This is a genomic window from Paraburkholderia silvatlantica, assembly GCF_003096715.1.
Classification (GTDB): domain Bacteria; phylum Pseudomonadota; class Gammaproteobacteria; order Burkholderiales; family Burkholderiaceae; genus Paraburkholderia; species Paraburkholderia silvatlantica.
Genome location: NZ_QEOL01000002.1, coordinates 1 through 57,671 on the forward strand (window position 1 = coordinate 1; position 57,671 = coordinate 57,671).

41 protein-coding genes, 1 tRNA gene and 2 riboswitches (1 of these 44 running past the window's edge) are annotated in these 57,671 nt (G+C 63.5%); of the genes, 14 read left to right on the top strand and 28 right to left on the bottom strand.

Features of this window, described 5'->3' with window-relative positions:
* Positions 1–221: 221 nt before the first annotated feature.
* Positions 222–1,247, top strand: coding sequence for a hypothetical protein (locus tag C7411_RS36895; protein WP_133253608.1), 1,026 nt, complete (start codon positions 222–224; stop codon positions 1,245–1,247).
* 318 nt (positions 1,248–1,565) lie between these two features.
* Here the strand turns inward: C7411_RS36895 and C7411_RS02360 are convergent, their stop codons facing one another.
* Positions 1,566–4,496 (bottom strand): DEAD/DEAH box helicase, encoded by a 2,931-nt coding sequence (locus tag C7411_RS02360; RefSeq protein ID WP_110383291.1) that lies wholly within the window; start codon positions 4,494–4,496, stop codon positions 1,566–1,568.
* A 176-nt stretch (positions 4,497–4,672) separates the two neighbouring features.
* On the bottom strand, positions 4,673–7,756 hold the full coding sequence (locus tag C7411_RS02365; protein WP_110383290.1) for a TrlF family AAA-like ATPase: 3,084 nt from the start codon (positions 7,754–7,756) through the stop codon (positions 4,673–4,675).
* Between the two features lie 427 nt (positions 7,757–8,183).
* Here C7411_RS02365 and C7411_RS36900 point away from each other — a divergent pair, with 427 nt between their 5' ends.
* Positions 8,184–8,438, top strand: coding sequence for a hypothetical protein (locus C7411_RS36900; protein WP_165822730.1), 255 nt, complete (start codon positions 8,184–8,186; stop codon positions 8,436–8,438).
* 522 nt (positions 8,439–8,960) lie between these two features.
* Complete coding sequence (locus C7411_RS02370) at positions 8,961–9,371, top strand: hypothetical protein (RefSeq protein ID WP_110383289.1); 411 nt, start codon at positions 8,961–8,963, stop codon at positions 9,369–9,371.
* Positions 9,372–9,401: 30 nt separating this feature from the next.
* Here the strand turns inward: C7411_RS02370 and C7411_RS02375 are convergent, their stop codons facing one another.
* Complete coding sequence (locus tag C7411_RS02375) at positions 9,402–10,745, bottom strand: tyrosine-type recombinase/integrase (protein ID WP_243413023.1); 1,344 nt, start codon at positions 10,743–10,745, stop codon at positions 9,402–9,404.
* 115 nt (positions 10,746–10,860) lie between these two features.
* A tRNA-Arg gene (locus tag C7411_RS02380) sits at positions 10,861–10,936 on the bottom strand.
* Between the two features lie 317 nt (positions 10,937–11,253).
* Between C7411_RS02380 and C7411_RS02385 the strand changes: the two genes are divergently transcribed.
* The gene (locus C7411_RS02385) at positions 11,254–12,168 is read left to right on the top strand and encodes a c-type cytochrome (protein WP_110383288.1); all 915 of its coding nucleotides are present in this window, start codon (positions 11,254–11,256) and stop codon (positions 12,166–12,168) included.
* A 90-nt stretch (positions 12,169–12,258) separates the two neighbouring features.
* Here the strand turns inward: C7411_RS02385 and C7411_RS02390 are convergent, their stop codons facing one another.
* On the bottom strand, positions 12,259–14,349 hold the full coding sequence (locus tag C7411_RS02390) for a UvrD-helicase domain-containing protein (RefSeq protein ID WP_110383287.1): 2,091 nt from the start codon (positions 14,347–14,349) through the stop codon (positions 12,259–12,261).
* Between the two features lie 283 nt (positions 14,350–14,632).
* Here C7411_RS02390 and C7411_RS02395 point away from each other — a divergent pair, with 283 nt between their 5' ends.
* From C7411_RS02395 to C7411_RS02430, 8 genes are all read left to right on the top strand, one after another.
* Complete coding sequence (locus tag C7411_RS02395; protein ID WP_110383286.1) at positions 14,633–15,688, top strand: oxidoreductase; 1,056 nt, start codon at positions 14,633–14,635, stop codon at positions 15,686–15,688.
* Positions 15,689–15,864: 176 nt separating this feature from the next.
* Positions 15,865–16,239 (top strand): hypothetical protein, encoded by a 375-nt coding sequence (locus tag C7411_RS02400; protein WP_110383285.1) that lies wholly within the window; start codon positions 15,865–15,867, stop codon positions 16,237–16,239.
* A 213-nt stretch (positions 16,240–16,452) separates the two neighbouring features.
* Positions 16,453–16,553, top strand: a riboswitch (glycine riboswitch).
* Between the two features lie 57 nt (positions 16,554–16,610).
* A riboswitch (glycine riboswitch) is annotated at positions 16,611–16,748 on the top strand.
* Positions 16,749–16,838: 90 nt separating this feature from the next.
* Complete coding sequence (gene gcvT / locus C7411_RS02405; RefSeq protein ID WP_110383284.1) at positions 16,839–17,957, top strand: glycine cleavage system aminomethyltransferase GcvT; 1,119 nt, start codon at positions 16,839–16,841, stop codon at positions 17,955–17,957.
* A gap of 75 nt (positions 17,958–18,032) precedes the next feature.
* On the top strand, positions 18,033–18,413 hold the full coding sequence (gene gcvH, locus C7411_RS02410; protein WP_110383283.1) for a glycine cleavage system protein GcvH: 381 nt from the start codon (positions 18,033–18,035) through the stop codon (positions 18,411–18,413).
* Positions 18,414–18,494: 81 nt separating this feature from the next.
* Positions 18,495–21,479: an aminomethyl-transferring glycine dehydrogenase gene (gcvP, locus tag C7411_RS02415; RefSeq protein WP_110383282.1), complete on the top strand. Its 2,985-nt coding sequence runs from the start codon at positions 18,495–18,497 to the stop codon at positions 21,477–21,479.
* Between the two features lie 313 nt (positions 21,480–21,792).
* Positions 21,793–22,794: an alginate lyase family protein gene (locus C7411_RS02420; protein WP_243413036.1), complete on the top strand. Its 1,002-nt coding sequence runs from the start codon at positions 21,793–21,795 to the stop codon at positions 22,792–22,794.
* 105 nt (positions 22,795–22,899) lie between these two features.
* Positions 22,900–24,288: an L-serine ammonia-lyase gene (locus C7411_RS02425; RefSeq protein WP_110383280.1), complete on the top strand. Its 1,389-nt coding sequence runs from the start codon at positions 22,900–22,902 to the stop codon at positions 24,286–24,288.
* Positions 24,289–24,361: 73 nt separating this feature from the next.
* The gene (locus C7411_RS02430; protein WP_110383279.1) at positions 24,362–26,080 is read left to right on the top strand and encodes a thiamine pyrophosphate-binding protein; all 1,719 of its coding nucleotides are present in this window, start codon (positions 24,362–24,364) and stop codon (positions 26,078–26,080) included.
* Between the two features lie 110 nt (positions 26,081–26,190).
* Here C7411_RS02430 and C7411_RS02435 read toward each other — a convergent pair whose 3' ends face one another.
* Positions 26,191–27,339 (bottom strand): branched-chain amino acid ABC transporter substrate-binding protein, encoded by a 1,149-nt coding sequence (locus C7411_RS02435; protein ID WP_110383278.1) that lies wholly within the window; start codon positions 27,337–27,339, stop codon positions 26,191–26,193.
* 95 nt (positions 27,340–27,434) lie between these two features.
* On the bottom strand, positions 27,435–31,379 hold the full coding sequence (gene putA, locus C7411_RS02440) for a trifunctional transcriptional regulator/proline dehydrogenase/L-glutamate gamma-semialdehyde dehydrogenase (RefSeq protein WP_110383277.1): 3,945 nt from the start codon (positions 31,377–31,379) through the stop codon (positions 27,435–27,437).
* A gap of 290 nt (positions 31,380–31,669) precedes the next feature.
* On the opposite strand from putA, the gene C7411_RS37290 reads away from it, so the two are divergent.
* Entirely contained in the window at positions 31,670–31,819 is a 150-nt protein-coding gene (locus C7411_RS37290; protein WP_165822731.1) for a hypothetical protein, read from the top strand.
* Positions 31,820–31,905: 86 nt separating this feature from the next.
* Here C7411_RS37290 and C7411_RS02445 read toward each other — a convergent pair whose 3' ends face one another.
* Both C7411_RS02445 and hemE read right to left on the bottom strand, forming a co-directional pair.
* Positions 31,906–34,158, bottom strand: a complete 2,253-nt coding sequence (locus tag C7411_RS02445) for a primosomal protein N' (protein WP_110383276.1) — start codon at positions 34,156–34,158, stop codon at positions 31,906–31,908.
* A 417-nt stretch (positions 34,159–34,575) separates the two neighbouring features.
* Positions 34,576–35,667 carry a uroporphyrinogen decarboxylase gene (gene hemE / locus C7411_RS02455; RefSeq protein ID WP_110383321.1) on the bottom strand — a complete coding sequence of 364 codons (1,092 nt, stop codon included), beginning with the start codon at positions 35,665–35,667 and terminating at the stop codon, positions 34,576–34,578.
* Positions 35,668–35,922: 255 nt separating this feature from the next.
* On the opposite strand from hemE, the gene C7411_RS02460 reads away from it, so the two are divergent.
* Positions 35,923–36,735, top strand: coding sequence for a transporter substrate-binding domain-containing protein (locus tag C7411_RS02460; RefSeq protein ID WP_110383275.1), 813 nt, complete (start codon positions 35,923–35,925; stop codon positions 36,733–36,735).
* 763 nt (positions 36,736–37,498) lie between these two features.
* Here C7411_RS02460 and C7411_RS02470 read toward each other — a convergent pair.
* The 19 genes from C7411_RS02470 to C7411_RS02560 form a co-directional block, all read right to left on the bottom strand.
* Complete coding sequence (locus C7411_RS02470) at positions 37,499–39,259, bottom strand: AMP-binding protein (protein ID WP_110383274.1); 1,761 nt, start codon at positions 39,257–39,259, stop codon at positions 37,499–37,501.
* 332 nt (positions 39,260–39,591) lie between these two features.
* Positions 39,592–40,017: a F0F1 ATP synthase subunit epsilon gene (locus C7411_RS02475; protein ID WP_110383273.1), complete on the bottom strand. Its 426-nt coding sequence runs from the start codon at positions 40,015–40,017 to the stop codon at positions 39,592–39,594.
* 130 nt (positions 40,018–40,147) lie between these two features.
* On the bottom strand, positions 40,148–41,542 hold the full coding sequence (gene atpD / locus C7411_RS02480) for a F0F1 ATP synthase subunit beta (protein WP_110383272.1): 1,395 nt from the start codon (positions 41,540–41,542) through the stop codon (positions 40,148–40,150).
* Between the two features lie 80 nt (positions 41,543–41,622).
* Positions 41,623–42,504, bottom strand: coding sequence for a F0F1 ATP synthase subunit gamma (atpG, locus tag C7411_RS02485; protein WP_028203312.1), 882 nt, complete (start codon positions 42,502–42,504; stop codon positions 41,623–41,625).
* 85 nt (positions 42,505–42,589) lie between these two features.
* Positions 42,590–44,131: a F0F1 ATP synthase subunit alpha gene (gene atpA / locus C7411_RS02490; RefSeq protein WP_042265983.1), complete on the bottom strand. Its 1,542-nt coding sequence runs from the start codon at positions 44,129–44,131 to the stop codon at positions 42,590–42,592.
* A 67-nt stretch (positions 44,132–44,198) separates the two neighbouring features.
* Entirely contained in the window at positions 44,199–44,738 is a 540-nt protein-coding gene (locus C7411_RS02495) for a F0F1 ATP synthase subunit delta (RefSeq protein ID WP_110383271.1), read from the bottom strand.
* Positions 44,739–44,740: 2 nt separating this feature from the next.
* Positions 44,741–45,211 carry a F0F1 ATP synthase subunit B gene (locus tag C7411_RS02500; protein ID WP_028213229.1) on the bottom strand — a complete coding sequence of 157 codons (471 nt, stop codon included), beginning with the start codon at positions 45,209–45,211 and terminating at the stop codon, positions 44,741–44,743.
* 140 nt (positions 45,212–45,351) lie between these two features.
* Entirely contained in the window at positions 45,352–45,621 is a 270-nt protein-coding gene (atpE, locus tag C7411_RS02505; protein WP_028203308.1) for a F0F1 ATP synthase subunit C, read from the bottom strand.
* 66 nt (positions 45,622–45,687) lie between these two features.
* Entirely contained in the window at positions 45,688–46,539 is an 852-nt protein-coding gene (atpB, locus tag C7411_RS02510; protein WP_110383270.1) for a F0F1 ATP synthase subunit A, read from the bottom strand.
* A gap of 172 nt (positions 46,540–46,711) precedes the next feature.
* Positions 46,712–47,293, bottom strand: a complete 582-nt coding sequence (locus C7411_RS02515) for an ATP synthase subunit I (RefSeq protein ID WP_110383269.1) — start codon at positions 47,291–47,293, stop codon at positions 46,712–46,714.
* 304 nt (positions 47,294–47,597) lie between these two features.
* Positions 47,598–48,713 carry an SLC13 family permease gene (locus C7411_RS02520; RefSeq protein WP_110383268.1) on the bottom strand — a complete coding sequence of 372 codons (1,116 nt, stop codon included), beginning with the start codon at positions 48,711–48,713 and terminating at the stop codon, positions 47,598–47,600.
* Positions 48,714–48,816: 103 nt separating this feature from the next.
* On the bottom strand, positions 48,817–49,704 hold the full coding sequence (locus C7411_RS02525) for a ParB/RepB/Spo0J family partition protein (RefSeq protein WP_110383267.1): 888 nt from the start codon (positions 49,702–49,704) through the stop codon (positions 48,817–48,819).
* Between the two features lie 20 nt (positions 49,705–49,724).
* A complete protein-coding gene (locus C7411_RS02530; protein WP_110383266.1) occupies positions 49,725–50,495 on the bottom strand; it encodes a ParA family protein in 771 nt (256 codons plus the stop codon).
* A gap of 24 nt (positions 50,496–50,519) precedes the next feature.
* Positions 50,520–51,233, bottom strand: coding sequence for a 16S rRNA (guanine(527)-N(7))-methyltransferase RsmG (rsmG, locus tag C7411_RS02535; protein ID WP_110383265.1), 714 nt, complete (start codon positions 51,231–51,233; stop codon positions 50,520–50,522).
* Positions 51,230–53,197 carry a tRNA uridine-5-carboxymethylaminomethyl(34) synthesis enzyme MnmG gene (mnmG, locus tag C7411_RS02540; RefSeq protein ID WP_110383264.1) on the bottom strand — a complete coding sequence of 656 codons (1,968 nt, stop codon included), beginning with the start codon at positions 53,195–53,197 and terminating at the stop codon, positions 51,230–51,232. The genes rsmG and mnmG overlap by 4 nt, the downstream gene beginning before the upstream one ends.
* Positions 53,198–53,391: 194 nt before the next feature.
* Positions 53,392–54,141 (bottom strand): ABC transporter ATP-binding protein, encoded by a 750-nt coding sequence (locus C7411_RS02545; RefSeq protein ID WP_110383263.1) that lies wholly within the window; start codon positions 54,139–54,141, stop codon positions 53,392–53,394.
* Complete coding sequence (locus C7411_RS02550; protein WP_110383262.1) at positions 54,138–55,925, bottom strand: branched-chain amino acid ABC transporter ATP-binding protein/permease; 1,788 nt, start codon at positions 55,923–55,925, stop codon at positions 54,138–54,140. Before C7411_RS02550 ends, C7411_RS02545 begins: the two co-directional genes overlap by 4 nt.
* A gap of 4 nt (positions 55,926–55,929) precedes the next feature.
* Positions 55,930–56,985 carry a branched-chain amino acid ABC transporter permease gene (locus tag C7411_RS02555; RefSeq protein WP_110383261.1) on the bottom strand — a complete coding sequence of 352 codons (1,056 nt, stop codon included), beginning with the start codon at positions 56,983–56,985 and terminating at the stop codon, positions 55,930–55,932.
* A gap of 256 nt (positions 56,986–57,241) precedes the next feature.
* A protein-coding gene (locus C7411_RS02560) for an ABC transporter substrate-binding protein (RefSeq protein WP_110383260.1) crosses the window boundary here: on the bottom strand, positions 57,242–57,671 show its 3' end. It continues 740 nt past the right edge of the window; the window shows 430 of its 1,170 coding nt (coding positions 741–1,170); its start codon lies off the right edge, out of view; the stop codon is at positions 57,242–57,244.

Sequence of the window (57,671 nt, forward strand, 5' to 3'; positions counted from 1 at the left end):
ACTCCCCATAATCTGCCAGGATCCTGCAAATGCATCAACCACTTTCGGCTTCAAATCCTTGCTGCACAGGGCCCTTCGAATTTTTCAGACCCGACTACATAGCAATAGCTATCGCAACGCTCTGGCACGCATCGACCTCTCAAGTCCCAGTCCATTTTGCCGATATTTCGGTGAGACTGTTGCATTCTGTACATCGGGAGCTTAATCAAGGAATAAGGTGAATGAAAAATCGAGAAATGCTCAGCAACTCCACACACATCAGCAATCAGCCGACGAGCCGGCAAGAAAATTTCCGAGATTTATTTAAACGATCAATCATTTCCATTGCCAGTCTAGGCGTGCTACTTATTTTTATTCCAGGCAGCTGGCGATTTGTATATTTTGCTACAAGCTTAATATTACTGATTGCAGTTGTTTCGGCGAGAACGTTGCAGATTCTTTACCCAAAAAAATTCGTATTTATCAAAATTCGAGACGCCGCACTTGTCAGGTATGAGAGCCTCAGTCGCCACCAGCAATTGTATACCAATGTTGTCCTGTGCACTCCCTTTCTGATCTACGCATATTTATTGGACTTCAAGACGCTTTTCATTCCGCTCGTTATTTTATTTTTCGCATATTGCTTGGGCGTGGTTGCTTACGACGTTTATCGCATATACGCAACACTTTCAGCTACCACAATTGGAAAAGGATTGATCGCCATTGCGTTTGCCGCGGGCTCCAACCTTGCATTTGGTATTTCTGGAAAAATTATCGGCGGATTGACTCACGTTCCTCCTTCAACTTTTCCGCACACCCTGTCATTTATAGCAATTTTCGCAATTCCATTTCTTTTCATGGCCGCCGGGACAATTTACATTCCAATCGCGGTTCTTGCGGCGCCAGTCGTCATCTATGGATCAAAATTCATGGAGAAAGCGCCTCGTCTCATGAAATGGTTTTTGGGGGTTAAATTTGATAAAAATAAATATCGCCACACCATCGCGACAGTAATTTTCCAGATAGTTTTTTACTCGGCCATTGGAACTTTAACACCACAGATATTTTTCCTTGTATTGAATCGATATGACCAACAAATAGAATCAACAATAAGGAGTTCAATCTACGAATTTGATATGTATCCCGGCACGGAATGTAAAGCATCTAGCGATTATCACGAGGCATCGTTAGGTGATGAGAACTATATCCTGGCTGAAAAGCAATCGATCGGGGTTAAATTTGAATTACCGAGAAAGTGTGCTCTTTAACGATTCTTGGAACCAAGTTGTATAAGCAACGGCGCTGAGCGCATGAGAGGCATCTGGTCATTCCTGTGAACAGACGTCAGCCCATCGTTAATCGAAGCGCTTCAGCCATCATTGCGAGAACGATTATCGGCTTTTAATGGCTCTTGCTTGTGTGTGTCGGACGTTCAAGCGCGTGCGCTAGGGCGAGGGCCAATGACCGAAGACGCCGATAGCCGCCGATTGTGAACGGTGCACCTCGACCCGGAGCGGGCATCGGAGACGCTAGGTTTAGCGTCTGCTTCGTGGCCGGTTGCCGAGGTGCGCTCAAAGTAGAGGAGGCTAGGCGCTGATAAGCCATCGGAGGTCGACGCCTTGAGACGTGAGGCTATCGTTCGCCGCCGCCATCACGGCTCGCACGTTCTCAGTAAGCCCCCCGGCCGAAAGTCCGGGCTGGACTGCGTACACGGTCAAGGTGATAGATATTGGGTCATAGGCCCGAATCAAATCCAGCGCGTCGTCTCGACCGCCGACCAATAACGGGGAATGCCCCCGATTCCTCCGAACTTGTGTGCGACGGTCAACATGACGCAAGAGGTCATCTTTCCTCTGGAATCTTGCCGACTTCACGGATTGCCCTGCCAACTCATATACATCGTCAACTCGCTCGCCCGACACCGGTCCGCCAGCGCCCTTGCAGTGGTAAAGCGAGATCGCCAAGCGATTGCCAGGCGCAGTCTGTCCAACGATGAAATCGGCGGCTTCACCCGATCGGTGATCATAGATGATGAAACTGACATTTGGCAGGTCCATCAAATTGTTTTTCAGGAAGCATTGAACCGTCAATCGTGCCGGGTCGTTTGTGTCAAACTCAATACCAATCTCGCATCCTGTCCAATCACGTACCACCAGACTGTCAGGGCGAATTCCCGCGCTCGCTCTACGCCTCTGCAGCGTGCCGCGCGTGAAGGAATCCAGTTCCTTTGTGAAGAACACCAAACCGCAGTCCTCCAACCACTCCTCAATGGAGATGAAATCTCCCTCCGATGCCGCGACGCGCATTCGCGGCTCCTCCGCCAAAAGAGAAAACTGAGGGCTTTGATTAAGCCGGTAGCGAACACGCAGTACATGGCCTTCCTCACCGATTTCAAATGACAAAGAAGATCCATCTGCACTGACTGCAACGTCGCCAATTTCGAGGTCGAGTACGCAAGTTCGGATTACGTCGTGGCCTTCACCGATGAGTACCTGCGGGTTGTCTCGATACGCAGTCTTCGGCCAATCCGTCATACATGTCGACGCTGGGATGCGCTGAAGCGTTTCGCCAAACGGCAGCAAGTCCAAGCCAGAGCGACCGATGTTGACCAAGTCCGCAGTAACGCGCCCGTGCAATGCAGCCATCCAGTCCATGATGTCGGGAATAGACAGTTTGCCGTTGGACCAGACCCGCCCGCCAGCGCTTGCGCCGATAACTTCGGCCTGCCCATTTACCTGGCCTCGCCCCATAAAGTGACCCTGCGAAAAATTCGCCGCATCGGTGTCGCGAACGCCTCTGTCAGCATTGCTGCCCGCGACGATTCGATACGACTCTGCAGTGGCTACCGGCGAGTTGCTCCTGATCCCGACGCTATAGAACTCCTGATCAGTCATGCCATTAAGCACCTTGCGAATCTGCTCAAACGCGAGCGGCGACGCATTTCCCTCGACAAAGAACTCCAGCAATTCAGCGTAGTACCGCTCGGAACGCTCTGTGGCCGTTATGAACAGTAGTTGCGATGCCGGAAAATACCGAAGCAAGAAACATTCATGCGTAGCGTCGATAAGATGATCATCGCGATACCAGACCGGCGACCGCACAGACTTGGCCAGCAGGAGATATGTTGTGCTGTCATCGCTGAGCCACGCATTGGTCACTTGCAAGGACTTGAGTGTTTCGGGAGCTTCCGAGAAATCCGGCGCTTGGTGCGCTCTATACGCTGCGATGTGCTGCGACAGGCGGAACGCCCCCGGATTGACAGCTTCATAGTCGGCAGATGGATTGCCCGTCTGTGCAAATGACTGTAGTGCTTCTCGCTCCTGCAGGGCCAGTTGCTGACGGGCCTCGACGACATCAGCCAGCAAAGTATCCCAATCAACGCCGTCTCGATATAGCTCCGCGCTCTCTGAGTCAATGTCACGCGGTACGGCTAGAAATGTAGCCGCCCCAGTTTGCTCATCGTTTGTACGGGCAAAGCGGCCTATGAATTGAAGTGTTGGCACCAGCGACTTATGGGCGCTGTGCAGAACAGCAATCTTGAACTTCGGAAAGTCGTAACCTTCTCCGAACATATCGACACATACAACACCATCGAGTTCACCAGCAATCAGGCGACGCTCAATATCTTCGACCTGCAGAGTTGATTTCCTGCTTGACACAGCTTCGACCCGCAAGCCGGCGGCCACATACAGTCCGGCCAGATGCTCTGCATCGGTCACCCGCGCAGTGCGTGCAAGTAGTCGGTGCTGAAATCCTGCTGCGGCATCCTGACGATAGACCTCTACCGCACGGGCAACCAGGGCCGCATCTCGTGTCTCTTGCAAGGCGTCAGCATCAACGACGACTGGGCAAAAATTTACCTTTCCAAACGCGCTTTCATCGACCGCACGGCGCAACGAGTAGTAGAAGATAAGTCGGCCTGGAAGTTGCCGTCGATCTCTACGAAATGGCGTGGCGGACAACAACACATGTTTCGCGTTAGGTGTCGATCGGATAAATGCTGCCCAGGTCCGAGCCGGTGAATGATGCCCCTCATCAACAAGTATCAGGTCAAAGAGCCCATCAGGAGGTGGTGGCGTGCCTTCCATTTCGGGGCTGGCCGAATGAGGCGTGCAGACCACTACATCGAATTCTTCAAGTGCCTGCCAAGCCGCCATCGAGCCTATTCTCTCGTCCACGGCAAATACCTTTGGTCCGGCCATGTCAGCTTCGCTCGGAAGTGCTTGCAGCCGCCTGAGTGTCTCTAAAGTCCGAAAGGCTCGACTGGCTTGCGCTCTAAGGGGATTCGTCGGAGTGACGACCAACACGCGCTGAGCCCTCGCTAAAAAACACGCAGCTGTCAGTACGGCCGTTTTTCCGTACCCGGTGGGCAACGACACGATGGCAGGCTCTTGTCGTTCAATGAAGTGGGCGGTGAGCGCATAAAGGGCACCGACTTGTCCTCTCCTCAACCCAGTATTCGGCGCCTGTCCTTCGCGGATGACAAGTCGGCCTGCGTTCTCTTGGAAATACGCCATCTACTACCCCCGTTGAGGCTATTGGTGGCCTCTTATGGTTGCCAATCTACCCGTAGCGAGATAATGACGGCACCCGCTGCGGAGCGGCTATCACCGATCGCTCTCCGTGTTAATCCGCAGGAGACCGTCTTTCGCGCCCCCCCATCCAAACCGTGTCGCTCCATCAACCACGACACTCAAAGTGCGTATTTGTCGCTGCGATTCTTGAATGCCGGCTTTGTTCCTTCGAGAATGTGGATAACCTTCTCGAGCATCTTCGGGTTCTCAATACCGCCCGCTTCATAAGTGAAGCGGTGCTCGGTCTTGTTGCACTCCGCGTAGATGATCTGCTCCGCGTCGCACACGACTGCCAAATTGGGATTGTGAGTGACGATAATGACCTGGCGGCGCTCCTTGGCCGCTTTGATGCATTTCACCAAGATCTTGTAGATCGTTTGGTTGTCGAGATTCTCCTCGGGCTGATCGATGACGATAGGAATGTCGTCCTTATCGACGAGCAAGTAAAAGACGAGCAGCAAGAGCCCACGCTCGCCCGGCGACAATTGCCCGATTTCCTGCTGCGCGTAGGTCAACGAATATCGCGGCGACAAGTAGGCGAGGCCGTAAACGTAATCGAGCACGTCTCGCGGTTCGACGCTGCGCCGAATCTGATCTACGAGTCTCGTCGACCGACCCGCGTCGTCTCTGCGATCATAGCGAAGCAGGTCGTCGATTTTTTCCGCAAAGGCGATCGTCTCGTCCGCCGTTGCGAAGCTCGCTTCGTTCAGAAGCTCCCTCATCCGATGGTCACTGTCCTCGACCCCGTAGAATGAGCCGCGCGCTTGGCGATTGATGCGAGTAAAAAAGTGCTCCTGGAAGCCGGACTCGTCGATCCGAACCTGGAAGTCGAGAGGCAGCGGCATTTCCATCCGCTGCGCAGATTGCACAAAAGACTGAACTGGCTCATAAAGTCGACGGTATTCGTCGACGGTCTCCACGATCTGCGCATGAACCTGCTTGGTCCGCTCGATCCGGCTCGCGCGCAATTCCGCAAGCCGCTTTGGCAACGCAGAGAGCCCCTCGATCTCCGCTTCCAGCCAGCCAATGCTGTTGATTTTGTCCTTCCCGCCGATCAACTCTTTTTTCGCCTTCTCCCACGCTGCGAGAGCTTCCTTGTATTGGATGAACAAGCGCTGCCTCTCGCCGAGTTTCGTCTTCGTCGACATGATGGAGGCCAGGACGGCTTCTCTCCGCTTTATAAGGCTGCCCTCTTCTTCGCTCAGAAGCTGACCATCAACGCCACTGATTTCCTTGGCGGCAGCCACAGCTACTTCATGGACCGGGGCCAAGTTTATTTGCAATGAAACGATCTGATCGGGGCGAATTTCCGCGCCCAATTCGCCCAGCAAAGACGCGAGTTCTTGCAAAAACTGCTCATGGGCCTTCTTGTGGTTGTCGACCGCCTGCGAAATTCGCTTCGCCAACGCCTGCCGCTTGACCGCCGCCCCCTTGTGATCGCGGAGAGCCGCCTCCTCCTTATCGATGCCCGCGGCCTGCGCTTCGAGCTGTTGGATCAAATCGGCCGCCTGTTGCGACTCACGCTGCGCCTCCGGAGAAGCGCCCGGATCTTCGACCACAGCCGGTTTGGCGGCATCAAGCGCCGCCAGTTCGGAGCGTTTCGTCTCGAGTTGTTTCTCCAATCCGGCCCGGAACTCGGCCGTCATCCTCTCATCAGCGACCAAAATATCGCCGTTGATCCGCGAGATCTCCTTGATGATGGCCTGCCTCGCGGCACTGATTTCCGCGATCTTGAAGTCAATCAATGCGTCCATCGACGCTTGGCCGAGCCGGTCCTCCTCGGGAACGTGCGAGAAAATGATCTTCCGCAGCTCGCTGTCGAATGTTGAGGAGCCGCCCTCGCCGAGTTCATTGCACAGCGTTTCGAGATAAAGTTGTGGCAGATATTTGATTCTCTCGACGCTGGTCGTCGACGGATTTTCGTCAAGCTGCCTCGTCGATTCCGTGCCATCCCGCCAGACAATCGACGCAGTGAAATGTTGCGCCGGCCGGCCCTTAGGGTTTCGGAAGCGCTGGTCATTCAGGAACGAAAACCCTGCCCTGTTCTTCGTGTCGCCCGCCAACGCGATGATGTCGGACAATGCGCTTTTGCCGCTCCCCTTGTTGCCGATGATTGCCACCAAGTCGCTGTTGAGCGGCATGTCCACATCGAACCAGGGATCCCGAAGCGGGGAGCCGGGCTTCTTTTTGACGCGAACGGATGAAACGTATTTCGTCCTGTGTCGCTCAACCAGCTGCCGCTTTGGCGGATTGTCGCCGACGTAGACGCGATTCGAGAACTCACGTATTGCTTGGACCAAGCCGGCGAACGTGGCGTCAGCCTTGATCCAGGTGAAGCAGTTGCCAACGCGGTCCTTGTCCTTCTCCCCGCTCAGCCAGTGAGCATCAGAACAATCCAGAAGCGTGTCCGTGACGTTCGCGTCCGTCAGGCTCTTTCGAGCTTTTTCATAGGCTGCGGGATTTTCCGCCGCAGTGAAAACGACATGCGCCTCGTTGATGAGGCTTTTCTTGTCGGCGATCGTGTGGTCGCCCCATCGGAGGCTATCCCATTCGGTCTTGCCGATGGCAAGCAAATGCCGACGCTCGAAAAACGGGGTGTCGAGCGCGTCCTTTACTTTTTCCAGGCTCACATTCAGCGCATTGAAGCCTTCCGTCAGCGGATCGCCGAAGCGGCCTCGCTGGTCGTCTGGCACTGACGCGATAATGGCGTCCCCGAGCGCGCGGAGATTCTCGCGCGTGATCACGCCGGCCCATCGCGCGGCATGATCATGAGCCTCGGGCATCAACTTGTAATGCGGCGTGATGGCGCTGATGAACTGATCTCGGATCAGCGCCGGCTCAACCTCATCGAAAATGATGTGCAGGTTTATCCGACTCCAATTCGACTCGGAGTAGCCGTCTTTCGTTTTTTGGACAACGCCGCCAAACTTGTCGAGCCGGAGCTCAACGACTGGCAGAATCAGATCAAGGTTCTTGAGCCGGCCTTGCTCCCGCTTCGCCCGCAAGACCCGTTCGTAGCCGTCGACGAACACATAATCGTTGATGCCGATGACTTTGAATTCGGCTGGCAAAGCCTCCAGATCGGAGATGAAAGCTTCCCACGCGGCGTCCTCGTCGCCTGGGTAATGGTGAATGATGGATGCCGGAGTGTGGACGTGCAGATCCCACTTCTTCCACGTCGACCCAATCTTTTCATTTTGCATACGGTCTCCGCGCTATTGGCTTGTTGTCGCGCTCTCATAATCGCGGCGTGTGCGCCGCGCACTCGGAATGCTGAAACTATATCGTCTGATTCGCGCGGACGGTAGGCCTGAACCGAGCGTTCGAGCCGATGCGAGCCGGCCTGCCAGCGGTCCGCTTCGAAGCGGCGACCTGCATCAGCACACCATCTTTCTAAATTGGTCGTATTTCGCAAATGCATTGTGATGCCACCTCCTCCCGAGGACTCGCCCGGTCGTCACAACACGGCATACAAATGCGTCCACCTTCCATCACCAAGGTACGGATTCCCGTCAACTCGCACGTAAGCGCGAATGCCAGTGCCACACTATCTGCCGTTCCTGCACTCTCCCAGACACGCATACCGGGCGGCAGTTCGACTGACTCGCCAGCCCCCAGCCAATAACCGTCATGCGCGTCCCTCTCGACCGGCGGCCAACGCATGCCGCGCCCATCACCGTCAAGACGGCGGACATGGCCATCCTCCGGGACTTTGGTACGCTAGGTCAAAATGTGCTTGGCGCCCAAAACCGGCGCAAGCCTATCCTGCCATACTCGATTTTCATGTTGTTTTTTGGTGCCGAGTGTGATCCGGGTGTGCGCGATGTGCGAGCGATTTACAACAGCAATGCGCTTGCGCGTAACCGCCGTGCGTTGCGTGTTTAAAGTTGCGGCGCAACGTGGCGAGCGCCGTGTGCATCGCCTGCGACTACTACCCACTCCAAGCGCGATGCGCGGGGAACACCCGTCGACAAGCGGTTGACCTCCAATGTGTTCGACTTGCCACTTAGTGCAATAAAGCATTCAATCTGTCGTCGCTTAGCACTGGACATCCATACAAGTCGGGCGATCACGCGTTGATGTGGCATGGCGATAGCAAAGCGAGGCGGTGGCGCGCCTCGTTCGTCTATTGGTGACTCCCAATGCGTCCCCGGCTTCTTGCGACGTAAATCGATAGGCGCGCAGTGCTCAGCCCCGTTGATGCCCGTGTGCTTGAGCGGCACAAGTGTGTAATTCCATTTGTGCGGACGAAACGCCGGATAGCAGCAGAAAAGATATTTTTCGTTCCGTCATGTTCCTCTGAATTCCGATGTGCTCCACCTATGCTGAAAATCGGCAGGGGCGGGTGTTGACGACGTGTTAACGCCTGTTCAAGATGCTTATCAAGATCGTGCGTCGGAGCAAATCATGCCTGTCATCAGAAGTTACCCGCGAAGACAATGGGAAGCGCTGGGACGCAGACTGGATGCGCTTCCGGAAAAACCGAAAGACCAACAGTCCCTCAAGATAACCGACGGGGTGAACTCCATTCATGCACAGATGCAGATGGCGCGCGAAAAGGGATACACGCTGAACGAATTGATCGAACAGGCGGCGAAAGAAGGTATCGACGTTGGCCTCAATTCCTTGCGATACGCGATGCGTCGCATGGACGAAAAGATGCGAATACAACATAAAAGCTCGAGGGTCTCGGACAAGCGGTCACGCCAAACCACCTCCTCCTCAAAGACGCAGCCACCGATCGACAACCGCACAGGCTCTACGGTAATCCGGGATTCATTCTCGTTCGAGATAAGGCCTGACGTCGAGGACCTATAGAGAATCGAGGTGGTAATCATTCGAGTCGCCTCATGCGGCGCTAGCCACCAAGTTCAGCGTTCTAACAGGCTTCGGAATGTTGCCCGCCGCCAGTTCATCAAGAAAATCAGCCCAGCACTGAACCATCTCGCGGCGCTGTTCAAGAAACGTTGCGCGATCGTAACTATCTCCCAACTCCTCGCTCGACGCGTGAGCTAGATGACGCTCGATCACCTCTCTGTCCCACCCGAGATACTCCCGAATCAGCGTGCGGGCGGTCGCACGAAAGCCATGAGCGGTGATCTGCTCTTTAGTGTCGTAGCCCAGCGTACGTAGCGCACTGTTGATCGTGTTCTCGCTCATGTAACGCGTAGCCTCGGTGCGCTTGGCAATACTGCGAAAAATTGGCCCCTTCGGCCCAGTCAGCGGATACAAGTCTCTGAGGATCTCCATGGCCTGTGACGGAAGCGGCACTATGTGGGCTGGAGTGCGGCTATCCCGCTTCTTCCATTCCCGCATCTTCATTTTTTCCGGCGGACAGCTCCAGGTTGCGCCGTCGAGATCAATATCTTCCCAATGAGCAAAACGTAACTGGCCGGGGCGCTGGAAAAGCAGCGGAGCAAGCTGCAACGCTGCGCGGGTAATGACATGGCCGTTGTAGGCGCGGACATCGCGCAGCAACTGTCCAAGCTGCTTCGGGTCAGTAATAGCCGGGTAATGGCGACTGCGGACGGCAGGGAGACCACCGGTACGGTTATTCACAAAGTTCTTGGCTGGTTCCAGAACACCCGTGTCCACTGCGTACTGATACACGTGCTGGATCGTCTCGCGCACCCGCATCGCGGTTTCAAGGTTGCCGCGCTCTTTGATGCGGTGCAGACAGCGCACAACCTCGGTCGGCTTGATGTTCTCCACTGGAAGTTGGCCCACCCAGGGAAACACATGCAGTTCGAGGTAACGGATTATTTTCTCAGCGTAACTGGCGGACCATTGGCGATCTTTTTCTGAAATCTTATGCCATGCCCGCGCCACCAATTCAAACGTGTTGAGCCGAGCCGCTTGCTCTTGTTCCCGCTTATCGCGCCGAGCCTCTTGGGGGTCGATCCCGTCTGCTCGCCGCTCCATTTCCTCGCGGGCTTTTCGACGTGCCGCAGCAAGCGAAACAATGGGGTATCGGCCCAGCCCGAGCTTGATCTCTTTTCCGTCGCGCTTGTAGCGGTACAGCCAGACCTTCCGCGTCTGTCGAACCCGAAGGTACAGCCCGTCACCATCCGCCAAGAAATATTCCTTCTCGCGGGGCTCTGCATGCTTGATCTGCAACTCAGTGAGCTGGCCCATGGTGTACCCCAAAATCAGAATTGAGGAAAAACCATTTTGGGGTACACCGCCGGGCATATGCAAACGCCGGCTTTCGACGGAGTTCGCTGGCTTTCCGCGGACGCAAATTCCCCGCAACGCCTTATCTGGCGGGGCTTTTCAGTACTTCAGGAGATTTCAGAGGAAAACCAGATGGCGCGCCCGGCTGGGATCGAACCAGCAACCCCTGCCTTCGGAGGGCAGTACTCTATCCATTGAGCTACGGGCGCGTTGACTTGCTGGCACCGCCGTCTGCCCGAAGAACTCGGGGAAAGCAGCGCCGAAGGGAGACCGAGAGAATAACCGGTTTCGGTTAAACCGTCCACCGCACGGCCTTCGCGTCAGTTATTCAGGGCCACATGTCACGGTGACGCGCCGCAAGCCACCGCCGCCCTCCCACCCCGGGTAAACGCCCGCTGAACTACGCCCACGCCCGCCCACCAGCCGCAAACCCTTCCGTCTATAATCGGCGGTGTTTGATCTGCCGCATGGCCATTGCCGTCCTGCTGTACCGCTCACCATAAAACCAACGGGAGTCGAGACAAGCATGAGCGAAGCACCCCACGGAGCCCCGATCAAAACGCCCGGCCAGCTGATCGCCGCTGTCATCGCCGGGTTTGCCGTCCCCATCGCCATCATCGTTCTGCTCGCCTACTACGTCGACAACACGACGCGCACCGGCGCGGGCACCGACGAACTCTCCGCCCAGCAGGTCGCCGCGCGCATCGCGCCGGTCGCGCAGGTCAACGTGCGCGACGCCAATGCGCCGCGTGTCTACAAGACCGGCGAACAGGTCTTCCAGGCAGTCTGCTCGGCGTGCCACGCCTCGGGCGCCGCCGGCGCGCCGAAGTTCGGCAACTCGGGGGACTGGGCGCCGCGCATCGCCCAGGGCTTCGACACGCTCTGGAAAACGGCGCTCTCCGGCAAGGGCGCGATGCCCCCGCGCGGCGGCACGAGCCCCGACGACTACAGCGACTACGAAATCGGCCTCGCCGTCGCCTATATGGCGAACCACGCCGGCGCGAACTTCCAGGATCCGCCCAAGCCCGCGCCAGGCGCAGCCAATGCGGCTTCGGGCGCGGCTGCCGCCGCACCGGCCTCGGGTGCATCCGCCACCGATGCGAACGCCGCCCAGGCGCAAGCCGCCGCAGCGGCGATCGCGGCGATTCCGCAGGCCTCGTCCGCCCCCGCGGCAGGCGGCGGCGCGCAGAGCGCCGACGCCTCGCAGGCGGGCAAGGCGCTTTATCAGCAGGTTTGCCAGGCGTGTCACGCCGCGGGCGTGCTGGGCGCGCCAAAATTCGGCAACAAGGCCGACTGGGCGCCGCGTCTCAAGGACCCGATGGACACCGTCTACAACTACGCGCTGCACGGCAAGGGCCAGATGCCGCCCAAGGGTGGCTCGACCGCCTCGGACGCCGACGTGAAGGCCGCCGTCGATTACATGGTCAGCGCGGCGAAGTAGGCGACTCGCGCGCGCACCGCGCAAAAACACGAATGGCCGCATCGACAATCGATGCGGCCATTCGCTTTTTCGATCAGAGAATAGCCGGATTCACCCCTTCTGCAACAACGCCTTCAAGCTCGCCAACCGGTCCTTCGGCGTCATCGGCGCCTCATCGGCGGTCGGCGGCGGCGCATCGTCCAAACCCATTTCCGGAATGAAACGCGACGCCTCGCACACCACCGTCTCGCGCGCCCGCTTGCGCTTCTTGCACCAGTTCAGATGCAGGCTGCGCTGGGCACGCGTGATCGCCACGTACATGAGGCGGCGCTCTTCCTCGATGCGCCCTTCGTCGATCACGTCGTCTTCCGAGCCGCCGCGGTGCGGCATGATCCCCTCTTCCACGCCCACCAGGAACACGTGCGGATACTCCAGGCCCTTCGAAGCATGCACGGTCGAAAGCCGCACGGCGTCCGGGTCCTCTTCCTTGCCTTCGAGCATCGACATCAGCGCGACCGTCTGGATCAGGCCCATGAGGTTCTTGCCGGTGTCGGCGAGACCGTCGGCGTTGTCGTAACCGGTCGCTTCACTGTCTTCGCCGGGCTCCGGCTCGGGCTTCGTGCCCTTGCGCTTGAGCCACTCCAGGAATTCGAGCACGTTCTGCCACTTCGACTGCGCCTGGCGCTCGTCGAAGGCGTCGTAGAGATACGCCTCGTAATGAATCGCGTCCATGAGGTCGTCGAGCACGACCGTCGCCGGGTCCTTCTGCGCGCGCTCGGCGAGGCGCTGCATGAAATCGCAGAACACGCGCATCGGCTCGACCTGGCGCGCCGAAAGCCGCGCCTCGATGCCGCCCATGTACACGGCCTCGAACAGCGAAACCTTCGCCTGCCCCGCGAACGAGCCGAGCGCCTCGAGCGTCGTATTGCCCACGCCACGGCGCGGCGTGGTGATCGCGCGGATGAACGCGGGATCGTCGTCGTGATTGGCGATCAGGCGCAGGTAGGCGCAGATGTCCTTGATCTCGGCCTTGTCGAAGAACGACTGGCCGCCCGAGAGTACGTAGGGAATGCGCTCGCGGCGCAGCACCTGTTCGAAGATGCGCGCCTGGAAGTTGCCGCGATACAAGATCGCGTAGTCGCGGAACTGTGCGCGCCGCTCGAACTTGTGCGCCGAGAGGCGAAACACCACCGATTCGGCTTCGTGCTCTTCATCGTTGCAAGGCGTGACGGTGATGGTGTCGCCCATGCCGTGCTCGGACCACAGCTTCTTCTCGAACAGCTTCGGATTGTTCGCAATGACGTTGTTCGCGGCCGTGAGAATGCGCACCGTCGAGCGGTAGTTCTGCTCGAGCTTGATGACATGCAGCTTCGGAAAGTCCTTGCCGAGCTGCGCGAGGTTTTCGAGCGTGGCGCCGCGCCAGCCGTAGATGGCCTGGTCGTCGTCGCCCACGGCCGTAAACGCCGCGCGCGGGCCCGCCAGCAGTTTCAGCAGTTCGTACTGGCAGGCGTTGGTGTCCTGGTACTCGTCGACGAGCAGGTAGCGCAGCTTGTTCTGCCAGCGGTCGCGTACCTGTTCGTTCCTGGCGAACAGCTCGGCAGGCAGGCGGATCAGGTCGTCGAAGTCCACCGCCTGATAGGCGTGCAACGTCGCCATGTAGTTGCGGTAGACGATGGCCGCCTGGTGCTCGTCCTCGTTGGAGGCCGTGGCCAGCGCCTCCTCGGGCATGACGAGTCCGTTCTTCCAGAGCGAGACGATCGACTGGATCTTGCGGATGAACCCTTTGTCCGTCGAGCCCACCTGCTCCTGGATCATGGCGAAGCAGTCGTCGGCATCCATGATCGAGAACTGGGGCTTGAGGCCCAGATGCTCGGCTTCCTGACGCAGGATCTGCACGCCCAGCGAGTGGAACGTGCAGACCGTCAGCTGGTTGGTCGGCACCTTGCGGCCTTCCTTGCCGGGCGTGGTGAGCGTCTTGCCTTCGAGCAGCTTGCCCACGCGCTCGCGCATTTCGGCGGCGGCCTTGTTGGTGAAGGTGACGGCGGCGATATGGCGCGGCTCGAAGCCTTTCGCTTCGATGAGGTGGGCGATCTTCTGCGTGATGACACGCGTCTTGCCGCTGCCCGCGCCGGCGAGCACGAGACAGGGACCGTCGAGATAGCGCACCGCTTCGTTCTGGGCGGAATTGAGGCCTGCGGACATCGTTGCTGGACTGGAAAAACGGATGGAATGGTTGGTACGGCTGAGGCGTGCGGCCGAGGCGCGTAGCCTTTCGTGACACCGCACGGCGTGAGGCGTGCGAACGTCGCAGCGGCCTCTCACGCGGGAGGTGCGATGTTAACACGGCGCAGCGCTACGCCGATGACGCCCGCGATGTTCCTCCTGCCACGGCTCATCCGTCCCTCGCCTCGTTCCGCACGTTTTACGCGCCGTGCCACAATACCGGGCTCCCGCCACCCGCACTCGCTGGAAAAGGAAGCGCTAAATGACTGCACCGCAACCGCTGCAAATCGGCCTGATGGGCTACGGCTTCGCTGGCCAGACCTTCCACGCCCCCGTGATCGCGCATAGCGGCGCCGCGCAGCTCGCGGCCATCGCAACGAGCCAGGGCGAGCGCGCCCAGGCAGACTATCCCGACGCCGCGATCGTGCCCGATCTCGACGCGCTGCTCTCGATCGACGCCATCGAATGCGTCGTGATTGCCACGCCCAACGACACGCACTACGACCTCGCGCGCCGCACGCTCGAGCGCGGCAAGCACGTGCTGGTCGACAAGCCGGTCACGCTCACGGCCGAGCAAGCGCGCACGCTCGCGGCCATCGCGAAGCAGCGCGGCCTCGTGTTCGCGCCGTTCCACAACCGCCGCTGGGACGGCGATTTCCTCACCGTGCGCGAGCTGATCGCCCGCGGCGAACTCTGGCGCATCACGCACTACGAATCGCATTTCGACCGCTTCCGCCCGCAAGTCAAGCAGCGCTGGCGCGAAGACGCCACGCGCGGCGGCGGCCTGCTCTACGATCTCGGCCCCCATCTGATCGACCAGGCGCTCGCGCTCTTCGGCGCGCCCGAGTCGATCACCGCCTTCGTTCACACGCGCCGCGACAACGCAAGCGCGCCGGATTACGCGCACCTCGTGCTGCGCTACCCGCACCACGACGCCGTGCTGCACGCCAGCGCGCTCGCCGCGTACGCGCCGCGCTTCGCGATTCACGGCACGCGCGGCAGCTATCTGAAGAACGGGCTCGACACCCAGGAGGATCAGCTCAAGGACGGCCTGCGCCCGGGTCAGCCCGGTTTCGGCGCGGGCAACGAGACGGGCCGCCTGCACGTGCTGCGCGACGACGGCGAGGAAGCCGATCTCGAAGTGCCTAACGCGGCAGGCAATTACGCCGATCTGTACCGCGCGCTTGCCGCGGCGATCCGCGAAGGCAAGCCGTTCCCGGTGAGCCCGCAGGACGCCATCGACGTCATGACGCTCATCGAGCTCGCCATGCAAAGCGCTCAGGACGGCCGCACCCTGGCGTTCGTGCGCCAGTCCTGAGCGCACCGGCATGCACTTTCGGCTGCGGCGTCGACCTTGCATTGCGCCGACGCCGCTGAAAGGTCCATACAAATGGTTACATCTGGTTGCCGCAGCGGGGTCATCACGCGGCAATTACCAGACGTTTGTGGACATGCAGGACAAAAGCAGCAACGACAAGACCAAGGAGAGTCTCCATGACCCGCTACACCCACGCTCTACGCCTGATCGCCGCCGGCGCGCTCGTCACGACCCTCGCCGCGTGCGTGGTCAACCAGCCGGCGCCGCGCCCCGCTCCCCCACCCCCGCCCGGCCCGAACCCGCACGAAGTCGCCGTCGATCGCCTGCATCAGGTCGACAGCCGCATCGACAACCTGGGCCGCCGTATCGACATGCGCGTGAGCCAGGGCTACTACCCGCCGCCCCAGGGCGGTGCGCTCCATCACCGCCTCGACACGATCCGCGGCGAAGCGCACGACATGGCCGCGCAGCACGGCGGCGGCATCTCGCCCGACGAGCAGCGTGTGCTGAACCAGGAACTCGACACGGCCGCCCGCGCCATCGGCGAATAAGCGCTACGTGCATTGGCCCCCGGCACGGATCGCCCGTTCGCGGTTCGTGCCGCACCTGGCGGCCGCCCCGAATCGCCCCCGTTTTTTCCCGGCGCGATGCATGGCGCCCGTCGATCCGCGCAAGCCAATACCAGCAAGGCCCACGCCCCTTTGCCCGTGCCGCACGCAGAATTTTTCCGCATTGACATAGCCCCGAGGCGTCGCGCACAATCGCTGCGCGCGCCGGGAGAGCGTGCCGTTTGCGACCGCAAGTGCAACCGGCGCCGCCGAAGGGGCAACCCACAAACTCTCAGGCAAAAGGACCGTGCGCGCCGGACCGCTGATTCGCTGCATTCGCGCTTTTTGCGCGAGCTGACGCGAAGCGGCACACAGTCCGCAACTCTGGAGAGCGGCAGTAGAACGGGCGGCGGCGGATCGTAACCCCCACGCGTTCAGGCTGCCCACCGAAGGGGCGCGCGCCAGCCGCAACAGGGCGCAATCTCTCAGGTACCGAGGACAGAGGGGCCATGCAAGAACCGACCACGGGCATCGTGCCTGCGGCGCTTTCTGCATGGCCTTTTTCGTTTTCGCGCGAATTTTCGCGTTTCGCCTGAGGCCCCATGACCGAACTCAAACGCACCCCGCTGAACGATACGCACCGCGCGCTGAACGCGCGCATGGTCGACTTCGGCGGCTGGGACATGCCCGTCAACTACGGCTCGCAGATCGACGAGCATCGCGCCGTGCGCACCGACGCCGGCATGTTCGACGTCTCGCACATGTGCGTCGTCGACTTTTCGGGCCCGAAGGCGCGCGAGTTCTTCTCCCGCGCGCTCGCCAACAACGTCGCCAAGCTCACCACGCCGGGCAAGGCGCTCTATTCGTGCATGCTGAACCCCGAAGGCGGCGTGATCGACGACCTGATCGTCTACTTCTTCGCCGACGACCAGTTCCGCACCGTCGTCAACGCCGGCACGGCCGAAAAAGACATCGCCTGGTTCGAGAAGCTCAACGCCGAAGGCGGCTTCGGCCTCACCATCACGCCGCGCCGCGATCTCGCGATCGTCGCCGTGCAAGGTCCGAACGCGCGCGAAAAGGTCTGGCAGGTCGCGCCCTCGTCGCGCAGCGCCACCGAAGTTCTCAAACCCTTCAACGCCGCGAAGATCGAAGCCACGCCGTTCGGCGAGCTGATGATCGCGCGCACGGGCTACACCGGCGAAGACGGCTTCGAAATCGTGCTGCCCGCAGCGGCTGTGTGCGAATTGTGGGACGCCCTGCAGCGCCAGGGCGTCAAGCCCTGCGGCCTCGGCGCGCGCGACACGCTGCGCCTCGAAGCGGGCATGAACCTCTACGGCCAGGACATGGACGACGGCGTCTCGCCGCTCGACGCCGGCCTCGCCTGGACCGTCGACATGAAGGAGCCGCGCGACTTCGTTGGCCGCGGCGCGCTGGAAGCGAACGGGTCGCGTTCGGCCTTCGTCGGCCTGATCCTGCAAAAGGAAAACGGCAAGGCGGGCGGCGTGCTGCGCGCGCACCAGAAAGTGCTCACCCCGCACGGCGAGGGCGAGATCACGAGCGGCACGTTCTCGCCGAGCATGCAGGAATCGATCGCCTTCGCGCGCGTGCCCAAGGGCGTGCAGCCGGGCGACATCGTGCAGGTGCAGATCCGTGACAAAGCCCTTCCCGCGAGCGTGGTAAAACTGCCGTTCGTACGCAACGGCAAGGTGCTCGCCGCCTGATCCGCGAGGATCCTGCCGCCGCGCACGCCCTCCCCCTTTCGAGCAACAAAAACCGAACCACGCACTGGAGCAACCATGAGCATCCCGGCCGATCTGAAATACACCGAATCGCACGAGTGGATCCGCACCGAAGCCGACGGCACGCTGACCGTCGGCATCACCGACCACGCGCAGGAAGCGCTCGGCGACATCGTCTTCCTCGAGCTGCCCGAAGCGGGCCGCGCGGTCACCGCCGGCGACGCCGTTGCCGTGATCGAGTCGGTCAAGGCCGCCTCGGACATCTACGCGCCGGTCGCAGGCGAAATCATCGAAGCGAACACGTCGCTCGTCGACACGCCCGACCAGGTGAACGGCGCGCCGTACGAGTCGTGGCTCTTCAAGATCAAGCCCGCCGCCGACGCCAGGCTCGACGCGCTGATCGACGCCGCCGCCTACGAAAAGGCGATCGGCGCCTAACTCGCAACCTCGCCCCAACCGCCACGGTGCGGCGGCGCGCTCACCACGCCGCCCGCGCCGGCAGTAAAACCCGGAATCCCCATGAAGCTCGAACACCCGGATCGTCTGATGAACTCCCCGCTCTCGCTTGCTGCGCTTGAAGCGCACGACGCTTTCGCTGCCCGCCACATCGGCCCCGACACGGCCGACCAGCAGGCGATGCTCGACGCGCTCGGCTTCGCCTCGCGCGCCGCGCTGATCGATGCGGTGATTCCGGCGAAGATCCGCCGCACCGAAACGCTGCCGCTCGGGCCGTTCTCGCAGCCGCGCTCGGAAGCCGAGGCGCTCGCCGCCCTGCGCGTGCTCGCGGACAAGAACCAGGTGTTCCGCTCGTATATCGGGCAGGGCTACTACGACACGCACACGCCGGCCGTCATCCTGCGCAACGTGCTCGAAAACCCGGCGTGGTACACCGCGTACACGCCGTACCAGCCGGAAATCTCGCAGGGCCGCCTCGAAGCCCTCTTGAACTTCCAGCAGATGATCACCGACTTGACGGGCCTCGCGATCTCGAATGCGTCGCTGCTCGACGAAGCCACCGCCGCCGCCGAAGCGATGACGCTCGTGCAGCGCGTGGGCAAGTCGAAGTCGAACGTGTTCTTCGTCGCCGACGACGTGCTGGCGCAGACCATCGAAGTCGTGAAGACGCGCGCGAAGCCGATCGGCATCGAGGTGAAGGTCGGTCCGGCCGCTGAAGCGGCCGAATTTGCCAAAACCACAGGCGCCTTCGGCGTGCTGCTGCAATATCCGGGCGTGAACGGCGACGTGCGCGACTACCGCGCGCTCGCACAGGCCGTGCACGCTGCCGGCGGCGCGGTGATCGCCGCCGCCGACCTGCTCGCGCTCACCGTGCTCACGCCCCCGGGCGAATGGGGCGCGGACGTGGCCGTGGGCAACTCGCAGCGCTTTGGCGTGCCGATGGGCTTCGGCGGCCCGCACGCCGCCTACCTCGCGGTGAAGGACGAATTCAAGCGCCAGATGCCGGGCCGTCTCGTCGGCGTGACCGTCGACGCGCAAGGCAACCCGGCGCTGCGCCTCGCGCTGCAAACGCGCGAACAGCACATCCGCCGCGAGAAGGCGACCTCGAACGTCTGCACGGCGCAGGCGCTGCTCGCGATCATGGCGAGCATGTATGCCGTCTACCACGGCCCGCAAGGCTTGAAGCGCATTGCGCAGCGCGTGAACCGCATCGCCGCGATCCTCGCCGCGGGCGCGAAGCAGCTGGGCTACACGCTCGTCAACGAAGCGTTCTTCGACACGCTCACGTTCGAAGCCGGCCCGCGCACCCAGGCGCTGCACGACGCAGCGCTCGCGCGCGGCATGAACCTGCGCCACGTGAGCGAGACGCGTGTGGGCGTGTCCGTCGACGAAACGACCTCGCGCACCGATCTGGCCGATCTGCTCGCCGTGTTCGCGCAAGCCGCGTTCGCCGGCGAAGCGCCTTCGCTCGACAAGCTCGACGCCGAGCTCACGCAAGCCGCCGCCTTGACGTTCCCGGCCGCGCTCGCGCGCGAAAGCGCGTACCTCACGCATCCGGTGTTCAACCGTCACCATTCGGAAACGGAAATGCTGCGCTACCTGCGCAGCCTCTCCGACAAGGACCTCGCGCTCGACCGCTCGATGATCCCGCTCGGCTCGTGCACGATGAAGCTCAACGCGACCTCGGAAATGCTGCCGGTCACGTGGCCCGAATTCGGCCGCATCCACCCGTTCGCGCCTGCCGAGCAAACCGTCGGCTATCGCGAAATGGTCGATCAGCTCGAACAGATGCTCGTGGCCGCAACGGGCTACGCCGCCGTTTCGCTGCAGCCGAACGCCGGTTCGCAGGGCGAGTACGCGGGCCTGCTCATCATCCAGGCGTACCACGCCTCGCGCGGCGAAGCGCATCGCAACGTCTGCCTGATCCCCGCTTCGGCGCACGGCACGAACCCCGCATCGGCGCAGATGGCCGGCATGCAGGTCGTGGTCGTCGCGTGCGACGCGCAAGGCAACATCGATCTCGCCGACCTCAAGGCCAAGGCCGCGCAGCATGCGGCAAAGCTCGCGGCGATCATGATCACGTATCCGTCCACGCACGGCGTGTTCGAAGAGAACGTGCGCGAAGTCTGCGAGATCGTGCACGCAGCGGGCGGCCAGGTGTACGTGGACGGCGCGAACATGAACGCCATGGTGGGTCTCGCGGCGCCGGGCCAGTTCGGCGGCGACGTCTCGCACCTGAACCTGCACAAGACGTTCTGCATTCCGCACGGCGGCGGCGGCCCGGGCGTCGGTCCGGTCGCGGTGGGCGCGCATCTTGCGCAGTTCCTGCCGAACCAGCTTTCGTCGGGCTACAAGCGCTCGACCGACAAGGGTCACGGCATCGGCGCGGTGAGCGCGGCGCCTTACGGCTCGGCGTCGATCCTGCCGATCTCGTGGATGTACATCGCCATGATGGGCGCGGCCAACCTGACCGCGGCGACCGAAAACGCGATCCTCAACGCCAACTACGTGGCGAACAAGCTCGCGCCGCACTTCCCGGTGCTCTACAGCGGCCCGGGCGGGCTCGTCGCGCACGAGTGCATTCTCGACCTGCGCCCCATCAAGGATGCCAGCGGCATCACCGTGGACGACGTGGCCAAGCGCCTGATGGACTACGGCTTTCACGCCCCGACCATGAGCTTCCCGGTGCCGGGCACGCTGATGGTCGAGCCGACCGAATCGGAGTCGAAGGAAGAGCTGGACCGCTTTATCGACGCGATGGTGGCCATCCGCGAGGAAATCCGCGCCGTGACAGACGGCCGCGCGGACAAGGAGGACAACCCCTTGCGCCACGCGCCGCACACGGCCGCTGTCGTCGTCGCCGACGAGTGGAAGCACGCCTACTCGCGCGAGCAGGCCGCCTACCCGGTCGCGTCGCTCGTCGCGAACAAGTACTGGCCGCCGGTTGGCCGCGCCGACAACGCGTACGGCGACCGCAACCTGTTCTGCTCGTGCGTGCCCATGAGTGACTATTCGGGCGCACACGCCGGCGAAACGGCCGGCGAATAAGCCGCTGCAAGGCCGCTGCGTTATCTTCGGTGAACGCAGCGGCGCTCACCCCTCTCACATTTGCCGCCGCAAACCGCTAACATCACACACCTGTCAGCCTTGAATCAGGGAGTCGCGCATGGCGCGGAAGGTGGGAACGGATCTACTGCGGGTTCCACTGCGGGACTTGCCGCATACCGCAACGCGCAATTCGGTCCGGCAGACCCGGCACGCGCGCGGCACGTTGCAAAGCCGCCCGCAGCGCCTTGCCGCCGCGCTGGCGCTCGCCTGTGCAACGCTTACCGGCACCTTCGCCGGCTCGGCCCACGCGGCCATGAACTTCTGTGCGGCACCCGCGCTGCAATCGAGCGAGCGCACCAACTCCGATCCGGGCGTGAAGGCGCTCGTGGCCGAGGTGCTGACGCACGTGAACGACACGCCGCGTCCGCTGCCGCGCCTGCACACCGAAGGCACGCTGCCGCACGAGGGCATCTACGATCAGAGCGACGAGGCCGCGAAGGAGCTCGACCTCATGCGCAACGCCGCGCTCGCGTGGCGCGCGACGAGCGACGAGCGTTTCCTGAAGCTCGTGGACCGCTTTCTGCTCGCGTGGGTCACCACCTACAAGCCGAGCTTCAATCCCATCGACGAGACGCGATTCGAGGGCTTGATACTCGCCTACGACATGACCGCGAGTGCGCTGCCCGTGAAAACGCGCAACGCGACCATGCAGTTCCTGAACAGCTTCGCGACCGGCTACATCGCGCAGATCGACGCGCAGCCGCGCCCGCTCAAGGGAAATTTCGCGAACAACTGGCAAAGCCATCGGGTCAAGCTGATAGCGATGATTGCGTTCACGCTCGACAACCGCAAGATGATCGCGACGGCGCAGCGCCTGTTCGTGGAGCATCTCGGCGACAACGTCGCGCCCGACGGCTCGACACTCGACTTCACCGAGCGCGACGCGCTGCACTACGTGACCTACGATTTGCAGCCGCTCGTGACCGCCGCGCTCGCCGCGCGCCGCCACAACCGCAACTGGCTGACCGAACGCGCGGCCAACGGCGCCACGCTCGCGGGTGCGCTCGACTGGCTCACGCCTTATGCGCTCGGCCAAAAGACGCACGAGGAGTTCGTGCATTCGAACGTGCCGTTCGACGCGAAGCGGCGCGAAGCGGGCCTGCCGGGCTACACCGGCCAGTGGGACCCGAAAAACGCCGCCGAACTGTTTCATCTCGCGGCGCGGCTCGACGGCCGCTTTGCGCCAGTCGCACTGAAACTCGCACCCACGCCGCCCGCGTGGCTCGCCGTGTGTCTGCCGTTGCCGGCGCGCTAAAGCGCGCGCGGGTTGCGGCGGCGGCACGAAACTAACGATGCCGCGGAACGTGACTTCCGCGCCGCATCCCCGCAAACCGACGTCAGACAAGCAGGAGCAGTACTCATGGCAGTAAGCGTTTTCGATCTCTTCAAAGTCGGCATCGGGCCCTCCAGCTCGCACACGGTCGGGCCGATGCGCGCGGCGCTGATGTTCGCCGAAGGACTCGAGCGCGACGGCCTGCTCGCGAGCACCGCCGCCGTGAAGGTCGAGCTGTACGGCTCGCTCGGCGCCACCGGCAAGGGCCACGGCACCGACCGCGGCGTCATGCTGGGCCTCATGGGCGACGCGCCCGACACGGTCGACCCCGACACCATCGGCGAGCGTCTCGAAGCCGTGCGCACCTCGCGCCAGCTCGCTCTCCTCGGGCGCCACCCCATTGCGTTCGTTCCGAAAGAGCATGTGGCGTTCTACCGCCAGGCGCTGCCCGAACACCCGAACGGCATGAAGCTGCGCGCCCTCGACGCGAATGGCGGCACGCTGCGCGAAAGCACCTACCTGTCGGTGGGCGGCGGCTTCGTCGTCACGGCCGGCGCGCCGAACACGAAGGTGCTCGCCGCCGCCCAGCAATTGCCGAATCCGTTCGGCACGGGCGCGGAGATGCTCGCGCTGTGCGCCTCGACGGGCAAGAGCATCGCGCAGCTGATGCTCGAAAACGAGCGCGTCTGGCATGGCGACGAGCAGATCCGCTCAGGTCTCCTGCATATCTGGAGCGTGATGCAGTCGTGTGTGTCGCGCGGTTGCGGCATCAACAATCCCGACGCCGACGGCACGCTGCCCGGCCCCTTCGCCGTGAAGCGCCGCGCGCCGCAGCTCTATCGTGCGCTGACGAGCAACCCCGAGCGCGCGCTGCAAGACCCGCTCTCGATGATCGACTGGATCAACCTCTACGCGATCGCCGTGAACGAGGAAAACGCCGCGGGCGGCCGGGTGGTGACGGCGCCGACCAACGGCGCAGCGGGCATCATCCCCGCCGTGCTGCACTATTACGTGCGCTTCACGCCGGGCGCGAACGAACAGGGCGTGATCGACTTCCTGCTCACCGCAGCTGCCATCGGCATTCTCTACAAGCTCAACGCGTCGATTTCGGGCGCCGAAGTCGGCTGCCAGGGCGAAGTGGGCGTGGCCTGCTCGATGGCCGCCGGCGCGCTCGCCGCCGTGCTGGGCGGCACGCCGCAGCAGGTGGAAAACGCCGCCGAAATCGGCATGGAGCACAACCTCGGCCTCACCTGCGACCCCGTGGGCGGCATGGTGCAGATTCCCTGCATCGAGCGCAACGCCATGGCCTCGGTGAAGGCCGTGAACGCCGCGCGCATGGCGCTGCGCGGCGACGGCGCGCATTACGTTTCGCTCGACTCCGTCATCAAGACGATGCGCGAGACCGGCGCCGACATGAAGACGAAGTACAAGGAGACTTCGCGCGGCGGCCTCGCGGTGAACATCGTGGAGTGCTGATTCGTTCGCGCGCTGTCGCCTTGCCTGACTATCCGGACGTCATCACGTAACGATTGAAGGAGACTTGACCGCCATGCAGCAGCCGAACGCATCCGCCACCGCCGAAGCCACCACCACCGGCGCCCGCCTCGTCGTCGATGCCCTCGTCGCCAATGGCGTCGAGCGCGTGTTCTGCGTACCGGGCGAGAGCTATCTCGCGGTGCTCGATTCGTTGTCCGACGAAACCGCGAAGATCGAAACCGTGGTGTGCCGTCACGAGGCGGCGGCGGCAAACATGGCGGAAGCGATCGGCAAGCTCACGGGCAGGCCCGGCGTCGCGCTCGTCACGCGCGGGCCGGGCGCCACGCACGCCTCGATCGGCGTGCACACGGCGTTCCAGGACTCCACGCCGATGATCCTCCTGATCGGCCAGGTCGCGCGCGACCAGATGGACCGCGAGGCGTTCCAGGAGATCGACTATCGACGCATGTTCGGCCAGATGGCCAAGTGGGTCGCGCAGATCGACGACGCGCGCCGCGTGCCCGAATATCTGAGCCATGCGTTCCATGTCGCGATGTCGGGACGGCCCGGCCCGGTCGTGCTCGCGCTGCCCGAAGACATGCTGAGCGGCGCGATTCCCGCGTCCGAAGCGCAGCCCGTCGCACCGCCCGCGCAGCGCGTGCAGGCGTCGCCTTCCGCGGCGCAGATGGCGCGCCTGCGCGAATGGCTCGCGCTCGCGAAGAAGCCGTTCGTGATCGCGGGCGGCCATGGCTGGAACACCCAGGCGTGCGCCGATTTCCAGCGCTTTATCGAGAACTGGCAATTGCCAGTCGGCCTCGCGTTCCGCTTTCAGGACACGCTCGACAACGAGCATCCCAACTATGCGGGCGACGTGGGTCTCGGCGTGAATCCGGCACTCGCGAAGCGCATTCGCGAAGCCGACGTGCTGCTCGCACTCGGTCCGCGTCTGGGCGAAGCCACGACGGGCGGCTACACGCTCTTCGACATCCCGAAGACGAAGCAAACGCTCATTCACGTGCATCAGGGCGCGGAGGAACTCGGCCGCGTCTATGCAGCCGATCTGCCGATCGTGTCGGGCCTCGCCGAAATCGCGGCGCTGCTCGCAGAACTGCCCGCCCCCGCGCAACCCGCGTGGGCCGGCAGCGCCGCACAGGCGCACGAGGCGTGGCAGGCATGGCGCAAGCCGCTGCCGATGCCGGGCGACGTGCAACTCGGCGAAGTCATGCAGCAGCTGCGCGCACGCCTGCCCGACGACGCGATCGTCACGAACGGCGCGGGCAATTACGCAACGTGGCTGCATCGCCACTTCGCGTATCGCCACTTCCGCTCGCAACTCGCGCCCACGAGCGGCGCGATGGGCTACGGCGTGCCCGCCGCGATCGCCGCGAAGTCGCTTTACCCCTCGCGCACCGTGGTCGCGCTCGCGGGCGACGGCTGCTTCATGATGGCCTCGTCGGAACTCGCCACGGCGATGCAGTACGGTCTGAATGTCGTATTCATCGTCGTGAACAACGCGCACTACGGCACGATCCGCATGCACCAGGAGCGCCACTATCCGAACCGCGTGCACGGCACGCAGCTCACGAACCCCGACTTCGCGGCGTTTGCGCAGTCGTTCGGCGCGCATGGCGAAGTCGTCACGACCACGGCGCAATTCGCCCCTGCGCTGGAGCGCGCGCTCACGGCAGGCAAGCCCGCGCTGATCGAAATCCGTGTGACGAAGGAAGCGAGCACGCCTGCGGCGACGCTCGAGCAGATCCGCGAAGCGGGCAGGAAAATGCGCGGAGAATGACTGACAAGGAATCCTGAACAAGCTCACCTTTCGCGTCGAGCCCCCAAAACAAACGCCCCGCAGATCTTTCGATTCTGCGGGGCGTTTTACATCTGCCGAAGCTCAGGCGCTTACTTGCCGCCCACGCTTTGCAGCGTCGTCCACTTGCCGTCGACAACCTTGTACAGCGTGATGCCGCCGTTCTTCAGGTCGCCGCGCTGGTCGTAGGCGAGGTCCGACGTCGTGACCGCCGGCATGCTGGTCTTCTCGAGGAACGGCAGGTACTTCGCCGGATCCGTCGAGTTGGCCTTCTTCATGGCGTCGAACATCGCCATGGCGCCGTCGTAGGCGTACGGCGAGTACGTCTGCACGTCTTCGCCGAAGCGCTTCTTGTACTTCGCGACGTAGTCCTTGCCACCCGGCATCTGGTCGAGCGGCAGGCCGGCGAGCGACGCCACCGTGCCGTTCGCCGCGTCACCCGCGATCTGCAGGAAGGTCGGCGTGTGCACCATTTCGCCGCCCATCAGCGGGGCCTTGATGCCCAGCGACTTCATCTGCTTGACCATCGGCGCCGCCTGCGAATCCGCGCCGCCGAAGTAGACCAGATCGGGGTTCATCGCCTTCGCCTTCGTCAGCACCGACTTGAAGTCGACGGCCTTGTCGTTGGTGTACTCGCGGTCGATGATGGTGCCGCCCGCAGCCTTCGCCGCCTTCGAGAACTCGTCGGCGAGACCCTGGCCGTAAGCCGTGCGGTCGTCGATCACGACGATCTTCTTCATGCCCAGGTTCTTCACCGCGAACGCGCCCGCCACCGAACCCTGCTGCGTGTCCGAGGTCATCATGCGGAACGTCGTCTTGAAGCCTTGCTGCGTGTACTCGGGCGCCGTCGCCATGGCGATCTGCGGGATGCCTGCGTTCGCGTAGATGCGCGAAGCCGGGATCGTCGTGCCCGAGTTGAAGTGGCCGAGCATGCCCTTGATGCCGTCGTCGACGAGCTTCTGCGCGACCGTCGTGCCCGTGCGCGGGTCGGCCTGATCGTCGGCCGAGTCGAGCACGAAGTGAACCGGCTTGCCGCCGATCACCGGCTTCGTCGCGTTCATCTCTTCGACTGCGAGCGTGATGCCGTTCTGGAAGTCCTTGCCGTAGTGCGCCTGCGCACCCGTCATCGGACCGGCGAAACCGATCTTCACGTCTTCGGCTTGTTGTGCGTGCGCAGTCCCCGCCAGCGACAGGGCGGCAACAAGCGTTGCGCCTGCCAGCTGCTTCATCGTGTGTTGCATTGCTTCTCCTTGGTACCAGGTATCGAACGAGCGGCTTCGGATTCGTGAGCCTTGCCGCTTCCTTGTCTTGAGACGACCGACAGTATGGCTTGTGCTTAGCCGATCGTCATCAGATTTGCATTACCGCCTGCTGCTGCCGTATTCACGCTGACCGAACGTTCCGCGAGCAGCCGTTCGAGCGCGTAATCTTCATCGCCGTTGGCGAGCGCGTGCGCGGCCACCCCCTGCACCGAGACGATCGGGCCAGGACGCTTGGCCACTTCCTTCACGAGTGCGAGCAGCTCGTCGCTGTCGCCTTCGAAGAGGACCGCATCGAAGTCGGCGTCTGCCGTCTTCCTGATCGCCACGTGGGCCTTCAGCGGTGCCGGCAGCGCGCTCACGAGCGCTTCGCCCGCCGCGCCCTGGAACAGCGCGCGGTTGCCCGTTGCGAGCGCAACGGCGAGTTGCGCGCGTGCGCCCGTGGCTGTGGACGGCACGCACAGCACCGTGCCGCGCGCCGAAAGCGTGTAGGTATTGCGCTCGCCCGTCGGGCCCGGCAGAACCGCCGTGGCGCCCGCGAGCACGTATTCGAGATAGCCTTCGCAGCGCGCCGCGAGTGCGGGCTCGCGCTCGGCGATGAGCCAGTCGCGCAGCGTCGTGAGCGCAGCCTGTGCCGACTGCGGCGCGCCGTTGCCTTCGGCGCCTTGCGGCGCATCGACGACGAGCACATCGGCGAGCGACTTCGGTAAGCCGGCCGGACGCTTCGCGAGCAGGCGCGGCAGATAGAGCGCGCCACCCGCCTTCGGCCCCGTGCCCGACAGACCTTCGCCGCCGAACGGCTGCACGCCCACTACCGCGCCGATCACGTTGCGGTTCACATAGATGTTGCCCACGTGCGCGCGGCCGATCACGTGGGCGATCGTTTCGTCGATCCGTGTGTGAATGCCGAGCGTGAGGCCGTAGCCCGTGGCGCGGATCTGCTCGAGCAGGCGGTCGAGCTGGCTGCGGCGATAGCGCACCACGTGCAGCACCGGGCCGAACACTTCGCGCTTGAGTTCGTCGAGGCTGTCGAGCTCGATGAGCGTGGGCGGCACGAACGTGCCCTGCGCGCAGGTGTCGGGGGTCGGCATCTGCAGGACCTTGCGGCCCTTTTCGCGCATGCCGGCCACGTGCGAGTCGATACCGCGTTTCGCGTCGATGTCGATCACGGGGCCGACGTCGGTCGAGAGGCGGTCGGGGTTGCCCACCGCGAGTTCCTTCATCGCCCCCGTGAGCATTTCGAGCGTGCGGTCCGCCACGTCGTCCTGCAGGCACAGCACGCGCAGCGCGGAACAGCGCTGGCCGGCCGAGTCGAACGCGCTTTGCAGCACGTCGGCCACGACCTGCTCCGCGAGCGCCGACGAATCGACGATCATCGCATTCTGGCCGCCGGTTTCGGCGATCAGCGGAATCGGGCGGCCTTCGGAATCGAGACGTTCGGACAGCGTCTTGTTGATGAGGCGCGCGACTTCGGTCGAGCCCGTGAACATCACGGCGCGCGTGCGGTGGTCGGCGACGAGCGCCGCGCCCACGGTTTCGCCGTTGCCCGGCAGCAGTTGCACCGCGCCCGCCGGCACGCCGGCTTCGCGCAGGATGCGCACGGCTTGCGCGGCGATCAGCGGCGTTTGTTCAGCCGGCTTCGCGAGCACCGTGTTGCCGGCTGCGAGCGCCGCGGCCACCTGGCCCATGAAGATCGCGAGCGGGAAGTTCCACGGGCTGATGCACACCACGGGGCCGAGCGGGCGGTGCGTATCGTTCGAGAACTCTTCGCGGATCTGCGTGGAGTAATAGCGCAGGAAGTCGATCGCTTCGCGAATTTCGGCCACGGCGTTCGGCAGCGACTTGCCCGCCTCGCGCACGATCAGGCCCATCAGCGTATGCATCTGCGCTTCGAGCAGATCGGCGGCGCGCGCGAGGCAATCCGCGCGCGCTTCGACGGGCGTGGCCTGCCAGATCGGCGCGGCGGCCACGGCGTGCGTGAGCGCGGCGCTCACGTGCTCGCTCGTGGCTTCCACAACGGTGCCGACGAGATCGCGATGATCGGCGGGGTTGCGCACGTCGCGCGCGGCGCCGTCTGCGATGTCGCTGTCCGCGAGCATCGGCGCGGCGCGCCACGGATGATGCGCGCTCGCCAGCAGCGCCGACGAAAGCGACGCGAGACGATGCTCGTTCGAGAGATCGAGGCCCATCGAATTGAGGCGCTCGTTGCCGTAGAGCTCGCGCGGCAGCGGAATCTTCGCGTGCGGCGCGCCGAGCGGCACGACCTTGGCGGCGGCGTCGATGGGATTCGTGACCAGTTCGGCGACCGGCACGGAGGCATCGGCGATGCGGTTCACGAACGACGTGTTCGCGCCGTTTTCGAGCAGACGCCGCACGAGATACGCAAGCAGCGTTTCATGCGTGCCGACCGGCGCGTAGACGCGGCACGGACGGTTGAGCTTGCCCTGCGAGAGCGGGCCCGTGACTTCTTCGTACAGCGGCTCGCCCATGCCGTGCAGGCACTGGAATTCGTACTGGCCGGGATAGTAGTTCTGGCCCGCGAGGTGATAGATCGCCGAAAGCGTATACGCGTTGTGCGTGGCGAACTGCGGATACACGGCATCCGGCGCGCCGAGCAGCTTCTTCGCGCAGGCGAGGTACGACACGTCCGTGTAGATCTTGCGCGTGTACACGGGGTAGCCCTCGAGGCCATCCACCTGGGCGCGCTTGATTTCCGTATCCCAGTACGCGCCCTTCACGAGGCGCACCATGATGCGGTGACGGCTGCGGCGCGCGAGATCGACAATGTAGTCGATCACGAACGGGCAGCGCTTCTGGTAAGCCTGCACCACGAAGCCAATGCCGTTCCAGCCCGCGAGTTCCGGATCGAAGCACAGCGCTTCGAGCAGGTCGAGCGAAAGTTCGAGACGGTCGGCTTCTTCGGCGTCGATATTGAGGCCGATGTCATAGCGGCGGGCGAGCACGGCGAGTGCGCGCACGCGCGGCAGCAGCTCGCCCATGGTGCGTTCCTGCTGCGCACGCGAGTAGCGCGGGTGCAGCGCGGAGAGCTTGATCGAAATGCCCGGGCCTTCGTAGATGCCGCGGCCCCCCGCGGCCTTGCCGATGGCGTGGATCGCCTGCTCGTACGATGCGTAGTAGCGCTGGGCATCGGCTTCCGTCGTCGCGGCTTCGCCGAGCATGTCGTACGAGTAGCGGAAACCGCGCGCTTCGAACTTGCGGCTGTTGGCCAGCGCTTCGGAGATGTTCTCGCCAGTGACGAACTGCTCGCCCATCAGGCGCATGGCCATGTCCACGCCCTTGCGGATCAGCGGCTCGCCGCCCTTGCCGATCATGCGCGTGAGCGCCGACGACAGGCCGGTTTCGCTGTTCGTCGTGACGAGCTTGCCGGTGATCATGAGGCCCCATGTGGCGGCGTTCACGAACAGCGACGGCGCGTGGCCCACGTGCGATTTCCAGTCGCCCTTGCTGATCTTGTCGCGAATGAGCGCGTCGCGCGTGGCGCGGTCCGGAATGCGCAGCAACGCTTCGGCGAGGCACATCAGCGCCACGCCTTCCTGGCTGGACAGCGAAAACTCGTGGATCAGGCCCTCCACACCACCGCCCGTGCCCTTCGCGCGCAGCGTTTCCACGAGCTTCGTGGCGAGCTTCGTCACGTCGCCCGTGAGGTTGGCCGGCAGACGCGCCTCGCCGATCAGGAACGGCACGCACTCCGGCTCCGGGCGGCGGTACGCGGCCGTGATGGCCGCGCGCAGCACCGACTGCGGTTGCACGTTTTGCGCAAATTCGAGGAACGGGTGCGATGCGGCTTCGTCGTCGTCAGCGGCAGTACCTTCGGCGAGATCGGTCGCACCGACATGACCATTGAGTTCGGGAGGCAGCTGGCCGTGCTCGATTTTCTCGAGATAGGCGAAGATGGCTTGCTTGATGAGCCAGTGCGGCGTGCGCTCGAGCCGCGTGGCGGCGTCCTTGAGGCGGGAGCGGAGGAGGTCGTCGACCTTGACGCCAAGTGTGGTGCTAGCCATGTTTCCTTCGTATGCCGGCAGACCCGCACCGGCGGTGACCAAAAAGTTGGCGAATCGTAACCCTGCCAATAAAAAGGTGCAACCACTCCCTCAAAATGGTTGCACCGTGGCTGAGGTCTTGTGCAGCCTGGGTTTGCGGCCGATGTCCGCCCACCGGGCCGCGCGGGTTGCGCTTGGTATTTTCCCTGGCTCCGCAACACGCTGGACAACCCTAATCGATTCTGCGGCCGTGCCGTTATACAAACAGAGCAGGGGTTGTTGATCACAAGAAAGTGCGAAGGGACCGGAAAATGGAAAAGCTGCTGGTAATCGCAGGGATCTGGACGATGTGCGCCACGTGCGCCGTGCTTTTCATTCGCGGCGCGACGGCGCCGGATGAACGCCGCATGAGCTTGAAGCGCGCGGCGTGCAGGGACGTGGCCGACACCGTCGGCCAGTGAGGAAGGAAACGGGAAGTTGATGCCGGGCGGCCCCGCTGTTGCGGCAGGGTGCGCGTCTGCGCGGCCATGCCGGCTGCCGTGGGCCGCTAGATATCGAGCGGATCGACTTCGAGATTCCAGCGCAGCACGCCGCGCAACGCGCGCAGCGCGGGCTGCCACGCGCGCAGGGTTGCCTGCAGCGCGGCACGCGACTGGCTTTCCACGAGCAGTTGCGCGCGATGCACGTTCATCACCTTCACGATGGTGAGCGGCACCGCGTCGTAGGCCATGACGCGTTCGGCGCCCGGAATCGCCGCGAGCGCCTCCGCGGCCTGGGCGAGGAACGTCAGCGCCGCCTCCAGCGTGCGCCCTTCGGCGCGCAATAACGCCTGATAGACGAACGGCGGCAGATGCGCATCGCGCCGCTCCGCGATCTGCGTGTTCGCAAACCCCACGTAGTCCTGGCGCGCCAGTGCGTGATAGAGCGCGTGACGCGGATAGCGCGTCTGCACGAGCACCTCGCCGGCCAGGCCGGCGCGCCCCGCCCGCCCGCTCACCTGCATCAGCTGCGCGAACAGGCGCTCGCTCGCCCGGAAATCGTGCGAAAAGAGCGCATTGTCGGCGTTCAGCACGCCAACGAGCGACACACGCTGGAAGTCGTGTCCCTTCGCGATCATCTGCGTGCCCACCAGGATGTCGACCTCGCCCGCGTGCACGTCGGAGAAAAGCGCCTGCGCGCTGCCCTTGCGGCGCGTGCTGTCGGCGTCGATGCGCAGCACCCGCGCACCCGGCACCGCGCTCGCGAGCGCCTCCTCGATGCGCTGCGTGCCGCGCCCCATCGGCGCGATGTCGACGTTGCCGCACTCGGGACATGAACGCGGAATGCGCGATTCCCAGCCGCAGTGATGGCAGCGCAGCCCGCGTTCGGGCTTGTGCAGCACGACGTACGCGCTGCAGCGCGGGCAGCCCGCCACCCAGCCGCAGGCATCGCACGCGAGCGTGGGCGCGTAACCGCGACGGTTCAGGAACACGAGGCTCTGCTCGCCGCGCTCGAGGCGCGCCTTCATCGCCGCGACCAAAGGCCCGGAGAGCCCTTCGAACGACGCGCGGCCCCGCCGCCGCTCCTCTTCGAGATCGATCAGCTTGACGGTGGGCAGCACCGCGTCGGCGATCGCGCGGCGCGCAAGCGTGAGGCGCGTGTAGCGGCCCTGCTCGGCCTGCCACCAGCTTTCGAGCGACGGCGTGGCCGAGCCCAGCACGACCGGCACGCCCAGCTGCTTCGCGCGCCATACCGCGAGGTCGCGCGCCGAGTAGCGCAGCCCTTCCTGCTGCTTGTAGGCAGGGTCGTGTTCCTCGTCGACCACGAGCATCGCGAGACGCGGCAGCGAGGCGAGCACCGCGAGCCGCGTGCCGAGCACGATGCGCGCGCGGCCCGTGTGCGCCGCGAGCCAGTTGCGGGCGCGCTCGCCTTCGGCGAGGCCGCTGTGAAGCGTGACGATGGCCTCGTCGGCAAGCGTGGCCGCGAAGCGCGTGCGAAAGGCCGCCTCGAACTGCGGCGTGAGATTGATTTCCGGAACCAGTACGAGCGCCTGGGCGCCCGGGTCGCGCTCGAGCAGCGCCGCGAGCGCGCGCAGATAGACCTCGGTCTTGCCGCTGCCCGTCACGCCGTGCAGCAGGAAGGGCGCGAAGCCGCTCGCCGCGCCGATCGCCTCCACGGCGTCGGCCTGCTCGTCGCTCAGGCGCGGGACGTCCACGGCGGCAGTCGGCGCGGCGCTGTGAGCCGCGCTTGCGGCCGCGCCGAACTCGATGCGCTCATGCTCGACCCAGCCGGCCTCGCACCAGGCTTCGAGCGTCGCAATCGCCTTGGGATGCAGCGCGCGGGCCGCGGCTACGTCGAGTTCGCCCGCGCCGGAGAGCGCCTGCGCGAGACGGCGCAGCGCCTGGGCGCGCGCCGGCAAGGCGTCGGGCAGCGCGGCGCGCCCTTGCGGCGACAGCCGGTAGCGCTCCTCGGGGGCGAGCAGGCGCGCCCAGCGCGACGGATCGCGCAACGCCTGCGGCAGCGCCGGCAAGGCGACCTCGCCCAGCCCCCGCTGATAGTAGTCGGCGGCAAAGCCAGCCAGCGCGAGCCATTGCGCCGAAAGCGGCGGACAGGCGGCGCACACCGCGCTCACGTCGCGAATCTTGTTCGCGGGCACGTCGCTGTGAGCGTTCACTTCGCAGATCAGGCCGACCACGTCGCGACGCCCGAACGGTACGCGCACGAGCATGCCGGGCGCGGGCGCACTGTCGAGACCATAGCGATAGTCGTAAAGCGCATCCAGCGGATGATCCAGCGCCACGCGCACGTACTGCCCTGTCATGCCTGACTCCCAGGGAAGTTCTGTACGCCGTCGCACAGACACGCAAACCTAAAGTAATACGTGAGATTTCGCGCTAAGTTTTGGATTCCGCAGAACAATCGCGCCCCCGAATCTGCGCCTGTGGATAACTTTGTTGAGAACTTGCCGGGCGCCGCCGCGGGGCTCCCGCGCAAGGTCGTTATGTGGGATACCGCACAGAGCGCCGTGGAGCGCCGAAAGCCTTGTCTGTCAAGGGTCTGATTGATTCTGCCCGGACCTCGGTGGGGCCCTGCGACAACCTTTCCCTCTTGCGCGCCGCAACGAGGCAAGTGTGTATAAGTCAAGTCTTGACAGGACCGCGATGGCGTCTGGATGGCCTCTTGAGCCCGGTCATACCCTGACGCCCGGAGCCCAGCTTGCTGCGACGCATCAAAAACGTCACGCACCGGTGGCGCGAATCGCGCGGCTGTGACGATGCACTTCGTCCACGAGTTCGGCCACGCTTTCGGGCGGCGTGAACTGCGAGATGCCATGGCCGAGATTGAACACATGGCCCGCGTGCGCGCCAAAGCTGTCCAGTACCGCGCGCGCCTGTTCGCGAATCGCGGCAGGCGAGGCGAACAGCACGGTGGGATCGAGGTTGCCCTGGAGCGCCACGCGATCGCCCACGCGCTCGCGCGCACGCCCAAGATTGACGGTCCAGTCGAGGCCCACGGCGTCCACGCCCGAATCGGCGATTTCGTCGAGCCAGAGGCCGCCGCCCTTCGTGAACGTGATCACCGGCACGCGCTCGCCATCGTGCTCGCGCTTGAGCTGCGCCACCACCTGCGCGATGTACGCGAGCGAGAAACGCTGATAGGCGCCGTCCGCGAGCGCGCCGCCCCAGGTGTCGAAGATCATCACGGCCTGCGCGCCGGCTTCGATCTGCGCGTTCAGGTAGGCCGCCACGGCCTGCGCGTTGACTTCGAGAATGCGCTGCATGAGGTCCGGGCGCGCGTACAGCATCGACTTCACCGTGCGGAAGTCGTCCGAGCCGCCGCCCTCGACCATGTAGCAGGCGAGCGTCCACGGGCTGCCCGAAAAGCCGATCAGCGGCACGCGCTGGCGCCCGTCCGCATTGGTGAGCGCGCGGCGAATTTCGCGCACGGCGTCGGTCACGTAGCCGAGCGTCGCGCCGATATCCGGCACGGCGAGTCGCGCCACGTCTTCTTCGGTACGCACGGGGCGCGCGAACTTCGGCCCTTCACCCGCCTGGAACGAAAGGCCGAGGCCCATCGCGTCCGGAATCGTGAGGATGTCGGAGAACAGGATCGCGGCGTCGAGCGGATAGCGCTCGAGGGGTTGCAGCGTGACCTCGGTCGCGTATTCGGGATGCTTCGCGAGGCCGAGGAAGCTGCCCGCGCGGCTGCGCGTCGCGTTGTACTCCGGCAGATAGCGGCCTGCCTGGCGCATCAGCCAGACAGGCGTGTACTCGGTCGGCTGCCGCAGCAGCGCGCGCAGGAAGGTGTCGTTCAGGAGAGTGTGGGCCACGTGCTGGATGCGCGAAGTCGCGCCAGGGTTTCGGAAGCAAGCGGCCATTTTACCGGAGCGGCCGCCCACGCATGCCGCCTATGCCGCCTATGCCGCCTATGCCGCTGATGGGCGGGATCAGAAAGCACAATGCTACTGCAGTATAGGTCTCGCCTACCCAGGTAAGTCCGCGCTTATCTGCCTCGTACGCGAGGACTATCATCAGACGGCTTTCCAGAACGCTACATCTCAATCAAAACCCGATACGGAGACACAATGAAAAAAGCCGCTCTCGGCCTGATGTTCGTTAGCGCCGCTTTGCTGAGCGCGTGCGCCACAGGCCCGTCTGCCGGCGCCGCCGCCAACGGTGCGCAGACCGCCACCGCGCCTTCGCACCTGGACGAGATCATCGCGCGCGGCACGCTGCGCGCCTGCACGACCGGCGACTACAAGCCCTACTCGTTCTACAGGCAGGACGGCACGTTCGAAGGCATCGACATCGACATGACCCAGTCGCTCGCGAAGTCGCTGGGCGTGAAGGCCGAGTTCGTGAAGACATCGTGGTCGAACCTCATGAACGACTTTCTCGCGAAGTGCGACATTGCGGTGGGCGGCGTCTCCACGACGCTCGAGCGCCAGAAGCGCGCGTTCTTTACCGAGGCCTATCAGGTCGACGGCAAGACGCCGATCGTGCGGTGCGAAGACGTCAAGAAGTACCAAACGGTTGCGCAGATCAACCAGCCTTCCGTGCGCGTGATCGTGAATCCGGGCGGCACCAACGAGCGCTTCGCGAAGCAGTTCTTGCCGCAGGCGAATCTCATCACGTATCCGGACAACGTGACGATCTTCAAACAGATCCTCGCGGGCAAGGCCGACGTGATGGTCACCGATGCCTCCGAGACCATGCTGCAGCAGAAGCTCAACCCGGGGCTGTGTTCGGTGCATCCCGACCAGCCCTTTCAGTATGGCGAGAAAGCGTGGATGGTGCCGCGCGCGGACGTGGTGTTCCAGCAGTATGTCGATCAGTGGCTGCACCTTGCGCGCGCGAGCGGCGAATATCAGGCAATCTCCGACAAGTGGCTAAAGTGAGGCGTTGAATCGCGCCGCATTGTTATGGCCCTTCGAATTGCTACGATGAGTTGCAGAAGATGTCGTGACTCGAGGGGCGCGAAGTTTGCATTTCACGCACGAGCGCAATGCCGACGCATTGCGCATGGGCGCAACCGGTCATGGCGCACCGTGCCCGTCATGCGCACGAGGCCCATGCCGTGGGCCTTCCTTCATGCGATACGAATCCTCGCGCGCGAGTTGCCGTTAAGGCTGTCAAACAGCCTCGAAAAAAGCGGTAAAAATGACTTCCGCAAAACGCCCAGGATGGCAAAAAGAGCCGCAGAGCCTTATCTGACGGGCGTTACAACCTGAAACACTTTGTTACCGCGAACCTATCTTAATTCGCCCACAATGCCTTCAACGGTTTCAACACGGATGTGGCGTGGTGCCAGTGTGAGCGGACACAAAACACCAGCCGGTCGGCCCTACGCCGAAGCCCTCTCGAGGGGCATCCTTGTTGGAGCCGTGACCGGCGTCGCAGACGTTTCATGACCCGGCTCCTCCTTTGGTCTCCTCGCGCTAACCCCGTAGCGTGTGGTTTTTAGCGGGCTCCAGGCCCGCTTTTTTTTCGCCTGCACCTTTCGTTATTCAACAGGCATCCTTTCCGCATCAACGCCCCCCCTTGCCAGACAATCCAGGCAATCGCCGGATAATCGTTCGGTTTCCCGACTATTTTTGCGTGCTCCGAAAATCCGCCGCGGTGCCGTGAATCGGCCGCCGCGGCGTCGCATCGAGTCACCTGTCAAGCCGTCTTCTGCTCGCTGATCTTGAGTTCGTCGATCATGCGCGCGCGCATCACGAACTTCTGCACCTTGCCTGTCACGGTCATCGGCAGTTCGTCGACGAAACGGATGTACTTCGGGATCTTGTAGTGCGCAATCTGCCCCTGGCAGAACGCCTGGACCTCCTCTGCCGTTGCCGTTTCGCCCGGCCGCAATACGATCCACGCGCACACTTCTTCGCCGTACTTCGCGTCGGGCACGCCGAACACCTGCGCGGACTGCACCTTCGGGTGGCGGAACAGAAACTCTTCGATCTCACGCGGGTAGATGTTCTCGCCGCCGCGAATGAGCATGTCCTTGAGGCGGCCGACGATGTTGCAGTAGCCTTCGGCGTCGAGCGTCGCGAGATCGCCCGTATGCATCCAGCCATCGACGATCGACTCGGCCGTCTTCTGCTCGTCGCCCCAATAGCCCTGCATCACCGAATAGCCCTTCGTGCATAGCTCGCCCGTTTCGCCCACGGGCACGGTATTGCCGAGCGCGTCGACGATCTTCACTTCGAGATGCGGCTGAATCCGGCCGACCGTGGTCGTGCGTTTGTCGAGCGGGTCGGTGGTCGAACTCTGGAACGACACCGGGCTCGTTTCCGTCATGCCGTAGGCGATCGTGATTTCGGCAAGATGCATCTTCGAGACCACGCGCTTCATCGTCTCGATCGGGCACGGCGAGCCGGCCATGATGCCCGTGCGCAGCTTCGAAAGATCGAAACGCGCGAACTCCGGATGATCGAGTTCCGCGATGAACATCGTGGGCACGCCGTGCAGTGCCGTGCAGCCCTCTTCCGAGACGGCTTCGAGCGTTGCGCGCGGATCAAAGGCTTCGCCCGGGAACACCATGTTCGCGCCCACGGAAACGCACGCGAGCACGGCGAGCACCATGCCAAAGCAGTGATAGAGCGGCACCGGAATGCAGAGCGAGTCTTCTTGCGTAAGGCGCATCGCCTGGGCGATGAAACGCCCGTTGTTGAGCACGTTGCGGTGCGTGAGCGTCGCGCCCTTCGGATTGCCGGTCGTGCCGCTCGTGAACTGGATGTTGATGGCGTCATCGGGCGAGAGCGTCGCGTCGATCGCGTCGAGCCACGCCGTACCGTCGCGCGCAATGCGCTCGCGACCCATCTCCACGAGTTCGCTGAAGCAGAACATGCCGGGCGTGGCCGTGTCGCACATGCGCACGACCGCGCGCAGTTCGGGCAGGCGCGCAGCCTGCAGCTGGCCGGGCGTGGCGCTCGCAAGCTCGGGCGCGAGCGTCTGCAGCATCTCCAGATACTTCGAGGTCTTGAAGCTTTCTGCCGAGACGATCGCCTTGCAGCCGACCTTGTTCAGCGCATATTCGAGTTCGGCCAGGCGATACGCGGGATTGATGTTGACGAGCACCGCGCCGATACGCGCGGTCGCAAACTGGGTGAGGAGCCACTCGACGCGATTGGGCGACCAGATGCCGACGCGATCCCCCTTGACGATACCTAGCTCGGCGAAGCCGGCCGCGAGCACGTCGACTTCGGCGGCGAACTCGCGCCAGTTCCAGCGGATGCCCTGCTCGCGGAACACCACGGCAGGCCGCCCGGGAAAGCGGCCGGCTGTCTCCTGCAGGAACGTGCCGAGGGTCGCGTCGCTGAGCGGCACGTCGGTTGTGCCTCGCACGTAGGAAAGCCCGTCTCTCGGCGCGATGAGCGGCTCATGTACACCGGGCGCGGCGCGCGCGCCTGCTGCGTCGATTGCCATGATGGCTGTCTCCTGGGGAGCGTCACTCCCGCGTTTGAAATGAATTTGAAAACCATTGTGCCACCGGATTTCCCGGGGGCGGCATCAAGTCTTACCCGCAGGGTCTCGGCCGACTGCGAACACATGATTTGGCATTACCTTTCCGTAAACGTCAAGTATGTCTGAGCGTTTTTATCGACCACCGTGACTCACGGCATTTATGCCGCGTTTTTCATCTCGATGCCATCGGGCCGTGCCCGCTCACCGGAGCGCACATGCAAAAAGGGCCCCCCGGTTGGGGAGCCCTTTTTGCTTCGAACGCCGCGCCACGAGGGCGCGCGTACGAGAACCAGTTAATGCTGGTTCATCCTGCGCAGGCGCTGGATCGCCGCGAGTTGCGCGACCGCGTAGGCCAGTTCGGCCTGGGCGGTGGCGTACTCGAGGTTCGAGCCCGCGTTCTGCAGCGTCTCTTCAGCGCGCTTGCGCGCTTCCGTGGCCTTCGCCTCGTCGAGATCCTTGCCGCGAATCGCGGTGTCGGCGAGCACCGTGACGGCGCCCGGCTGAACTTCGAGAATGCCGCCTGCGACGAACACGAACTCTTCGCCGCCGTCTTCCGCCACGATGCGCACTGCACCCGGACGAATACGCGTGATGAGCGGCGTGTGGCCCGGCAGAATACCCAGCTCGCCCGCCTCGCCCGGAAGCGCGACGAACTTCGCCTGGCCGTCGAAGATATTCTCTTCGGCGCTGACGACGTCTACCTTGATGGTTGCTGCCATATGTGTCGACTCCTGTCGATCGGCGTTAGCGCTTCAGCGCTTATTCCGATCCCATGTGCGGCCTGGGGTCAATGGGTTGCTTCGGCGGACAAGTCATGCGTTACCTGCCCGCCCGTTGGCAACTCGACCCTTACTGGATCTTCTTGGCCTTTTCGAAGGCTTCGTCGATCGTGCCGACCATGTAGAACGCCTGCTCCGGCAGATGATCGCACTCGCCGCCAACGATCATCTTGAAGCCGCGGATCGTTTCCTTCAGCGGCACGTACTTGCCCGGCGAGCCCGTGAAGACTTCCGCAACGTGGAACGGCTGCGAGAGGAAACGCTGGATCTTGCGAGCGCGGGCGACGGTCAGCTTGTCTTCCGGCGACAGTTCGTCCATGCCCAGAATCGCGATGATGTCGCGCAGTTCCTTGTAGCGCTGCAGCGTTTGCTGCACGCCGCGCGTGATCGAGTAGTGCTCTTCGCCAATCACGTTCGGGTCGATCTGGCGCGAGGTCGAGTCGAGCGGGTCGACTGCCGGGTAGATGCCCAGCGAGGCGATGTCGCGCGACAGCACGACGGTTGCGTCCAGGTGGCCGAAGGTCGTAGCCGGCGACGGGTCGGTCAAGTCGTCAGCCGGGACGTACACGGCCTGAACCGACGTAATCGAGCCCTTCTTCGTCGACGTGATGCGCTCTTGCAGCTTGCCCATTTCCTCTGCCAGCGTCGGCTGATAGCCCACTGCCGACGGCATGCGGCCGAGCAGTGCCGACACTTCCGTGCCAGCCAGCGTGAAACGGTAGATGTTGTCGACGAAGAACAGCACGTCGAGGCCTTCGTCACGGAAATACTCGGCCATCGTCAGACCGGTCAGCGCGACGCGCAGACGGTTGCCCGGCGGCTCGTTCATCTGGCCGTACACCAGCGCGACCTTGTCGAGAACGTTCGAGTCCTTCATTTCGTGGTAGAAGTCGTTGCCCTCACGGGTACGCTCGCCCACGCCCGCGAACACGGAGAAACCGCCGTGTTCCTTGGCGATGTTGTTGATGAGCTCCATCATGTTGACGGTCTTGCCCACGCCAGCGCCGCCGAACAGACCCACCTTGCCGCCCTTTGCGAACGGGCAGATCAGGTCGATAACCTTGATGCCGGTTTCGAGCAGTTCGGCCGACGGCGAGAGCTCGTCGAATGCCGGAGCCTTCTGGTGGATCGCGCGCGTGTTTTCGCTGACGATCGGACCGGCTTCGTCGATCGGACGGCCCAGCACGTCCATGATGCGGCCGAGCGTCGGCTTGCCGACCGGCACGCTGATGGGGCTGCCCGTGTTCTTCACGATCACGCCGCGGCGCAGACCGTCCGAAGCACCCAGGCAGATGGTGCGGACAACGCCGTCGCCCAGCTGCTGCTGCACTTCGAGGGTCAGGTCCGACCCTTCGAGAATCAGCGCGTCGTAGATCTTCGGCATGTGCTCACGCGGGAATTCCACGTCGATCACCGCGCCGATGCACTGTACGATCTTGCCTTCTACCAAAGCAGTTGTACTCATCGATTTTCCTTTAGATACCTGAATTCTTCACTCGCTCACCGGATCAACACCGGCGCGGTTTCGCACTCGGTTCGCGCCTGTCAGACGGCGGCTGCGCCGCCGACGATTTCCGAAAGTTCCTTCGTAATCGCGGCCTGGCGGCTCTTGTTGTACGAGAGCTGCAGTTCGTTGATGACCGTCTTCGCGTTGTCCGACGCCGCCTTCATCGCCACCATACGGGCCGACTGCTCCGAAGCCATGTTTTCCGCCACGGCCTGATAGACCAGGGCTTCGACATAGCGCACCAGCAGTTCGTCCACGACGGTTTGCGCGTCCGGCTCGTAGATGTAGTCCCACGCCGATTTCGGCGTCGTGCCGTCGTCGTTCGCTTCGAGACGCTCGGCCGACAGCGGCAGCAGTTGCTCGATCACAGGCTCCTGCTTCATCGTGTTGACGAAGCGCGTGTACGCGAGGTACACGGCGGAAAGCTTGCCTTCCGAGTACTGGTCGAGCTGCACCTTGATCGCGCCGATCAGCTTTTCGAGGTGCGGCGTGTCGCCGAGTTGCACAACGTTCGAGACGACCTTCGCGCGCAGACGGTTCAGGAAACCGAGGCCCTTGCTGCCGATCGCAGTGGCTTCGATCGACGTGCCGGATGCCTCCAGATCCTTGAACTTCTGCAGCGTCGCGCGCAGCACGTTGGTGTTCATCCCGCCGCACAGACCCTTGTCGGTCGTGACGAGAATCACGCCTGCGACCTTCGCACCGGTGTTTTCCACCATGAACGGGTGGCGGTACTCGGGGTTCGCACGGCTCATGTGCGCAGCGATGTCGCGGACCTTGTCGGCATACGGGCGGGCGGCGCGCATGCGCTCCTGGGCGCGGCGCATTTTCGACGCCGCGACCATTTCCATCGCCTTGGTGATCTTGCGCGTGTTCTGCACGCTCTTGATCTTGCCGCGAATTTCCTTCATTCCAGCCATTGCTTTGCTCCTTTGTCGACCCGGATGAGCGCTTGCGCGCCGCCCCGGGTCCCAGTCCGTTTATCGTGTCTGATTCCCGGACGGATCAATATGCGCCGGACTTCTTGAAGTCCTTGAGAGCCGCGTGGAGCGCGTTCTCGTCGTCCTTCGACAGGTCCTTCTTGTCCTCGATGCGCGCGACGAGGTCGGCGTGCTTCGACTTCAGGTATTCGCGCAGGCCCTTTTCGAACGGCAGGACGTCCTTGACGTCGATGTCGTCGAGGTAGCCGTTGTTCGCCGAGAACAGCGCAACAGCCAGTTCCCACACTTGCAGCGGCTGGTACTGAGGCTGCTTGAGCAGTTCGGTCACGCGGCGGCCGCGCTCGAGCTGCTTGCGGGTCGCTTCGTCGAGGTCCGATGCGAACTGGGCGAACGCCGCCAGTTCACGGTACTGCGCGAGGTCGGTACGAATACCGCCCGACAGCTTCTTGATGACCTTCGTCTGAGCCGCGCCACCCACACGCGACACCGAAACGCCGGCGTTGATTGCCGGGCGGATGCCTGCGTTGAAGAGGTCGGTTTCCAGGAAGATCTGGCCGTCGGTAATCGAGATCACGTTCGTCGGAACGAACGCGGTCACGTCGCCGGCTTGCGTTTCGATGATCGGCAGTGCGGTGAGCGAACCCGTCTTGCCCTTCACTTCGCCGTTCGTGAACTTCTCGACGTAGTCGGCCGACACGCGAGCCGCACGCTCGAGCAGACGCGAGTGCAGGTAGAACACGTCGCCGGGGTAAGCTTCACGGCCCGGCGGGCGGCGCAGCAGCAGCGAGATCTGACGGTATGCCCAGGCTTGCTTGGTCAAGTCGTCATAGATGATCAGGGCGTCTTGACCGCGATCGCGGAAGTATTCGCCCATGGTGCAGCCGGCGTACGGCGCGAGGTACTGCAGCGCGGCCGATTCCGAAGCCGAAGCGGCAACGACGATCGTGTACTCGATCGCGCCCGTTTCTTCGAGCTTGCGCAGCACGTTCTGGATCGACGAAGCCTTCTGACCGATGGCGACGTAGATACAGATGAGGTCCTTGCCCTTCTGGTTGATGATCGTGTCGACGGCCACCGCGGTCTTGCCGCACTGACGGTCGCCGATGATCAGCTCGCGCTGGCCACGGCCGATCGGCACCATCGAGTCGATCGACTTCAGACCGGTTTGCACCGGCTGCGACACGCCTTCACGCCAGATCACGCCCGGAGCGATCTTTTCGATCGCGTCGGTCATCTTGGCGTTGACTGGGCCCTTGCCGTCGATCGGGTTGCCGAGCGGGTCGACCACGCGGCCGATCAGTTCGGGACCCACCGGCACTTCGAGAATGCGGCCCGTCGTCTTGACGATGTCGCCTTCCGAGATGTGCTCGTACTCACCCAGAATCACCGCGCCGACCGAGTCGCGCTCGAGGTTCAGCGCGAGGCCGAAGGTGTTGCCCGGGAATTCGAGCATTTCGCCCTGCATCACGTCCGACAGGCCGTGGATACGCACGATACCGTCGGTCACGGAGATCACGGTGCCCTGATTGCGAACGTCTGCGCTCGCTTCAAGGCCCTGGATCCGGCTCTTGATCAGCTCGCTGATCTCAGAGGGATTGAGTTGCATTATTCGCTCCTGATGTTCAATTCTGTTGCGTGCCAGCCGCCGCGCCCGATCCTTGGGATCGAGGCGCTCAGGCGGTCAGAGCCGCCTGCATGCTGGCGAGCCGCGCGCGGACCGAGGTATCGAGCACTTCGTCGCCGACCGTGACGCGCACGCCGCCGATGAGCGACTTGTCGATCTCGACGGTCGGCTTCAGCTTGCATTTGAACTTGCGTTCGAGGCTGGCGACGAGGTCGTCCAACTGGGCGCCTTCGAGCGGGAACGCGCTGACGATCACTGCGTCAGCAGCACCTGCCCTGGCGTTCTTGAGCGCTTCGAACTGCGTCTGGATTTCCGGCAGCAGTGCCAGGCGATGATTCTCGATCAGCATCTGCACGAGGTTCTTCACCTCGGCCGATTCCTTGACCGGCGACTTCACCGCCGCGAGCAGCAGCTCGACGACCTGGGCATGGCTCACCTTCGGGCTCGTCGCGACCGACTGCACCTCGGGCAAGGCCGCAACCTGTGCCAGCTCCGAAACGAGCGTGGACCAGGCGGCGGTGTCACCAGCTTCGGCCACGCCAAACAATGCTTCTGCGTACGGGCGGGCGATGGTTGCAAGTTCGGCCATGATCAGAGCTCGGCTTTCAGTTGATTCAGCAGTTCGGCGTGGGCCGACTGATCGACTTCGCGCTTCAGGATCTGCTCGGCGCCTTGCACGGCGAGGGCGGCGACTTCGGCGCGCAGTGCTTCGCGTGCCTTGACGACCTGCTGGTCGGCGTCGGCCTTCGCCTGAGCGATGATGCGTGCCGCTTCCGCGTGTGCCTGGGCCTTGATTTCTTCTGCGACGGCCAGCGCGCGCTTTTCGGCGTCGGCGATACGGCTTTGACCCTCGTTACGGGCCGTAGCGAGCTCTTCGCCGACGCGCTTGTGCGCCGCTTCGAGTTCCGCCTTGCCCTTTTCCGCAGCGGCGAGGCCGTCTGCGATCTTCTTCGAGCGCTCGTCGAGGGCGTTGATCAACGGCGGCCACACGAACTTCATCGTGAACCACGCGAGGATCAGGAACACGACCATTTGCGCAAACAGGGTTGCGTTGAGATTCACGGTGTTTCCTTAATCGTTGCTATTCCGGGGAATTGAAACGGCAAGGCGCTCATCGGTTGTGAAACTCGATCAGCGCCTCGTCTCCCGTTCCGCCATGCGCCCACTACCCGTTATAGGTCAGGCGCAACCTTCCAGGGAACTTAGCCCGCGAGCTTCGAGAGCAGCGGGTTAGCGAACGCGAACAGCATTGCAACACCCACGCCAATCAGGAACGCCGCGTCGATCAGACCAGCCAGCAGGAACATCTTCGTTTGCAGCGGGTTCATCAGCTCAGGCTGACGTGCGCACGCTTCGATGTACTTGCCGCCCATCAGGCCGATACCGATACAGGCGCCGATTGCACCCAGGCCGATGATGATGCCGATACCGATGGCCGTGAAACCCTGGATGTTGGCGATGAAAGCTTGCATGATCACTCCTTATTGAGATTTTCTGGAACTGGGGATTTAAAACTGCAATTCTGGTTCGACGAGCACTTAGTGCTTGTCGTGTGCCTGGCCGATGTACACCAGCGTCAGCATCATGAAAATGAACGCCTGCAGCAGAACGATCAGGATGTGGAAGATCGCCCAGACGCTGCCCGCAATCACGTGGCCGATGAAGCCAAGCACCGTCGTGTCCGCGCCGAAGCTCCACAGACCGCCCAGCAGCGCGATCAGCAGGAACAGCAGTTCGCCTGCATACATGTTGCCGAACAACCGCAGGGCGAGCGAAACCGTCTTGGCGACGAACTCGATGATGTTCAGTGCAAGGTTCGGGATCCACAGCAGCGGATGCGCGCCGAACGGGGCCGAGAGCAGCTCGTGTGCGAAGCCGCCGGGACCCTTGATCTTGAGGTTGTAGTAAATCATCAGCACGAACACGCCGAGCGCGATGCCGAACGTGCCGTTGAGGTCGGCAGTCGGAACGATGCGCTGGTGCGGCAGCACTTCGGACAGGCCGAGCCAGCCGATCACGCGCGTGGGCAGGTCGACGGGAACGAAGTCGAGCGAGTTCATGAGCGCGACCCAGATGAACACGGTCAGCGCGAGCGGCGCGATGAATGCGCGGTTGCCATGGACGATGGACTTGGACTGGTCCTCGACCATCTCGACCAGCATTTCGATGGCGCACTGGAAGCGGCCCGGTACGCCCGGGGTCGCCTTGCGCGCAGCGAGGCGCAGGATGAGGATAGTCACGACGCCGCACAGGATCGACCAGAACAACGTGTCGATGTTCCAGACGCTGAAGTCGACGATCGACGTCTGGTGCGAGGTCGCAAAGTTCTGCAAGTGGTGAGCAATGTACTCGGACGGACCCGGACCGCTCGTTCCTTCGCTGGCTGCCATATCGTTAGAAACACCCAAATTGTCGAAAATCGTTTTTCGGCCGCTCCCGCCGCAATACTGTATTGCGGGAACGCACCGCCGTGGATCGTGTCTTATTCTTTTCGCATTGGCCAGCCAACTTCCACCATCATCGCTTCGACGCCCTGACTTCAGGCGGCGCGATGTGGGTGGGTCAGCGCCACGCGAGCGCGATCCAGTATGTCTTTAGTGCGATCAGGTACGTGACGAGCAAGGGAATCCACTGCACGTCGCGATACCAGAACGCGATGGCGACGAACATCGCAATCGTCGCCCCCATCTTGAAGGCTTCACCGAGCATCCAGTTAAACACGGTGCCGGCCCTGCTCAACTGCTTCAGGCGCGCCGCGAACAGCGCACCGGGAAACCAGCAGATCGCTCCGCCCAGGAACGCAGACAGCGCGGCATTGGCCGGCTGCTTATAAAACAGCCACCACACCAACGTTGCAACCAGGGACAAAACCACTTGCGCCGCGACGACACGAAACGGCGTGACGCGCGATGGGCGACTCACCTGCGCGCCGAAAATCTGCTCGGCTTCGGCCCGGGTGAGCGGAACGATGTCGTTGTTATCTTGCTGGCTGGCGTCCAGCTCGTCCCAGCGCGCGTTGTGATCGGTGCGTCCGGAATTTTTTGCCGCTGCATCCTGCCCCCGGCTGGATGCTCCGACTTCGCCCGGCGGTACATCGGGCCCTTCATGCGCCTGCGGCGCTTCGTCTGGCCTCTGACCCACCATCGCTTGATTCCGGAAATTCGCCTTGCACGCGCTTTATTACAGCGTACTTACAGCATCGCCAACCAAATAAATCCGGGCGATTGTAAGCGATAGTTGCAGGCAATTCAAGACTTTAGGCCCTTCAATAACACCTGTGAAACGCGACTTCATGATGCGGAAAACGCGGCGCCGCGAAGGTGTGACCGGTAACTGTAAGGGACGCCGCAGGCAAGAAGCAATCCTCAGGATGACCAGGTAATTTCGAGGCCGTCTGGCGTGCAGTTGACCATGCGGGCCATGCGCCAGCATGTGGGATGGACTGGCGTCAGAACAGATGCAGCAGCAGCGCGCCGCCCAAAAAGGCCGCGACCCAGAACGGCACGGCGATGAGGTGAAACGGCAACCACACGCCGCGCTGGCCGGAAAGACGCACGGCGATGAGATTCGCCAGCGAGCCGATGGCGACGCCGAAGCCCCCCACGCTCACGCCGAACGCGAGTGCGCGCCAGTCGTGCGTGAAGCCCGCGAGCACAATGGCGGCCGGGACATTGCTGATGACCTGCGACAGCACCGCGCCTGCGGCAAAAGCGCGCATCGGCGTTTGCAGCGACAGCGATGTCAGCGCGTGATGAATGGCGGGCAGCGCGGCGACGCTGCGCAGGACGATGAACATCAGCACGAAGATCAGCAGCAGCAGCCAGTCGATCTTGAGCACGATGCGAATGCGCCAGATCACAAAACCCGCCGCGACCGCGGCCAGCGCGACGCCTGCGTGGTGCGCATCGGCGAGCAGCACGAACGCGACGAAAAGCAGTGCCGCCACGCTCGCCAACGCGCGATCGACGCGCTGCGGTGCAGCGTCTTTCGAGAGATCGAGCGGTGTGGCCTTGAAAAGAAGCGCGGCAAGCAGGATCAGCATCGCCATCAGAAACGCGCAAAGCGGTGCGAGCCCGACGACGAAGCGTCCGAACGACACCCCGCTCACTTGCCAGAGAAACAGATTCTGCGGATTGCCGAGCGGCGTGAGCACCGAGCCCGCGTTCACGGCAAGCGCGATGACAATCACGAGGCGTTTGAGCGGCAGCGGGGTGAGCTTGTGGAGCGAAAGCACGAGCGGCACCACCACGAAAAGCGCCACGTCGTTGGTCACGATCATCGATAGCGCAGCGGCCAGCGCGACCAGCAGCAACGCGAGCCCACGTTCCGAATGAATGTGGTGGACGAGTTTGTGCGCGAGCCAGGTCAGCAATCCTGAATATTCGATGCCCTTCGTCAGGATGAGCAGGCCCGCGAGAGTCATCACCGTTTGCCAGTCGACGAGTGCGGGCAGCGAGGCGATGGGGCGAGGCGCGTAAATCTGCAACGCCACGAACGCCACGACAAGAATCGCGAGCACCGGCTCCGACACGGCAAATGCGCCGATACGGCGCAACAGGTTCATGGGCTCACGCGCGCCCTGCTCCACTTTACGCACCTGCTTTATGCTCCCGCGCGCGCGTGTGCCGCGGCGACGCGCATCGCGTCCATAATCTTCACCACCCCCATCACGCCGCCGTTTCGCCGCGCAAACGCAGCAGAATACCGTCGAGCGCGTCGAGGTCGCCGAAGTCGACCGTGAGCTGCCCTCGCCCGCGTCGTCCGAGCTTGATCCTCACCGATGCCGCAAGCAGATCCGACAGCTCCTCTTCAAGGCGGCGCGTGTCGCGGCCGCCGTCGTGCGCGGCCTTCGCCTTCACGGCCGGTGCGGCCTTCGTCGTCGCCGAAACGAGCTTCTCCGTTTCACGCACCGACATGCGCTTGTTGACCACCTGGTTCGCCAGCGTGATTTGCGTGGCGGCGTCCACGGCGAGCAGCGCACGGGCGTGGCCCATGTCGAGATCGCCGGCCAGCAGCATGGTCTGCACGGGCGCCGCGAGATTGAGCAGACGCAGCAGGTTCGACACCGCGCTGCGCGAGCGCCCCACCGACTCCGCCGCCTGTTCGTGCGTGAAGCTGAACTCGTCGAGCAGGCGCTGGATGCCCTGCGCCTCTTCCAGCGGATTCAGGTCCTCGCGCTGGATGTTTTCGATCAGCGCCATCGCAGCGGCGGCCAGGTCGGGCACGTCCTTCACGAGCACCGGCACCTCGGTCAGGCCGGCGATGTGCGCGGCACGGAAGCGCCGCTCACCTGCGATGATCTCGTAGCGCCCCGTCGCGACCGGGCGCACGAGAATCGGCTGCATCAGACCCTGCGCGCGAATGCTCGCGGCCAGTTCCTGGAGCGCGCCCTCGTCCATGCGCGTGCGCGGCTGGTATTTGCCGGCCTGCATCTGCGTGAGCGGCAGCGTGTTGGGCGCGCCGTCGATCTTCACCGCCTCGGTGATGTCCGCGCTGCCGCCGAGCAATGCTTCCAGCCCCCGGCCCAGCCCCTTCTTCCGTGCTACTGCATTCATCGTGCTTCCCCAGTCTCTCGTCAGAGTGCGCGCACGCGCTCGATCATTTCCGCGCCGAACTGCACGTAGGCCTGCGCGCCGCGCGAGGCGCGATCGAACACCACGCCCGGCAAGCCGTAGCTTGGCGCTTCGGCCAGGCGCACATTGCGCGGAATCACGGCGTCGAACACCTTGTCGCCGAAGTGCTCTTTCAATTGCTCGGAAACCTGCTGCTGCAGCGTAATGCGCGGATCGAACATCACACGCAGAAGGCCGATCACCTTCAGGTCGCGATTCATGTTCGCGTGGACCTGCTTGATCGTGTTGATGAGATCCGAGAGGCCTTCCAGCGCGAAATATTCGCACTGCATCGGGATCACCACGCCATGGGCCGCGCACAGGCCGTTGAGCGTGAGCAGCGAAAGCGCCGGCGGGCAGTCGATCAGGACGAAGTCATAGTCGGCGTCGACTTCGGCGAGCGCGGCCTTCAGGCGCCGCTCGCGCTGCTCGACCGTCACCAGTTCGACCTCGGCGCCGGCCAGCTCGCGGTTGGCCGGCAGCACGTCGTAGCCGACCTGCTCCGGCCGCGTGCGCGCGGCGTCCACCGTGACGCCGTCGACGAGCACCTCATACACCGTGTTCTCGCATGCGGCCTTGTCGATGCCGCTGCCCATCGTGGCGTTGCCCTGCGGGTCGAGGTCGATGAGAAGGACACGTTGTCCCTGCGATGCGAGGCTCGCGGCGAGATTGACCGTTGTCGTCGTCTTGCCGACGCCGCCCTTCTGGTTCGCAACGCAGAAGATTTTTGCCATCTTTCGTGTGTCCCTTTTACTGCCTTAAGAAGTTTGCTTACGTTCTGACGCGACCGGCTCAACCGACACTTCGATCAGGTGGCGCTCCGCGTCGAGCATCGGCACGCTCAGGCGGATCGTATTCAGCGCCCGGGTGCCGGCCGGCAAGCGTTCGATCTCGCCTTCGGGGTGCACACCCTTCATGGCCCAGATCGCGCCGCCCTCGGCAACGAGATGACGGGCCAGTGTAACGAAATCGGCGAGATCCGCGAATGCCCGAGACACGATCAGATCGAATTTTTTCGTTACTTCGACGCCGGGACGCAGCGACTCGACCCGGCCGGTCACTACCGAGAGGTTCGCGAGTCCGAGTTCGGCCTTCGCCTGCGACTGGAACGCCGACTTCTTCTGCACGATATCGTTGAGCGTGACCCGCCACTCCGGACGCACGATCGCCAGCACGATGCCGGGCAGTCCGCCACCGGAGCCGACGTCGAGCACCGTCGCGTCGGCGCGCACCGGCAGGTGCGGCACGATCGAAAGCGAGTCGAGAATATGCTGGATCAACATCTGACGCGGATCGCGGATCGCCGTGAGGTTGTAGACGGCGTTCCACTTCGCGAGCAGCGCAACGTAGTCGAGCAACTGCTCGTACTGGCGCTCGGAGAGTTCGACACCAAGCGCCACTGCCCCCTCTTTCAGCAGACGAGCCAGCGCGTCACGATCCGCGATGCCGGGTTGCCTCGAGCGCCCCGTCATTGCGCCACCGGCGTCGAGTCGGTGCCGTTGTCGTCCGTAACACCCGGATTCTGGCGACGGCGGCCCAGGCCGCGCTTGAGGTGGACCATCAGCAGCGAGATCGCTGCAGGCGTAATGCCCGAAATGCGTGACGCCTGGCCGATCGTCTCAGGGCGGAACTGGTTCAGCTTCTGGCGCGCTTCAAACGACAGGCCACGCACTTCCGCATAATCGATGCCTTCGGGCAGACGGGTATTTTCTTGCGCGCCATTGCGTTCGATCTCGTCGGCCTGGCGATCGATATAACCCTGATATTTGATGCCGATTTCGATCTGCTCCTTGATCTGGGCGAGCAGAACTTCGTCGTCGGCAAGCGGAGCTTCCGGCGCGCAGGCGCCTTCACGCAGACCACAGACGCCGTCGTAGCTCACGCCCGGGCGACGCAGCAAATCTGCGAGGTTGTACTCGCGATCGATCGACTTGCCGAGGAGCGCAGTCGCTTCTTCGGCCGACAGCGTCTTCGGGTTCACCCACGTCGACTTCAGACGCTCTGTTTCACGTGAAACAGCATCGCGCTTGCGGCAGAACGCGTCCCAACGTGCATCGTCAATCACCCCGAGCTCGCGACCGATCTCTGTCAGGCGCATATCCGCGTTGTCTTCTCGCAAGCTCAAGCGGTATTCGGCTCGGCTCGTGAACATGCGATACGGCTCGGAAACGCCCCGCGTCACCAGATCGTCGACCAACACGCCGAGGTACGCCTGATCGCGGCGCGGACACCATGCGTCTTTGCCCTGTACCTGCAGCCCTGCGTTCATGCCGGCGAGCAAGCCCTGCGCTGCCGCTTCTTCATAGCCCGTCGTGCCGTTAATCTGGCCCGCAAAGAACAGGCCGTTGATCACCTTGGTTTCGAGCGAAGCCTTGAGCCCGCGCGGGTCGAAGTAGTCGTATTCGATTGCGTAGCCCGGACGCAGGATGTGCGCGTGCTCGAGGCCGCGCATCGAATGCACGAGTTCGAGTTGCACATCGAATGGCAGGCTCGTGGAGATGCCATTCGGGTAGAACTCGTTCGTCGTCAGCCCTTCCGGCTCGAGGAAGATCTGATGCGATTCCTTCGAAGCGAAGCGGTGAATCTTGTCCTCGATGGACGGGCAATAGCGCGGCCCCACCCCTTCGATCACGCCCGTGTACATCGGCGAGCGGTCGAGACCGCCGCGGATAATATCGTGCGTGCGCTCGTTCGTATGCGTGACCCAGCACGGGATCTGGCGCGGATGCTGCTCCGCGCGGCCCAGGAACGAGAACACCGGCACCGGATCGAGGTCGCCCGGCTGCTCTTCGAGCACCGAAAAGTCGATCGTGCGGCCGTCGATACGCGGCGGCGTGCCTGTCTTGAGACGGCCCTGCGGCAGCTTCAGCTCCTTCAGGCGCGACGAGAGCGTCACAGCGGCGGGATCGCCGGCGCGACCACCGGTGTAGTTGTTCAAGCCCACATGGATCTTGCCGTCGAGGAAGGTCCCCGCCGTCAGCACGACCGCACGGCTGCGGAAGCGGACTCCCACCTGCGTGACGGCGCCGACTACGCGGTCGCCTTCGACCATCAGGTCTTCCACGGCCTGCTGGAACAGCCACAAATTCGGCTGATTCTCGAGGCGTCGGCGGATCGCCGCCTTATAAAGAATGCGGTCGGCCTGCGCGCGCGTCGCCCGGACTGCCGGGCCCTTGGACGAATTGAGAATGCGGAACTGGATCCCGCCCTCGTCCGTCGCAGCGGCCATGGCGCCGCCGAGCGCGTCGACTTCCTTGACCAGATGGCCCTTGCCGATGCCGCCGATCGACGGATTGCAGCTCATCTGGCCGAGCGTTTCAATGTTGTGCGTCAGCAGGAGCGTCTTGACGCCCATGCGGGCGGCGGCAAGCGCAGCCTCGGTTCCGGCGTGACCGCCGCCGACGACGATGACGTCAAACTCTGTGGGATAAAGCATGGCGGGACCTCACGCAGGGACGGAAACAACCGCGTGAGCCTTCTCAGAAAAAAGTGGTATGCGCGAATTATAACGGTTTCGAGTTTTCGGCCGTTCACGCCCGAATTTCGTTCCCTGGATTCGCCCAATACGAGGCAAAAAAAAGGCGTGTTTCACGTGAAACACGCCGCTCATTTCTACAGTGATAGACGAAGTCAGACCGGTTTCTTCGCTAGTCCGAGATACGTTTCAATCACGCGCGGATTCTGCGCCAACTCTCCCGCCGCCCCTTCTAGCGCCAGGTCTCCGGTTTCCAGCACATAGCCGTAGTCGGAAATCTGCAGTGCGGCGCGAGCGTTCTGCTCGATGAGCAGCGTCGCGACGCCGGTCTGCTTGAGCGCACCAATGATGTGGAAGATTTCCTTCACGATCAGCGGCGCGAGACCGAGACTCGGCTCATCCAGCATCAACAGATCGGGCTTGCCCATTAACGCGCGGCCGACCGCGAGCATCTGGCGCTCGCCGCCCGAGAGCGTACCAGCCGCCTGCGCCCGGCGCTCCTTCAGGCGCGGAAACAGCGTGAAAACCGGCTCGAGCTGATCGAGGAAATTACGCTCACCCGCGCGCTTGCGGCGGTACGCGCCGAGCACGAGGTTGTCCTCCACCGTCATCGAGGCGAACAGCTCGCGCTTTTCCGGCACGAGACACATGCCGCGCGCCACCCGCCGCTCGATCGGCAACGCGCCGATCTCTTCGCCCATATAGGCAATGCGGCCGCTCGCATGCCCCGTCACGGGCAGCGCGCCCATGATGGCGTTGAGCAGCGTGGACTTGCCCGCGCCGTTCGGACCGATCACGGAGACGATCTGCCCCGCGCCCACCTTGATCGCCGCTTTGTGCAGCGCCTCGATCTTGCCGTAGCGAACCGCGAGTCCGGAAACTTCCAGTACGGGAGCCGTCATCATTCCACCCCGCCCAGATACGCTTCCAGCACGGCCGGATCCCTCTGTACCTCTTCCGGGAGCCCTTCTGCGATGCGCGTGCCGAACTCCATCACCACGAGGCGGTCGGTGAGATTCATCACGAAATCCATGTCGTGTTCGACCAGCAGCACGCTCATCCCCTCTTCTCTCAGTTTGCGCAGCAGGGCCGCCAGCTGTTGTTTTTCCTGGTAACGCAGGCCAGCCGCAGGCTCATCGAGCAGCAACAAGGTCGGATCGCAGCACAGCGCGCGTGCGATCTCCAGAATCCGTTGCTGACCGAGCGCGAGGCTGCCCGCTTCGTCATACATATGCTGTTCGAGGCCCACGCGGCGGATCTGCTTCGCCGCCTCGCTCATGAGCCTGCCCTCTTCCGCCGCATTGAGCTTGGCCACGCTGCGCAGCACGCCCGCGTGGCCACGCAGGTGCGCGCCGATGGCGACGTTCTCGAGCACCGTCATCGTCGGCAGCAACTTGACGTGCTGGAACGTGCGGCCAATGCCGCGCGCGACGATTTCACGTGAAGTCAGACGGTCGATGCGCTCGCCGCGGAACGCGATCTCGCCGCTCGTCGGCTGAAGCACGCCGGTCACGAGATTGAAGGTCGTCGACTTGCCCGCACCGTTGGGACCGATCAGGCCAATGATCTGCCCCGCCTTCACTTCGAAGCTCACATCGTTCACGGCCACGAGGCCGCCGAACTGCTTGCGCGCCTTGTTCACCGTCAGCAGCATTTCGCCGGCGGCCGGCTTGCTGCGCTGCGGCAAAGCCTCGGCATGCTCGGGCACATGCGCTTGCGGACCGCGCGGGAAGAAGCGCGCCACGAACGGCCAGACGCCGCGGCGCGCGTATTGCAGCAGCAGCACCATCAGAATGCCGAACACGATGATCTCGAAGTTGCCGTTCTCGCCGAGCAGCTTCGGCAGCAGCGTTTGCAGCCAGTCCTGCAGCACGGTGAGAATCGCCGCGCCCAGCACCGCGCCCCAGACGTGCGCCACGCCGCCCACCACGGCCATGAACAGATACTCGATGCCGTGATTCAGACCGAACGGCGTCGGGTTCACCGCGCGCTGCAAATGCGCGTACAGGAAGCCCGAAACGGCGGCGAGCACGGCCGCATAGACGAAGATCACCACACGCATCCAGCCGGTGTTCACGCCCATTGCCTCGGCCATCAGGCCGCCGCCGCGCAGCGCGCGAATCGCCCGGCCCATGCGGCTATTCAGCAGATTCTGAACAGACACCACGGACGCAAGCACCACGACCCAGATCAGGTAGTAGATGTGACGGCCCGATTCGAGGTCGATGCCCAGCACGTTCAGCACGGGAATGCCGTTGATGCCGTCGTACTTGCCGAGCATGTCGAGGTTGCCGAACAGGAAGAACAGCGCGAGGCCCCAGGCGATCGTACCGAGCGGCAGGAAATGGCCCGACAGACGCATCGTGACGAGCCCCAGCACGAGCGCCACGAGCCCCGTGATCAGCACGCCGACAATCAGCGCGAGCCACGGCGAAACGCCGTACTGCGTCGTCAGATAGGCGCTCGCGTAAGCACCGAGCCCGACGAACGCGGCCTGCCCGAAGCTCGTCATCCCGCCGATGCCGGTGAGCAGCACGAGCCCGATCGCGACGATCGAATACAGGCCGATGTAGTTGAGCAGCGTGATCCAGTACTCGGGCACGTGCAGCGGATGCGGCAGCACCGGCAAGGCGAACATCACCACGAGGAACAGCCAGAAGAAGCGGTTGTGCATGACGAATCGTTTCATCGCGTCACTCCTCTTCCTCTTCGGCGTGCGGCGTCGAGAGCGAGCGCCACAGCAGCACGGGGATGATCAGGGTGAACACGATCACTTCCTTGTAAGCGCTCGCCCAGAACGACGAGTACGACTCCAGCAGGCCCACGAACACGGAACCTGCCGCAGCCAGCGGATAGCTCACCAGGCCGCCGATAATGGCGCCTACGAAGCCCTTGAGGCCGATCAGGAAGCCCGAGTCGTAGTAGATGGTGGTGAGCGGCGAGACGAGAATGCCGCACAGCGCGCCGAGGCCCGCGGCGAGCGTGAACGCGAGCCGCCCGGCCTGGGTGGTGCCGATGCCGACGAGCCGCGCGCCGAGCCGGTTCACCGAGGTCGCGCGCAGCGCCTTGCCCGAAATCGTGCGATCGAAATAGAGATACAGCGCGACGATCAGCACGGCGGCCGTGCCGGTCACCCACAGGCTTTGGCCCGAGATCGACAGGCTGCCGATGTTGAACGTGGCGTCGGAGAACGCGTTCGTGCGCGAGCCTTCCGCGCCGAACATCACGAGCCCGAGGCCCACCATCGCGAAGTGCACGGCCACTGCGACGATCAGCAGCAGCAGCGTGGTCGCCTCGGCGATGGGCTCATAGGCGAGGCGATAGATGAACGGCCCCATCGGCACCACGATCGCGAGCGTGAGCGCAATCTGGACGAGCATCGGCAGTGGCTGGCTCGCTACCCCGCGCGTCAGCGCGTAGAGCGCGATGGGGAAGAGCAGGTACTTGCCTGCAAGCGTCACGAGCGTGCGCGCCGCGTGGCGCCGCCTTTCGGCGTGACGCACGAGAGCGGCGGCCTCGACCACGAAGCACGCCGCGCCGAGCGCGACGAGCAGCCAGCAGGTGGCCGGAAACTTCTGCGATTGCAGTGCGGCGAGCGTGAGCGCGCCATACGAAACGAACTCGCCCTGCGGAATGAAGATCACCCGCGTGACGGAGAACACCAGCACCAGGGCGAGCGCAAGCAGCGCATAGATCGCACCGGTGGTGATGCCGTCCTGTGCGAGGATCGCGGCGATCGATAAATCCATACTCCCCTCTTCCTGAAACCTTCTGGAACCCGGAAAAACAGCGACGTCGGAAAAACGGCAATGCTGGCGTGAACCGTCGGAGGCGCGGTTCGGGCTGCACGTGTGAAAAGCCGGCGCGCGGCGACGGGGCCGCACGCCGGACCTGCTTGTTCTTGCTTGCTTTGGCTTGTGCCCGATTGTCAGTGGCCAGAATGACGCCGTGACACGCGTGCATGTTTCACGGGAAAACGCACCGCGCTTTCCCGTGTGCCGCACGTTATTCGCTCTGCAGCTTCCACTTGTTGTTGACGATCTCGACGATCACGCGCGCGCGCTGGTCGAGGCCCGCATGATCCGTCGCGCTCATGTTGAAGATGCCGTGCGCGCCCGCCACGTCCTGCGAGTTTTCGAGCGCGGCGCGCAGCGCCACGCGGAACGCCTCGGTGCCGGGCTGGCCCGCCTTCAGCGCGACCGGAATCGCGCGCTGAAGCAACTGGCCGGCATCCCACGCATGACCGCCGAAGGTCGCCACCGTGCCCACGCCATAGGCCTTCTCATAGGCCGCCTTGTAGGCCAGCGCCGACTTCTTCACGGGGTTCGAATCGGGCAGCTGGTCGGCCACGAGAATCGGGCCTGCGGGCAGCAGCTCCCCTTCGCAATCCTTGCCGCAGACGCGCAGGAAGTCGTTGTTCGCCACGCCGTGCGTC

What these genes read in the sequence shown, in the direction of transcription:
- C7411_RS36895 (WP_133253608.1), top strand. Translation starts at nt 222, where the DNA reads ATGAAAAATCGAGAAATGCTCAGCAACTCCACACACATCAGCAATCAG.
- C7411_RS02360 (WP_110383291.1), bottom strand. Translation starts at nt 4,496, where the DNA reads ATGGCGTATTTCCAAGAGAACGCAGGCCGACTTGTCATCCGCGAAGGA.
- C7411_RS02365 (WP_110383290.1), bottom strand. Translation starts at nt 7,756, where the DNA reads ATGCAAAATGAAAAGATTGGGTCGACGTGGAAGAAGTGGGATCTGCAC.
- C7411_RS36900 (WP_165822730.1), top strand. Translation starts at nt 8,184, where the DNA reads ATGCGCGTCCCTCTCGACCGGCGGCCAACGCATGCCGCGCCCATCACC.
- C7411_RS02370 (WP_110383289.1), top strand. Translation starts at nt 8,961, where the DNA reads ATGCCTGTCATCAGAAGTTACCCGCGAAGACAATGGGAAGCGCTGGGA.
- C7411_RS02375 (WP_243413023.1), bottom strand. Translation starts at nt 10,745, where the DNA reads ATGCCCGGCGGTGTACCCCAAAATGGTTTTTCCTCAATTCTGATTTTG.
- C7411_RS02385 (WP_110383288.1), top strand. Translation starts at nt 11,254, where the DNA reads ATGAGCGAAGCACCCCACGGAGCCCCGATCAAAACGCCCGGCCAGCTG.
- C7411_RS02390 (WP_110383287.1), bottom strand. Translation starts at nt 14,349, where the DNA reads ATGTCCGCAGGCCTCAATTCCGCCCAGAACGAAGCGGTGCGCTATCTC.
- C7411_RS02395 (WP_110383286.1), top strand. Translation starts at nt 14,633, where the DNA reads ATGACTGCACCGCAACCGCTGCAAATCGGCCTGATGGGCTACGGCTTC.
- C7411_RS02400 (WP_110383285.1), top strand. Translation starts at nt 15,865, where the DNA reads ATGACCCGCTACACCCACGCTCTACGCCTGATCGCCGCCGGCGCGCTC.
- gcvT (WP_110383284.1), top strand. Translation starts at nt 16,839, where the DNA reads ATGACCGAACTCAAACGCACCCCGCTGAACGATACGCACCGCGCGCTG.
- gcvH (WP_110383283.1), top strand. Translation starts at nt 18,033, where the DNA reads ATGAGCATCCCGGCCGATCTGAAATACACCGAATCGCACGAGTGGATC.
- gcvP (WP_110383282.1), top strand. Translation starts at nt 18,495, where the DNA reads ATGAAGCTCGAACACCCGGATCGTCTGATGAACTCCCCGCTCTCGCTT.
- C7411_RS02420 (WP_243413036.1), top strand. Translation starts at nt 21,793, where the DNA reads ATGAACTTCTGTGCGGCACCCGCGCTGCAATCGAGCGAGCGCACCAAC.
- C7411_RS02425 (WP_110383280.1), top strand. Translation starts at nt 22,900, where the DNA reads ATGGCAGTAAGCGTTTTCGATCTCTTCAAAGTCGGCATCGGGCCCTCC.
- C7411_RS02430 (WP_110383279.1), top strand. Translation starts at nt 24,362, where the DNA reads ATGCAGCAGCCGAACGCATCCGCCACCGCCGAAGCCACCACCACCGGC.
- C7411_RS02435 (WP_110383278.1), bottom strand. Translation starts at nt 27,339, where the DNA reads ATGCAACACACGATGAAGCAGCTGGCAGGCGCAACGCTTGTTGCCGCC.
- putA (WP_110383277.1), bottom strand. Translation starts at nt 31,379, where the DNA reads ATGGCTAGCACCACACTTGGCGTCAAGGTCGACGACCTCCTCCGCTCC.
- C7411_RS37290 (WP_165822731.1), top strand. Translation starts at nt 31,670, where the DNA reads ATGGAAAAGCTGCTGGTAATCGCAGGGATCTGGACGATGTGCGCCACG.
- C7411_RS02445 (WP_110383276.1), bottom strand. Translation starts at nt 34,158, where the DNA reads ATGACAGGGCAGTACGTGCGCGTGGCGCTGGATCATCCGCTGGATGCG.
- C7411_RS02460 (WP_110383275.1), top strand. Translation starts at nt 35,923, where the DNA reads ATGAAAAAAGCCGCTCTCGGCCTGATGTTCGTTAGCGCCGCTTTGCTG.
- C7411_RS02470 (WP_110383274.1), bottom strand. Translation starts at nt 39,259, where the DNA reads ATGGCAATCGACGCAGCAGGCGCGCGCGCCGCGCCCGGTGTACATGAG.
- C7411_RS02475 (WP_110383273.1), bottom strand. Translation starts at nt 40,017, where the DNA reads ATGGCAGCAACCATCAAGGTAGACGTCGTCAGCGCCGAAGAGAATATC.
- atpD (WP_110383272.1), bottom strand. Translation starts at nt 41,542, where the DNA reads ATGAGTACAACTGCTTTGGTAGAAGGCAAGATCGTACAGTGCATCGGC.
- atpG (WP_028203312.1), bottom strand. Translation starts at nt 42,504, where the DNA reads ATGGCTGGAATGAAGGAAATTCGCGGCAAGATCAAGAGCGTGCAGAAC.
- atpA (WP_042265983.1), bottom strand. Translation starts at nt 44,131, where the DNA reads ATGCAACTCAATCCCTCTGAGATCAGCGAGCTGATCAAGAGCCGGATC.
- C7411_RS02495 (WP_110383271.1), bottom strand. Translation starts at nt 44,738, where the DNA reads ATGGCCGAACTTGCAACCATCGCCCGCCCGTACGCAGAAGCATTGTTT.
- atpE (WP_028203308.1), bottom strand. Translation starts at nt 45,621, where the DNA reads ATGCAAGCTTTCATCGCCAACATCCAGGGTTTCACGGCCATCGGTATC.
- atpB (WP_110383270.1), bottom strand. Translation starts at nt 46,539, where the DNA reads ATGGCAGCCAGCGAAGGAACGAGCGGTCCGGGTCCGTCCGAGTACATT.
- C7411_RS02515 (WP_110383269.1), bottom strand. Translation starts at nt 47,293, where the DNA reads ATGGTGGGTCAGAGGCCAGACGAAGCGCCGCAGGCGCATGAAGGGCCC.
- C7411_RS02520 (WP_110383268.1), bottom strand. Translation starts at nt 48,713, where the DNA reads ATGAACCTGTTGCGCCGTATCGGCGCATTTGCCGTGTCGGAGCCGGTG.
- C7411_RS02525 (WP_110383267.1), bottom strand. Translation starts at nt 49,704, where the DNA reads ATGAATGCAGTAGCACGGAAGAAGGGGCTGGGCCGGGGGCTGGAAGCA.
- C7411_RS02530 (WP_110383266.1), bottom strand. Translation starts at nt 50,495, where the DNA reads ATGGCAAAAATCTTCTGCGTTGCGAACCAGAAGGGCGGCGTCGGCAAG.
- rsmG (WP_110383265.1), bottom strand. Translation starts at nt 51,233, where the DNA reads ATGACGGGGCGCTCGAGGCAACCCGGCATCGCGGATCGTGACGCGCTG.
- mnmG (WP_110383264.1), bottom strand. Translation starts at nt 53,197, where the DNA reads ATGCTTTATCCCACAGAGTTTGACGTCATCGTCGTCGGCGGCGGTCAC.
- C7411_RS02545 (WP_110383263.1), bottom strand. Translation starts at nt 54,141, where the DNA reads ATGATGACGGCTCCCGTACTGGAAGTTTCCGGACTCGCGGTTCGCTAC.
- C7411_RS02550 (WP_110383262.1), bottom strand. Translation starts at nt 55,925, where the DNA reads ATGAAACGATTCGTCATGCACAACCGCTTCTTCTGGCTGTTCCTCGTG.
- C7411_RS02555 (WP_110383261.1), bottom strand. Translation starts at nt 56,985, where the DNA reads ATGGATTTATCGATCGCCGCGATCCTCGCACAGGACGGCATCACCACC.